Origin of the sequence: Streptomyces sp. BK208 (assembly GCF_004364245.1) — a bacterium.
GTDB lineage: Bacteria > Actinomycetota > Actinomycetes > Streptomycetales > Streptomycetaceae > Streptomyces.
Genome location: NZ_SOAV01000008.1, coordinates 287,684 through 345,354, shown reverse-complemented (window position 1 = coordinate 345,354; position 57,671 = coordinate 287,684). Strand labels below are relative to the sequence as shown.

Sequence of the window (57,671 nt, the reverse complement as noted above, 5' to 3'; positions counted from 1 at the left end):
CGACCTCGGAGGGGTGGTCGATGTGCTTCCAGGACAGCTCGGAGACGTGGACCAGACCGTCGACGCCACCCAGGTCCACGAAGGCACCGAAGTTGACGATCGAGGAGACGACGCCGGAACGGACCTGACCCTTCTGGAGGGTGGTGAGGAACGTCTGGCGGACCTCGGACTGGGTCTGCTCCAGCCAGGCACGGCGGGACAGGACCACGTTGTTGCGGTTCTTGTCCAGCTCGATGATCTTGGCCTCGAGCTCCTTGCCCACGTAGGGCTGGAGGTCGCGGACGCGGCGCATCTCGACCAGGGAGGCCGGGAGGAAGCCACGGAGGCCGATGTCGAGGATGAGACCACCCTTGACGACCTCGATGACGGTACCGGTGACGATCCCGTCCTCTTCCTTGATCTTCTCGATGGTGCCCCAGGCACGCTCGTACTGGGCGCGCTTCTTCGAGAGGATCAGGCGGCCTTCCTTGTCCTCCTTCTGGAGAACAAGGGCCTCGATCTCGTCACCGACGGCGACGACCTCGTTGGGGTCGACGTCGTGCTTGATCGAGAGCTCGCGGCTCGGGATAACGCCTTCGGTCTTGTAACCGATGTCGAGCAGGACCTCGTCCCGGTCGACCTTCACGATGACGCCGTCGACGATGTCGCCGTCGTTGAAGTACTTGATCGTCTCGTCGATCGCGGCGAGGAAGGCTTCCTCGTTACCGATGTCGTTGACCGCAACCTGCGGGGTGGTGGCGGTGGTCTCGGTGCTGCTCGTCATGTGGGAAAGGGCTCCGGTACGGACATTGAAGTCGTAGGTACTGCTTACGCCGGGAGCCCGTTTCGCTCTGCAGAAGCCGGACAGCCAAGGAAGCGTCACCGAAAAACACTGGTGGCGCCTCGAGAACCGAGGGGACATACAACAGATGCGAGCGCGACCTGCTACGTCTGAGGTGCGCAGGCCCGCAGCGCAACTTGTAGCATACGGGGGCAGCCGGGCAGGGTCAATGCGCGAAGCCGCACACCCGGGGCAGATCGTCGCATACCCGGCACAAAAGCCGTCCCGCGAGGCCACGTGGACCCATGATTGCCCCTTGCGTGACACGCGGGGCGGCGGCACGGAAGAGCCCGCAGACTAGTACGAGGGAGCCGGTCATCCAAGAGCCCGTAACGCCCGAGGCCGCATCAGGGGCCGAGGGAGCCGAAGGAGTCGAGCCCGAGGCCACCCGGCGTGCCGCCGGGGTCACGGAGAGTTCCCGCGCCAACCGCGGCTGGTGGGACCGGAACGCGGACGAGTACCAGACCGAGCACGGCACCTTCCTCGGCGACGACCGTTTCGTGTGGTGCCCCGAGGGTCTGGACGAGGTGGAGGCCGAGCTGCTCGGCCCGCCGGAGGACCTGAAGGGCAAGGACGTCCTGGAGATCGGCGCCGGCGCCGCCCAGTGCTCGCGCTGGCTGACCGCCCAGGGTGCCCGCCCGGTGGCCCTGGACCTCTCCCACCGCCAGCTCCAGCACGCCCTGCGCATCGGCAGCCCCTTCCCTCTGGTGTGTGCCGACGCGTCGGTCCTGCCCTTCGCCGACGGCTCGTTCGACCTGGCCTGCTCGGCGTACGGGGCGCTGCCGTTCGTCGCCGACCCGCGGCAGGTGCTGCGCGAGGTGTGCCGGGTGCTGCGGCCGGGCGGCCGCTTCGTCTTCTCGGTCACGCACCCGCTGCGCTGGGCCTTCCCTGACGAGCCCGGCCCCGAGGGGCTGTCGGTGTCCGCCTCGTACTTCGACCGCACGCCGTACGTGGAGCAGGACGACGAGGGCCTGGCGGTGTACGTCGAGCACCACAGGACGCTCGGTGACCGGGTGCGGGACGTGGTGACGTCCGGGTTCCGGCTGGTGGACCTCGTGGAGCCGGAGTGGCCGGACTGGAACACCTCGGAGTGGGGCGGCTGGTCGCCCCTGCGCGGTCATCTGATCCCGGGGACGGCGATCTTCGTCTGCGAGCGTGACTGAGCCGTCCCGGCAGGCGGTCGCCCCCGTGCGCGACGGACGCTTTCGCGGACGTACGACACTGGGGGCGTGATCCGTTACGACGCCCTGGAGGCGCTGCCCGTGCGCGGCGCGCTGCCCGCGCTGCACGAAGCTCTGGACGGGCACGGCACGGCGGTGCTGGTCGCGCCGCCCGGCACCGGCAAGACGACGCTGGTGCCGTTGGCCCTGGCCGGGCTGCTGGGCGGGGAGGCGGCTCCCGCGCGGCGCGTCGTCGTGGCCGAGCCGCGGCGGATCGCGGCCCGGGCGGCGGCGCGGCGGATGGCGTGGCTGCTGGGTGAGAAGCCGGGCGCGAGTGTCGGCCACACCGTGCGCGGCGAGCGGGTCGTCGGGCGCCACACGCGCGTGGAGGTCGTCACGACCGGTGTGCTGCTCCAGCGGCTCCAGCGGGACCAGGAGCTGACGGGCGTCGACGTGGTGGTGCTGGACGAGTGCCACGAGCGGCATCTGGACGCGGACACGACGGCGGCGTTCCTGTGGGACGTGCGGCAGGCCCTGCGTCCGGAGCTGCGGCTGGTCGCCGCGTCGGCCACCACCGACGCCGAGGGCTGGTCCGGGCTGCTGGGCGACGCGCCGGTCGTCGAGGCGGCGGGCGTGTCGTACCCCGTCGAGGTCGTGTGGACGCCGCCCGCGCGTCCGGTGCGGCCGCCGCACGGTATGCGGGTGGATCCGGCGCTGCTGGCGCACGTGGCGTCGGTGGTGCGGCGGGCCCTGGCCGAGCGGGACGGCGACGTGTTGTGCTTCCTGCCGGGCGTCGGCGAGATCTCCCGGGTCGCCGGGCAGCTGGGGGCGCTCGCGGGCGTCGACGTGCTCCAGGTGCACGGCCGGGCGCCCGCCGCAGTGCAGGACGCGGTGCTGGTGCCCGGGGCGCGGCGCAGGGTGGTGCTGGCGACCTCGGTGGCCGAGTCGTCGCTGACGGTGCCCGGTGTGCGGGTGGTCGTGGACGCGGGCCTCGCGCGGGAGCCTCGGGTGGACCACGCGCGCGGGCTGAGCGCCCTGACGACGGTCCGGGCCTCGCGGGCGGCGGCGCGGCAGCGGGCGGGCCGGGCCGGCCGGGAGGCGCCCGGGGTGGTGTACCGCTGCTGGGCGGAGGCGGAGGACGCCCGGCTGTCGCGATTCCCGGCACCGGAGATCAAGGTGGCCGACCTGACGGCGTTCGCGTTGCAGGCGGCCTGCTGGGGCGATCCGGACGCGTCCGGCCTGGCTCTGCTCGATCCGCCGCCGGCCGGGGCGATGCGGGCCGCCCGGTCGGTACTGGAGGCGGTCGGCGCGGTGGACCCGGCCGGCCGCGCGACGCAGCGGGGTGTGCGCCTGGCCCGCCTCGGCCTGCATCCCCGGCTGGGCCGGGCGCTCCTGGACGCGCGGGCGCCGGGCGCCCGGCCGGCGCCCCGGGCCGCCTCCGGTGCGCCGGCGCCCGGGGCGGGCGGCGCGGGGGCCGACGCGGTGGCCGAGGTGGTGGGCCTGTTGAGCGAGGAGGCGCCGCGGGAGTACGGGGACGATCTCGCCGCCGTGCTGCGGGCGGCCCGGCGCGCGGGGGACGCGTACGGAGCCCGGTGGCGGGCAGAGGTGCGGCGGCTGCGGGGCGCCGTGGGGGTCGGGGACGGCGGGCGGGGGCAGCTCGGTGACGACGCGCTCGCCGGTCTGGTGGCCGCTCTGGCGTTCCCCGAGCGGGTCGCCAAGAAGGACGGCGGTTCGTACCTGATGGTCTCCGGCACGCGGGCCGAACTGCCGGAGGCGTCCGCGCTGCGCGGGGCGCCCTGGATCGCCGTCGCCGTGGCCGACCGGCCGGTGGGACGGGGGCACGCGCGCGTGCAGCTCGGCGCGGTCGTCGACGAGGACACCGCCCGGCTGGCGGCGGGCGCGCTGCTGACGGAGCGGGACGAGGTGCACTGGGCCGACGGCGACGTGGTGGCCCGGCGGGTCGAGCGGCTCGGGGCGGTGGAGCTGGCGGCGCGGCCCCTCACCGGCGCCGACCCCGGCCTCGTGCGGGACGCCCTGCTGGAGGGGCTGCGGCGCGAGGGGCTCGGGCTGCTGCGGCGTCCGGCCGAGGCCGGTCTGCTGCGCAAGCGGCTCGCGTTCCTGCGGCGGCACCTGGGCGATCCCTGGCCCGACGTCGGCGACGAGGCGCTCCTCGCCCGCGCGCAGGAGTGGCTGGAGCCCGAGCTGAGCCGGGCCCGGCGCCGGGCCGACCTGGGGCGGATCGACGCCCCGGAGGCGCTGACGCGGCTGCTGCCCTGGGCCTCCGGGGAAGCGGCCCGGCTCGACGAACTGGCCCCCGAGCGGATCACCGTTCCGAGCGGTTCCAGGATCCGCGTCGACTACGACAACCCCGAACAACCCGTGCTCGCCGTGAAGTTGCAGGAGATGTTCGGGCTCCAGCAGTCGCCCCGGATCGCCGGGACACCGCTCCTCGTCCACCTGCTCTCCCCCGCCGGCCGGCCCGCCGCGGTCACCGCCGACCTGGCCTCCTTCTGGAGGGACGGCTACAAGGGCGTACGGGCGGAGCTGCGCGGCCGGTATCCGAAGCACCCCTGGCCCGAGGACCCCGCCACGGCGGAACCGACCCGGTACACCAAGGCCCGGCTCGGCAGGTGATCACGGCCCGGCGGGGCCGCGGTCCCCGCCGGCCGGGACGGCGCCTACTCCTGCGGTGCGGAGGACGGTGCGGTGGACGGGCTTCCGGACGGGCCGGTGGAGGACCCCGGTGCCGGTTCGGCCGCCTTGGCCACCTTCAGGGTGACGTCGAGGGCGGCGCCGCCCGGCGTGGTGAGCCGCAGGACGTAGGTGCCCTCGGCGTCGTCGGCGTACAGCTTCGGCAGGTGCAGCAGGCCGTCGGCGTCGGTCCTCAGGCCGGTCAGGGTGCGCACGGCCTTGCCGTCCGCGTCCTTGAAGTAGGGGCCCTTGTCGTTCTCGGCCGGGTCGGTGGCCGAGGTGACGAGGGTCGCGGTGACGGCGACCTTGTCCGCGACGGCGCCCTTCAGCGTGGCCTTCACCTCGACCGGGTCGGCGAACTCGCCGCCCGGCGTGCACGTCAGCTCGGTCCCGGTGGTGCGGGTGAGGGTGTCGGCGACGCGCTCGGTGACGGTGGCCTTGTAGTCCACACCCGGGACGGTGCGTCCGATCACGGTGGCGCGGACGGTGAACCGGCCGGTCCGCTCGCCCGCCACCAGCGCGGGCGCGACGGCCACACCGGAGGCGTCGGTGAGGACCGCGGCGACCTTCTCGCCGCCGGTGAACGTCGCGTCCGTGTCGCCCAGGACGGTGAAGCGGACGCGTACCTTGCCGACTGCCTCTCCCTTCTGGGTCTCGGCACGGGCGCTGATCTTCCCGGCGAAGGTGTCGCCGGCGGTCGCGGTGAGCGCCGTGGTGCCGGCGTTCTCCAGGTGGTGGACCGTGTCGGTGGGGGTGGGGCGGGTGGTCCCCGTCGGCGGCTCGGGTTCCTCGGGCGGCTCGGGGGTCGCCGTGCCGGGCTGGGTCGGCCTCTGCGACGCCGGCGGCTTGCTCGGGGCCGGGTGCGGGCTGGGCGACGAGGGCGTCCGGGGGCCGCTGGACGACCCCGCAAGGCCCGGTGTGGGACCGATGCCCGTGAAGGGGTCGTCGCTGCGCCCGACCGGGATGCTGCCGGTGCCGTCCGGGATCTCGTGGGTGCCCCGGCGGTAGTGCTCCAGCCACGACAGGACCGTGTTCAGGTAGTCCTGCGAGTTGTTGTAGCTGAGGATCGCGCGGTTGAGGTCGGCCTGGACGGACAGGTCCCAGCCGTTGCGGCACAGGTAGTGTCCGGCGGCCAGCGCGGCGTCGTAGACGTTGTTGGGGTCGTCCTTGCCGTCGCCGTTGCCGTCGCGGCCGGCCCACGCCCAGGTGGACGGGATGAACTGCATCGGGCCGACGGCGTTGTCGTAACCGCTGTTGCCGTCGTAGACGCCGTTGTCGGTGTCCTTGATGAGCGCGAACCCGTTGCCGTCGAGCTGCGGGCCGATGATCTTGCCGATCGTGGTGCCGTTGGCGTCGACGCGACCGCCGCGTGCCTGACCCGACTCCACCTTGCCGATGGCGGCGAGCAGTTGCCACGGCAGGTTGCATCCGGGCTTGGCCCGGCGCAGCTCCGACTCGGCCTTCCGGTACGCGTCGAGGACGGTCGCGGGAATGCCGGTCTCGTCGGCGCCCGGGGACGTGGGGGTGCCCGCGGTCGGCGCGGGGTTGGGGCTGTTGAGCGGCGGGAGGTCGGTGTAGTACGGCGAGTTGCCGGTGGCGCTTCCCGCGGCGGGCGAGTCGGACGCCGGGACGTTGTCGGCGGTGGTCCGTCTGCCGTTGCCGTCGGCCGTCACGTCGGGCGCCTGGGACGCGGACAGGGCCGCGACCGCGACCGCCGCCACGGTGGTCGTGACCGCGGCCTTGCGGAGCCTCCTGTCGAAACTCGCCGCCATAGAGTGAAGCCCTCCCCTGGACGCCCGCGCGTCCCTCTCCGTCCGTCTTCTGCTGTCGTACTCGCCCGTCGTACCCGCTGGGTCCGCCCTGTTGTGACGATCGGTCGGCACCTGTGGTTGCACCGCGTTCTCGCGAGCACGGCGCTCGTCCGTTCGACCTGCACGGTGCCGCAGGCGACCCTACGGCAACTTGCTTTGCACGGGCACCCGTTCGTGCCCGATTTTCACCGGTTGGCCATATGAGGGGTCTCGTTGCCGTCACCTTCGGTCGGCGGTCGCGACGAACACGGTGAAGGTGTGGGTGGGACGGGAGCGCGGCAGCAGGGTGAGCGCCAGCGCGAGGTACCCGCGGGCCAGGTCGGCCCACAGGTGCCGGGCGGGCGTCTCGTGCGGGGCGGTGATCGCGGGGGCCCGGCGGGTGAGTCCGCGGCGACGGTCCTGCCCCGTGCGGTGCAGGACCGTCGCGAGGGTGGCGGGGGTGCGGCCGGTACTTGCGCCCGGCGCGAAGACCGGGACCGGGAGGAGCGGCACGCGGGCGGGTCCCTCGGTGCGTGCCCGTGCCGGGTTCGTCCGGTGGTGGAGCATGCGTATACCCATGCCCGCATCCTCACGGGAGACGAGGGGCGGGGCGTTTCGTCGGGGGCCACCGGAGTGACGGGGTGCACGGGCCCCGATACCGGCGCTGGGCGGGGCGGGGACGGCCCGGCCCTCCGCCGGCGGAGCGGGCCGGCGGGCGGCCTCGATCACGGGGCCCCGGCGGTGCCTCGCCGGGTTCCGCCCTGTCCGCGGCGGCTTCGTCGGGTGGGCCGAGGCCGCCCGCAGGCGGTGCGGCGCGGCGTCGCCGACGAGCGTCACGCCGGGCGTCCGCTCCTGACCCGGACACCGTCTCGCGCTCCTTCTGCGCCGTGGCGCCCTGGCGGGCAGAATCGGTTCCGTGAAGGCGGACCAGTCACCGGAGCGGACACCTGACGGGCATTTCGTCGTCGTCCGGGGGCGGAAGTGGCGAGCGACCGACCCTTCCGTCCCGGAGGAGGCCGCGGCCCGCCTCCGGCGCCATCTGATGTCGGCTCGGCGTGCGGTGCGCTCCGCCCTCGCCGAGAGCGACGCGAGCGCTGAAGCGGCGGCGCGGGCGCGGGTGAACCGGGCGAAGACCGCTCTGGGGGAGCGGGGTACGCCTTGGTGGGAACAGTCCGACAGGGCGCGCAGGGAGCGGTGGGAGGACGGGTTGGCGGAGCTGGACGAGCAGGCGCCACCGGAGTAGGCGACCCCGAAGCCAATGGCGCGGGCGGGCAGGCACGGTCTGTGCCTGTGCCGCAGCCGTCGCCACCGGCGCGGGCGGGTGTGTGAGGTGCTGGACGTCGCCCTGGCTGATGAACCACACCCGGCTGCGCACCGCGCTGGAGGCCGGTCGGCTGCCGGACGAGGTGACCGGGGCCTTCGCCACCCACCTTGCGGCAGGTCGGCGACGGGGCACCGTCGCCCGCAGCCGACCTGAGCGGAGCGACACCCCCTAGTGCGCCGCCGACTCCCAGTCCGGGCCCACGCCCACCGAGACGCCCAGGGGGACGCTGAGCTGTACGGCGTTCGACATTTCGCGGCGGACGAGTTCCTCCGCCGCCGCGCGCTCACCCGGGGCGATCTCCAGCACGATTTCGTCGTGGACCTGGAGCAGCATGCGGGAGCTGAGGCCGGCCTCGCGCAGCGCCCTGTCCACGTTCAGCATGGCGATCTTGACGATGTCGGCCGCCGTGCCCTGGATCGGCGCGTTCAGGGCCATGCGCTCGGCCGCCTCGCGGCGCTGGCGGTTGTCGCTGTTGAGGTCGGGCAGGTAGCGGCGGCGGCCGAAGAGCGTCGCCGTGTATCCCGTGGCCCGCGCCTCGTCGACGACCCGGCGCAGATAGTCGCGCACGCCGCCGAAGCGCTCGAAGTAGGCGTCCATCAGGCCGCGCGCCTCGGCCGCCTCGATGTTCAGCTGCTGGGAGAGACCGAAGGCCGACAGGCCGTACGCCAGGCCGTAGGACATGGCCTTGATCTTGCGGCGCATCTCCGCGTCCACGGCCGACTGCTCGACGGAGAAGACCTGCGCCGCGGCGGTGGTGTGCAGGTCCTCCCCGGACGTGAACGCCTCGGTCAGGCCCGCGTCCTCGGACAGGTGGGCCATCACCCGCAGCTCGATCTGGCTGTAGTCGGCCGTCATCAGGGACTCGAAGCCCTCGCCGACCGCGAAGCCGCGGCGGATCGCGCGGCCCTCGTCGGTGCGCACCGGGATGTTCTGCAGGTTCGGGTCGGTGGAGGAGAGGCGGCCGGTCGCGGCGACCGTCTGGTTGAACGTGGTGTGGATGCGGCCGTCCGCGGCGATCGTCTTGATCAGCCCCTCGACCGTGACGCGGAGCTTGGCCTGCTCACGGTGGCGGAGCATGATCACCGGCAGCTCGTTGTCCGTCTGGGCGGCGAGCCAGGCCAGGGCGTCGGCGTCGGTGGTGTAGCCGGTCTTGGTCTTCTTGGTCTTCGGCAGGTTCAGCTCGCCGAAGAGGACTTCCTGGAGCTGCTTGGGCGAGCCGAGGTTGAACTCCCGTCCGGCCGCCGCGTGGGCCTCCTTCACCGCCTGCTGGACGGCGCCCGCGAACATCTGCTCCATGGCCTGGAGGTGCTCCCGGTCGGCGGCGATACCGTGCCGCTCCATGCGGGCGAGCAGGGCGGACGTGGGCAGCTCCATGTCGCGCAGCAGGTCGGCGGCGCCGACGTCCGCGAGGCGGCCCTGGAAGGCCTCGCCTAGGTCGAGGATCGCGCGGGCCTGCACCATCAGCGCCTCGGCCTCGGCCCCCTCGTCCGCGCCGAAGGCGAGCTGCCCGTCCGCCGCGGCGGCGGGGGCCAGCTCGCGGTGCAGGTACTCCAGGGACAGCGCGTCCAGGTCGAAGGAGCGGCGCCCCGGCTTGACCAGGTACGCGGCGAGGGCCGTGTCCATGCCCACGCCCGCGAGGCTCCAGCCGTGCTCGGCGAAGACCCGCATCGCGCCCTTGGCGTTGTGCAGGACCTTCGGCCGGTCCGGGTCCGAGAGCCAGGCCCTGAACGCCGTCTCGTCGGCCTCGTCGATCTCCGTCGGGTCGAACCAGGCGGCCTTGCCGTCGGCGGCGGCGAGCGCGACCTCGGTGACCGAGCCGGTGCCCAGGGCCCAGGTGTCGACCGTGGCGACGCCGAGCGGCCGCTCGCCGTGCTCGGCGAGCCAGCCGGCCACCTCGCCGGTGCCGAGCACCGTGCCGTCCAGCTCCACGCCGTCCGCGACCACCGGGGCGGCCTCGGCCTCCTCGGCGCCCGGGTCGACGGCGTAGAGCCGCTCGCGCAGGGACGGATTGCGGATCTCCAGGGTGTCCAGGATCATGGCGACGCCCTTGCGGTCGTACGCCGTCCGCTCCAGGTCGGTGACGGTCCTCGGCAGCTCGACGTGCCGCTCCAGCTCGGTGAGCCGGCGGTTGAGCTTGACGGACTCCAGGTGGTCGCGCAGGTTCTGCCCGGCCTTGCCCTTGACCTCGTCGACGCGCTCCACCAGCTCCGCGAACGACCCGAACTGGTTGATCCACTTCGCGGCCGTCTTCTCGCCGACGCCCGGGATGCCGGGCAGGTTGTCGGACGGGTCGCCGCGCAGCGCCGCGAAGTCCGGGTACTGGGCGGGGGTGAGCCCGTACTTCTCGAACACCTTCTCCGGGGTGAAGCGGGTCAGCTCGGAGACGCCCTTGGTCGGGTACAGGACCGTGGTGTGGTCGCTGACCAGCTGGAAGGAGTCCCGGTCGCCGGTGACGATGAGGACGTCGAAGCCCTCGGCCTCGGCCTGGGTGGCGAGGGTGGCGATGACGTCGTCCGCCTCGAAGCCCTCGACGGCGAAGCGCGGGACGTGCATGGAGTCGAGCAGCTCGCCGATCAGCTCGACCTGGCCCCTGAACTCGTCGGGGGTCTTGGAGCGGTTCGCCTTGTACTCGGTGAACTCCTCCGATCGCCAGGTCTTGCGGGAGACGTCGAACGCCACCGCGAAGTGCGTGGGCGCCTCGTCACGCAGGGTGTTGGCCAGCATCGACGCGAAGCCGTAGATCGCGTTGGTCGGCTGGCCCGTCGCGGTCGTGAAGTTCTCCGCGGGCAGCGCGAAGAACGCGCGGTACGCCAGCGAGTGCCCGTCCATGAGCATCAGCCGCGGTCGGTCACCGGAGGTGCTGTCGGTCTTCTTCGATGCTGTCTTCGCCACACCCCCGATCCTGCCATGTGCCACTGACAGTCGGTGTCGCGATCGCCGGTGGCACGAGCGCGGTCATGTCGGCTGCGGGTGTGCCGCCGCCGGTCGCGCAGTTCCCCGCGCCCCTTTGCGGCGCCAATCGCGCCCGGCATCTCGAGCCGCCGGTGGCGCGTGCGAGGATCGGAGACGTACTTCACAACGCGTAAGCGAAGGAGCGCGCGATGGCGACCAAGCCGCCCAAGGGTGATCCGGTCCAGGACGCGCCGGAGGTCTCGGCGCCCCAGCACGCGGCGGCGGGCATCCCGGCCATCGGCCACACCCTGCGGGTCGCGCAGCGGCAGATGGGTGTGCGGCGGACGGCGCTGACACTGCTGAGCATCAACCAGAAGAACGGCTTCGACTGCCCGGGCTGCGCCTGGCCCGAGGGTGACCACCGGCACAAGGCGGAGTTCTGCGAGAACGGCGCGAAGGCCGTGGCCGAGGAGGCCACCCTGCGCCGGGTCACGCCGGAGTTCTTCGCCGCGCACTCCGTGGCCGACCTCGCCGGCCGCAGCGGCTACTGGCTGGGCCAGCAGGGCCGGCTGACGCATCCGGTGTACCTGCCGGAGGGCGGTACGCACTACGAGCCGGTCACCTGGGAGCGCGCCTTCGACATCGTCGCCGAGGAGATCGCCGCCCTCGGCTCGCCCGACGAGGCCGTCTTCTACACCTCGGGGCGCACCAGCAACGAGGCGGCGTTCCTCTACCAGCTCTTCGCGCGCGAGCTGGGCACCAACAACCTGCCGGACTGCTCCAACATGTGCCACGAGTCGTCCGGCTCGGCCCTGTCCGAGACCCTCGGCGTCGGCAAGGGCAGCGTCCTGCTGGAGGACCTCCACAAGTCCGACCTGATCATCGTGGCCGGCCAGAACCCGGGCACCAACCACCCGCGGATGCTCTCCGCCCTGGAGCAGGCCAAGGCGAACGGCGCGCGGATCATCAGCGTCAATCCGCTGCCCGAGGCCGGTCTGGAGCGCTTCAAGAACCCGCAGACCCCCAAGGGGCTCACCTCGGGCGCCGCCCTCACCGACCTCTTCCTGCAGATCCGCATCGGCGGCGACCAGGCCCTGTTCCGGCTCCTGAACAAGCTGATCGTCGAGACCGAAGGCGCGGTCGACGAGGCCTTCGTCGAGGAACACACGCACGGGTACGAGGAGTTCGCCGCGGCCGCCCGCGCCGCCGACTGGGACGGCACGCTCGCGGCGACCGGTCTCACGCGCGCGGAGATCGAGGAGGCGCTGCGCATGGTGCTCGCCTCCGAGCGCACCATCGTGTGCTGGGCGATGGGCCTGACCCAGCACAAGCACTCGGTGCCCACCATCCGCGAGGTGGTCAACTTCCTGCTGCTGCGCGGCAACATCGGCCGTCCCGGCGCGGGCGTCTGCCCGGTGCGCGGCCACTCCAACGTGCAGGGCGACCGCACGATGGGCATCTTCGAGCGGCCCGCGCCCGCCTTCCTTGACGCCCTGGAGAGGGAGTTCGGCTTCGCGCCGCCGCGCGAGCACGGCTTCGACGTCGTACGGGCCATCCGCGCGCTGCGCGACGGCGAGGCGAAGGTGTTCTTCGCCATGGGCGGCAACTTCGTCTCCGCCTCCCCCGACACGGAGGTCACCGAGGCGGCCGTGCGCCGCGCCCGGCTGACGGTGCACGTGTCGACGAAGCTGAACCGCTCGCACGCGGTGACCGGCGCACGGGCGCTGATCCTGCCGACGCTGGGCCGCACCGAGCGCGACCTCCAGGGCGGCGGCGAGCAGTTCGTGACCGTCGAGGACTCCATGGGCATGGTGCACGCCTCGCGCGGCCGTCTCGAGCCCGCGAGCGCGCAGCTGCTGTCCGAGCCGGCGATCGTGTGCCGGCTGGCGCGCCGGGTGCTGGGCGAGGAGAGCCGCACGCCGTGGGAGGAGTTCGAGAAGGACTACGCGACGATCCGGGACCGCATCGGGCGGGTCGTGCCGGGCTTCGAGGACTTCAACGCGCGCGTGGCGCGCCCCGGGGGCTTCACCCTCCCGCACGCCCCGCGCGACGAGCGGCGCTTCCCGACGGCCACCGGCAAGGCCAACTTCACCGCCGCGCCGGTCGAGCACCCCGAGCTGCCCGAGGGGCGGCTGCTGCTCCAGACGCTGCGCTCGCACGACCAGTACAACACCACGATCTACGGTCTGGACGACCGCTACCGGGGGATCAGGAACGGCCGCCGCGTCGTCCTGGTCAACCCGGAGGACGCCCGGAAGCTGGACGTCGCGGACGGCGGTTACGTCGACCTGGTGAGCGAGTGGCGGGACGGCGTGGAGCGGCGGGCGCCCGGTTTCCGCGTCGTGCACTACCCGACGGCCCGGGGCTGCGCGGCGGCGTACTACCCGGAGACCAACGTCCTGGTGCCGCTGGACGCCACCGCGGACACCAGCAACACCCCGGCCAGCAAGTCCGTGGTGGTCCGTCTGGAACAATCGGCGACCGACTGAGCGTTTGCTCAGCGAAGCGAAGCGGCCGGCCGGCCGGTCACCGCGACCGGCCGGCGGGACCGCGGACGGATCGACGAAACGGAGCCGGGCCATGGGTGAGCAGCAGCAGGTGCAGTTCCCGCAGGAGGTCATCGACGAGTACGCCGCGCTCGGCGTCGACCTGCCCGCCCTGTTCTCCGCCGGGCACCTGGGGACGCGCATGGGTGTGCAGATCGTCGAGGCCTCGGCCGACCGGGTCGTCGGCACCATGCCGGTGGAGGGCAACACCCAGCCGTACGGGCTGCTGCACGGCGGCGCCTCGGCGGTGCTGGCCGAGACGCTCGGGTCGGTCGGCTCGATGCTGCACGGCGGCGCGTCCAGGATCGCCGTCGGTGTCGACCTGAACTGCACCCACCACCGCGGGGCCCGCTCCGGTCTGGTCACCGGGGTGGCCACCCCGGTGCACCGGGGCCGGTCGACGGCGACGTACGAGATCGTGATCAGCGACGAGCAGGGCCGCCGGGTGTGCACCGCCCGGCTGACCTGCCTGCTGCGCGACGTGAACCCCGGCGACGGTGCCCCGGCGGGCGCGGCGGGCTGAGCCGCCCGCGACCCGCTCACGATCCTGGTCCACGGCACCCGTGACCGCGGCATTGCCCCCGCCCGTCCGCCGCCCTACCTTCGGGGCATGGGACGGCGAGGGCTCCCGGGGCCGGGAGCGGCGGCACTGGCGCTGCTGACCGCCGTCACGGCGGCCGGGTGCGGCGACCCCGGTGGCGGAGCGCGCGGTTCCGCCGGTGGTGCGCCCAACGCGCCCACAACGTCCGCCTCGTCCGCCCCGGTCGCCCCGACCGCGCCGACCGCGGCATCCGCGCCGTCCGGTTCCCGACGGCCGCTGTCCGGCGCGGAGTTGTGCGTGAGCGCCGTCGCGTACTGGGCGCGCGAGATGCTGGCCGGCCGCGAGCCCTACGGCGACTACCAGTCGATGGGGCTGTCCAACCGGCAGTACGACATCCTGCGGGAGGTCGTGGACGCGGCGCGGGCCACGCGACGGGATCAGGGCGCCCAGGAAGCCGAGGAGTTGATCGGCCGACGGACGCGCCGGGCGTGCGCCGAGGACTACCGCGACGCGGGTCCCAGCCGCGGCCCCTGGCAGTCATGAGCGGCGTCGGGCCCGTCGAGCCGGGTGCGGACACCCACGTCCGGGAGGCACCGCGACCCCGGCCGCGCGGACGGCTCGCCCGGCACTACGACCGCCACCGCCGGGCCGTCCTCGCGTCCACCGCCGCCGTCCTCGTCCTGGCGGGCGGCGGCTACCTGTGCGCGAGCCGGCCGCAGCCGCGCCACGCCCCCGCCCCGCCCTATCCGTCCCAGGCGGTCGACCTCGTCTACGTGACCCCCGTGACCGCCTCGCGGGCGGCCCCGGCCGGCGGCTTCAGCTTCACGGTGCTGCTGAGCGTGCGGTCCGGGCCGCCGGTCACCGTGACGCGGTTGACCCAGCCCTACCAGGGGCTGTCGGTGGTCTCCTCGCCCGCGGCACCTTTCCAGACAAAGCCGCATTCCGCCCGCAAGATCATTGTCACGTTGCGGGTGACGGAATGTGAAAAAGCGCCCCGGAATCCCGGACTCCCTTTCCTGGATGTAACGCTGCGTAATGCGCGCGCAATAGAAGCCCACAGTTTCCTCCTGGGGGCGCGCTATGCGCAGGACCTCTCCCAGGCCCTTGAGGTCGCCTGCGGCAACGATTCAAGGTAATCACCAAAACGCCCCAGACACCTGAACCGCGACCGTCCGTCCTGCGGGTTCTCACCATGCGGACAGGGCGAATCGGCCTGAATTCAGCCCTTCTTCCCCGCCAGTACCGCTCTGCAATACCCGGTGTCATAACAAGAGAGTCACAGCCTGAGTCAGACCCTCCTCCACCTTCCCTACACACGCTTAGAGTCACGGCCAGTCACCGCGCCGTCGGATTGTCATTTCGGCCTCGCGCTCGACTCGACCGCTTCCACGGGGATGCGGCCGTGCCAGGGAAAGGACTGATCGTGCGTCAACGTTCGCTCATCGCCATCACCGCCGCTCTGGCGGCGGGAGCGCTCACCCTCACCGCCTGCGGCTCGCGCGACGACGACGGCGGCGGCTCGGACTCCGGCAACGGCGGCGGTGGCACCACCGTCGTCATCGGCGTCGACGCCCCGCTGACCGGCGACCTGTCCGCGCTGGGCCTCGGCATCAAGAACTCGGTCGACCTCGCGGCCAAGACGGCCAACAAGGACAAGACCGTCGACGGCGTCACCTTCAAGGTCGAAGCCCTCGACGACCAGGGCCAGCCGTCCGTCGGCCAGCAGAACGCCACCAAGCTCGTCGCCAACAAGGACGTCCTCGGCGTCGTCGGCCCGCTGAACTCCTCGGTCGGCGAGTCCATGCAGAAGGTCTTCGACACGGCCAAGCTGGTCGAGGTCTCCCCGGCCAACACCAACCCCTCGCTCACCCAGGGCGTGGACTGGCAGACCAAGAAGGTCCGGCCGTACAAGTCGTACTTCCGCACCGCGACCACGGACGCCATCCAGGGCCCGTTCGCCGCGCAGTACGTCTTCAACGACTCCAAGAAGAAGAAGGTCTTCGTCATCGACGACAAGAAGACCTACGGCGCCGGCCTCGCCGCCACCTTCACCCAGGAGTTCAAGAAGCTCGGCGGCAAGGTCGTCGGCACCGAGCACATCAACCCGGACACCAAGGACTTCAACGCGGTCGCCACCAAGGTCAAGAACTCCGGCGCCGACGTCGTCTACTACGGCGGCGAATACCCGCAGGCCGGCCCCCTCAGCAAGCAGATCAAGGCCGCCGGGGCCAAGATCCCGCTGGTCGGCGGCGACGGCATCTACAGCGCCGACTTCATCAAGCTCTCCGGCGCCAGCGGTAACGGCGACCTCGCGACCTCCGTCGGCGCACCGGTGGAGAAACTCCCCTCCGCCAAGGAATTCGTCGCCAACTACAAGGCCGAGGGCTACAAGGAGGCCTACGAGGCCTACGGCGGCTACTCCTACGACTCCGCCTGGGCGATCATCGAGGCGGTCAAGAAGGTCGTCGAGGACAACGACGGGAAGCTCCCCGACGACGCCCGCGCCAAGGTCGTGGACGCCATGCAGAACGTCTCCTTCGACGGTGTGACCGGCAAGGTCTCCTTCGACGAGTTCGGTGACGCCACCAACAAGCAGCTCACCGTGTACGCCGTCGAGAACGGTGCGTGGGGCTCCGTGAAGTCCGGCACCTTCACCGGCTGACACCCCACCCGCACCACAGCCCACGAGCCGCGCGGGGCGCTGTTCCACAGGCGCCCCGCGCGGACTCGCATCCGGCCACATCCGTCGAACGTCCGAAAGTCTCGGAGGACATGCGGTGAACGAACTGCCGCAGCAGCTGGTCAACGGCCTGCTACTGGGATCCATGTACGGGCTGATCGCCATCGGCTACACGATGGTCTACGGCATTGTCCAGCTCATCAACTTCGCCCACGGCGAGATCTTCATGACCGGCGCCTTCGGCGCACTCACGGTCTACGTGTACATCCTGCCCGACGGCACCTCCATGCTGATCGCCCTTCCCCTGATGCTCCTCGGCGCCATGGTCGTCTCCGTCGCCGTCGCCATCGGGGCGGAACGGTTCGCCTACCGGCCCCTGCGCGGCGCCCCCCGCCTCGCGCCCCTCATCACCGCCATCGGCCTCTCCCTCGCGCTCCAGCAGGCGGTGTGGGCCTGGTACCCCGAGGCCAAGTCGGCGCGGACCTTCCCGCAGATCGACGGCGGCCCCTTCCACATCGGCAGCGTCACCCTCCAGACCGGCGACATCTTCCTGTTCGTCGCCGCCCCCGTCAGCATGGCCATCCTCGGCTTCTTCGTGATGCGCACCCGCACCGGACGGGGCATGCAGGCCACCGCCCAGGACCCGGACACCGCCAAGCTGATGGGCATCAACACCGACCGCATCATCGTGGTCGCCTTCGCCCTCGGCGCCGTCTTCGCCGCCGTCGGCGCCGTCGCCAACGGCCTCAAGTACGGCCAGATCGACTTCAAGATGGGCTTCATCCTCGGCCTCAAGGCCTTCACCGCGGCCGTCCTCGGCGGCATCGGCAACATCTACGGCGCCATGATCGGCGGCATCACCCTCGGCGTCGCCGAGACCCTGGCGACCGCCTACATCGCCGATATCCCCGGCCTGGACAAGTTCGGCAGCCAGTCCTGGTCCGACGTCTGGGCCTTCATCCTCCTCATCCTCGTGCTGTTGTTCAGGCCCCAGGGCCTGCTCGGCGAACGCGTTGCGGACAGGGCGTGACACCGATGACCACACAGACCACCGCGCCGAAGAACACCGGTGCCCCCGCCCCCGGCGACACCCCCGGCCTCATCGGCATACCCGCCCACGTCGGCCGCGCCCTCGCCACCGGCGGCGGCGTCCTCACCGTCGTCTCCACCTTCCTCGCCTGGACCTGGACCGCCGAGTTCCCCGGCGACCTCACCGTCTACGGCTACCCCGGCGGCCTCCAAGTGCTGGTACTGGTGGCCGGAGCCCTGACCACCCTCATCGGCCTCGCCTCGTACGACGTCAAGGGGCTGCGCTGGCTCGCACCGGCCGGCGCCGACGCCGCCCTCAGGTTCGCCGCGCTCGCCGCCTTCACCACCACCTGGTACACGGTCATCGCGATCAGCGCCCAACTCGGCGGCGTCGTCAACCTGGAACCCGGCGGATACATCGCGGCCGCCGTCACCCTGGCAGCCCTGATCGGCTCCCTCGCCCTGCCCGTCGAGCGACCCGAACCCGACCCCTTCGACCCGGACGACACCGGCTGGGAACGGTTCAAGCACACCAGCTCCCACAACTGGCAGACCGTCAAGGCAGCCTTCGCCTCCGGCAGCCCGCGCCCCGTGCCCGCCCTGCCCTCCTACATCGAGATCCTGATCATCGTCGCCGTCCTCGCCGTCGGCCTGTTCGTCTTCACCTACGGCATCGGCACCGAGTACGACGAGCTCTTCGTCGGCTTCCTCATCACCGCCGGCTTCGGCTTCGCCGCCCTCAACAAGTCGGGCCTCATCGCCCAGGCCTCGCAGATCACCGCACGCCACCAGAACATCACCGTCTGCGGCGCCTTCGTCGCCGCGGCCTGCTTCCCCTTCACCCAGTCCGACGACCAGTACGCCACCATCGGCGTCTACATCCTCATCTTCGCCACGGTCGCCCTCGGCCTGAACATCGTCGTCGGCCTCGCAGGCCTGCTCGACCTCGGCTACGTCGCCTTCCTCGGCGTCGGCGCCTACGCCGCCTCCATGGTGTCCGGCTCCCCCAGCTCCCCGTTCGACCTGCACCTCCCCTTCTGGGCCGCCGTACTCGTCGGCGCCGCCGCGTCACTCGTCTTCGGCGTCCTCATCGGCGCACCCACCCTGCGGCTGCGCGGCGACTACCTCGCCATCGTCACGCTCGGCTTCGGTGAGATCTTCCGGATCACCGCCAACAACCTCGACGGCACCTCCGGCCCGGACGTCACCAACGGGTCCAACGGCATCTCGTCCATCCCCGACCTCAAGATCCTCGGATTCGACCTCGGGACCCAGCACGACGTCGGCAGCTTCACCATCGGCCGCTTCGCCAACTACTTCTTCCTGATGCTCATCATCACGGCCGTCGTCGTCCTCGTCTTCCGACGCAGCGGCGACTCCCGCATCGGCCGCGCCTGGGTCGCCATCCGCGAGGACGAGACCGCCGCACTCGCCATGGGCATCAACGGCTTCCGGGTCAAGCTCATCGCCTTCGCCGTCGGCGCCTCGCTCGCCGGACTCGCCGGCACCGTCCAGGCACACGTCACCTACACCGTGACCCCCGAGCAGTACCTCTTCGCCGGCACCACCCCGCCCAACTCCGCCTTCCTGCTCGCCGCGGTCGTGCTCGGCGGCATGGGCACCATCGCCGGCCCGCTCATCGGCGCCTCCCTGCTCTTCCTGATCCCCAACAAGCTCCAGTTCCTCGACGACTACCAGCTCTTCGCCTTCGGGCTCGCACTCGTCCTGCTGATGCGCTTCCGCCCCGAAGGACTCATCGCCAACCGGCGCCGCAAGCTGGAATTCCACGAAGAGGCCGAAGCGCCCACAGTCCTGAGCAAGACAGGGGCCTGACCACCATGACCACCGACACCACCACCAAGGACACCGCGCCGGGCACCCCCGCCCCCGGCACCCCCATCCTCGACGCACGCGGCGTCACCATGCGCTTCGGCGGCCTCACCGCCGTCAACAACGTCGACCTCACCGTCAACAGCGGCGAGATCGTCGGCCTCATCGGCCCCAACGGCGCCGGCAAGACCACCTTCTTCAACTGCCTCACCGGCCTCTACATCCCCACCGAGGGCGAAGTCCGCTACAAGGACCGGGTCCTGCCCGCCAAGTCCTTCAAGGTCACCGCCGCCGGCATCGCCCGCACCTTCCAGAACATCCGCCTCTTCTCCAACATGACCGTCCTCGAGAACGTCCTCGTGGGCCGCCACACGCGCACCAAGGAAGGCTTCTGGTCGGCCGTCCTGCGCGGCCCCGGCTTCCACCGGGCCGAGAAAGCCTCCCGGGAACGCGCCCTGGAACTACTGGAGTTCGTCGGCCTCGCCGACAAGGCCGACCACCTCGCCCGCAACCTGCCCTACGGCGAACAGCGCAAGCTGGAGATCGCCCGCGCGCTGGCCAGCGAGCCCGGACTGCTGCTCCTCGACGAACCGACGGCCGGCATGAACCCCCAGGAGACGCGGGCCACCGAAGAGCTGGTCTTCGCCATCCGCGACCAGGGCATCGCCGTCCTCGTCATCGAGCACGACATGCGCTTCATCTTCAACCTCTGCGACCGCGTCGCCGTCCTCGTCCAGGGCGAGAAACTCGTCGAGGGCGACAGCGCCACGGTGCAGGGCGACGAACGCGTCGTCGCCGCCTACCTCGGCGAACCCCTCGCCGACGACCCCGGCGCGGCCGAAGCCGCCGAGGTGGAGGCCGCGGAAGCCGCCCAGGCCGCCACCACCACGGACACCGCGGCCCGCAAGGAGAACGACCGATGACCGCACTCCTCGAGGTCGAGGACCTCCGCGTCGCCTACGGCAAGATCGAAGCCGTCAAAGGCATCTCCTTCAAGGTCGACGCCGGCGAGGTCGTCACCCTCATCGGCACCAACGGCGCCGGCAAGACCACCACCCTGCGCACCCTCTCCGGCCTCCTCAAGCCGGTCGGCGGCCAGATCAAGTTCGGCGGCAAGTCGCTCAAGAAGGTCCCCGCCCACCAGATCGTCTCGCTGGGGCTCGCCCACTCGCCCGAGGGCCGGCACATCTTCCCCCGCATGACCATCGAGGACAATCTCCGCCTCGGCGCCTTCCTGCGCAGCGACAGAGCCGGCATCGACCGGGACATCCAGCGCGCCTACGACCTCTTCCCCATCCTCGGAGAACGCCGCAAGCAAGCCGCGGGCACCCTCTCCGGCGGCGAGCAGCAGATGCTCGCGATGGGCCGCGCCATGATGTCCCAGCCCAAACTGCTCATGCTCGACGAACCCTCCATGGGCCTCTCGCCGATCATGATGCAGAAGATCATGGCGACCATCGCCGAACTCAAGTCCCAGGGCACCACCATCCTGCTCGTCGAACAGAATGCCCAGGCCGCCCTGTCCCTGGCCGACCACGGCCACGTCATGGAGGTCGGCAACATCGTCCTGTCCGGCAGCGGCCAGGACCTCCTCCACGACGAATCGGTCCGCAAGGCCTACCTCGGCGAGGACTGACACTCCCGCCCACCGCACGGCACGAGTGAGGCCCGCGCCCCCACACGGGGAACGCGGGCCTCACTCGTCACTCCTACGTCGTGGGATCAGCCCTTGGACGCCTTCTTCTCCTCGGCGTCCTGGATGACCGCCTCGGCCACCTGCTGCATCGACATCCGCCGGTCCATCGACGTCTTCTGGATCCACCGGAAGGCGGCAGGCTCGGTCAGGCCGTACTCCGTCTGCAGCACCGACTTCGCACGGTCCACCAGCTTGCGGGTCTCCAGACGCAGGCTGAGGTCGGCGACCTCCTTCTCCAGCGCCTTCAGCTCCGTGAACCGGGACACGGCCATCTCGATCGCCGGCACGACGTCGCTCTTGCTGAACGGCTTCACCAGGTACGCCATGGCCCCCGCGTCCCGGGCCCGCTCCACCAGGTCGCGCTGCGAGAAGGCGGTCAGCATCAGCACCGGCGCGATGCTCTCCTCGGCGATCTTCTCGGCCGCGGAGATGCCGTCCAGCTTGGGCATCTTCACGTCGAGGATCACCAGGTCGGGCCGGTGCTCCCGGGCCAGCTCGACGGCCTGCTCACCGTCACCGGCCTCGCCGACGACGGAGTACCCCTCCTCCTCCAGCATCTCTTTGAGATCCAGCCGGATGAGCGCCTCGTCCTCGGCGATGACGACACGGGTCGTCAGCGGAGGCACGTGCGACTGGTCGTCGTCGGTCACGTCGGCGGGCTGGGGCGACTCGGGGGCGGTCACGTGGGGCTCCTCGTTCGGGGCAGGGGTACTGCTGACAAGAGACTACCTAGCTGCGGTAAGGTGTACGCGCGGAGGGTCGGTGGAAACCTTCGATTCCGCGGGCCCCGGTAGCCCAATTGGCAGCAGGCAATGGATTCAAAACCCATACAGTGTCGGTTCGAGTCCGACCCGGGGCACTTTTCCTTCGTTTCCAAGATTGCCGTCACCAAGTGGATGTCCACGTTCTCGTGAACATCCACTTTTTGCCGGGTGCCAATGCTTTCCCACTCGCACAGTGGCCCCATGTACGACGTGGACACACGCACCCGAGCGCTGGCACTGGTGGCACAAGGACGGAGCCTGAACTCCGTCAGCAGGGAAACCGGCATATCCCGCGCCGCCATCCGCTCGTGGCAGACGCGTATCGAACCGCTGCCGCGGATGAGGAAATCAGTCTGCTCCCTGTGCGGTCCGACAGCCGAGCCGCCACAGGAACAGGCTGCTTACGCCTACCTGCTGGGTCTTTACCTCGGTGATGGCTGCATCAGTCCCGGCGCACGCTCCGGTTACTTCCTCCGCATCGCGTGCGCCGACGCGTGGCCCGGCCTCATCGACGCGTGCGCCGCCGCCGTCGAAGCCATCAATCCCAGCGGCAAGGCAACCCGGGTCCGAGCCGTCGGTTACACATCTGTGGTCGGCTACAGCAGCCACTGGCCCTGCTTCCTCCCCCAGCACGGCCCCGGCAAGAAGCATGAGCGCCGGATCGCTCTCGAACCCTGGCAGCAGGCGATCGTCGACGCTCATCCGTGGGAGTTCATTCGAGGCCTCGTCCACTCCGACGGCTGCCGGGTCACCAACTGGACCCGGAGGAGCGTCGGCGGGGTACTCAAGCGCTACGAATATCCCCGGTACTTCTTCACCAACGTATCGGCCGACATCCGTCGCCTGTTCACGGACACCCTCGACGCACTCGGTATCGAGTGGACGCACTGCACGCGCCACGGCAACCCGTTCAACATCTCCGTCGCCCGAAAAGCCTCCGTAGCCCTCATGGACGTCCACGTCGGTCCCAAGTACTGACTACTTGGGGCTGTCGTCCTCCCCGATGTGGTGGACGCGGACCAGGTTCGTGGTGCCGGAGACTCCCGGGGGCGAGCCGGCCGTGATGACGACGACGTCGCCCTTCTCGCAGCGGCCATAGCGGGTGAGCAGGTCGTCCACCTGGTCGACCATCGCGTCCGTGGAGTCCACGTGCGGGCCGATGAAGGTCTCCACGCCCCAGGTCAGGCTGAGCTGGGAGCGGGTCGCCGGTTCCGGGGTGAAGGCGAGCAGCGGGATGGGCGAGCGGTAGCGGGAGAGGCGGCGGACGGTGTCGCCGGACTGGGTGAAGGCGACCAGGAACTTCGCGCCGAGGAAGTCGCCCATCTCGGCGGCGGCGCGGGCGACGGCGCCGCCCTGGGTGCGGGGCTTGTTGCGTTCGGTGAGCGGGGGCAGTCCCTTGGCAAGGATGTCCTCCTCTGCCGCTTCGACGATGCGGGCCATGGTGCGCACGGTGTCGGTCGCGTGCTTGCCGACGCTGGTCTCGCCGGAGAGCATCACGGCGTCGGTGCCGTCGATGATCGCGTTGGCGACGTCGGAGGCTTCGGCGCGGGTCGGGCGGGCGTTGTCGATCATGGAGTCGAGCATCTGGGTGGCGACGATGACCGGTTTGGCGTTGCGCTTGGCGAGCTTGACGGCGCGCTTCTGGACGATCGGCACCTGTTCGAGGGGCATTTCGACGCCGAGGTCGCCGCGGGCGACCATGATGCCGTCGAAGGCGGCGACGATGTCCTCGATGTTCTCGACGGCCTGCGGTTTCTCGATCTTGGCGATGACGGGGAGGCGGCGGCCTTCCTCGTCCATGATGCGGTGGACGTCGAGGATGTCGCGTCCGCTGCGGACGAAGGAGAGGGCGACGACGTCGAAGCCGGCCCGCAGTGCCCAGCGCAGGTCGTCCTCGTCCTTCTTCGAGAGGGCGGGCACGGACACGGCGACGCCGGGGAGGTTGAGGCCCTTGTGGTCGGAGACCATGCCGCCTTCGACGACCTCGGTGCGCACGTGGGGTCCGTCGACGCCGGTGACCTCCAGGCAGACCTTGCCGTCGTCGACGAGGACGCGTTCGCCGGGGGTGACGTCGTCGGCGAGGCCGGCGTAGGTGGTGCCGCAGGTGTGGCGGTCGCCTTCGGTGCCTTCCTCGACGGTGATGGTGAAGGTGTCGCCGCGTTCAAGGAGTACGGGTCCTTCTGCGAAGCGGCCGAGGCGGATCTTCGGGCCCTGAAGGTCGGCGAGGGTGCCGACGCTGCGGCCGGTCTCGTCGGACGCCTTGCGGACCCGGCGGTAGCGCTCTTCGTGCTCGGCGTGGGTGCCGTGGCTGAAATTGAAGCGGGCGATGTCCATGCCGGCGTCGACCAGGTCCTTGATCTGGTCGTACGAGTCGGTGGCGGGACCAAGAGTGCAGACGATCTTTGCTCGGCGCATGGGTCGAGCCTATGACTTACTGCCGGGTAGCGAATTGGCCACGCATGACCACTCAACGACCTTTCGGTAAAGGGGTATTGACAAGTGTTGAATTGTGCACCCGGCCGCTCCGATGAGCAGCGATGGGCCGGTCGGGGGACATTCGGGTGGGCCGTCACCTCTTGACACGCGGCATGTTCAGGACAGAATCTACGCGCGTTGCCACTGTCCGGTCGCCAGCGTCTGCACGGGTCCACCGAGGAGAGTCAGTCATGCCGTTGAACCGCCGCACGTTCCTGAGCAGGTCCGCCGTGACGGGGGCGGGAGTCGCCCTGACCGGCGCGGCGGCGGCTCCGGCGGCCGAGGCGGCGGTCCCCGCGCACCGGGGCCGCCGGAAGCCGAAGCGTTACGCGCTGACCGTGCTCGGCACCACCGACCTGCACGGGCACGTCTTCAACTGGGACTACTTCAAGGACGCCGAGTACACCGACGCGGCGGGCAACGCCCAGGGGCTCGGCCGGATCTCCACGCTGGTGAACCAGGTGCGCGAGGAGAAGGGCCGCCACAACACGCTGCTGGTGGACGCGGGCGACACCATTCAGGGGACCCCGCTGACGTACTACTACGCCAAGGTGGACCCGATCACCGCCAAGGGCGGTCCGGTGCACCCGATGGCGCAGGCGATGAACGCGATCGGCTACGACGCGGTGGCGCTCGGGAACCACGAGTTCAACTACGGCATCGAGACGCTGCGCAAGTTCGAGGAGCAGTGCGATTTCCCGCTGCTCGGTGCGAACGCGGTGGACGCGAAGACGCTGAAGCCGGCTTTCCCGCCGTATTTCATGAAGACGTTCCGGGTGAAGGGCGCGCCGCCGGTGAAGGTGGCGGTGCTGGGCCTGACGAACCCGGGTATCGCGATCTGGGACAAGGCGTACGTGCAGGGGAAGCTGGCGTTCCCGGGGCTCGAGGAGCAGGCGGCCAAGTGGGTGCCGAAGCTGCGTTCGATGGGTGCGGACGTGGTGGTCGTGTCGGCGCACTCCGGTTCGTCGGGCACGTCCTCGTACGGTGACCAGGTGCCGTACGTGGAGAACGCGGCGGCGAACGTGGCGCGGCTGGTGCCGGGGATCGACGCGATCCTGGTGGGGCACGCGCACGAGGAGATCGCCGAGCTGAGGGTCGTCAACGAGGAGACGGGGCGGACGGTCGTGCTGTCGGAGCCGCTGTGCTTCGCCGAGCGGCTCACCCTGTTCGACTTCGAGCTGGTCTTCGAGCGGGGTCGCTGGCAGGTCGAGTCGGTGAAGGCGTCGCTGCGCAATTCCAACGCGGTCGCGGACGACCCGAGGATCACGCGGCTGCTGAAGGACGAGCACGCGAAGGTGGTGGCGTACGTCAACCAGGTCGTGGGCACGGCCACCGAGACACTGACGACGGTCGAGGCCCGGTACAAGGACGCCCCGATCATCGACCTGATCACGAAGGTGCAGGAGGACGTGGTCAAGGAGGCGCTGGCGGGCACGGAGTACGCCTCGCTGCCGGTGCTCGCGCAGGCGTCGCCGTTCTCGCGGACCTCGCAGATCCCGGCCGGCGAGGTGACGATCCGGGACCTGTCGAGTCTGTACGTGTACGACAACACGCTGGTGGCGAAGTTGCTGACCGGCGCGCAGGTGCGGGCGTACCTGGAGTATTCGGCGGAGTACTACGTGCGGACGGCGGCCGGGTCGCCGGTGGACGTGGACAGGCTGACGAACGCGAACGGCCGTCCGGACTACAACTACGACTACGTGTCGGGGCTGGCGTACGAGATCGACGTCGCGCAGGCGGCCGGTTCGCGGATCCGGAACGTCACGTTCGGCGGCGCTCCGCTGGACGACGCCGCGCAGTTCGTGCTGGCGGTGAACAACTACCGGGCCAATGGTGGCGGTGCCTTCCCGCACGTGGCGTCGGCCAAGGAGCTGTGGTCGGAGTCGACGGAGATCCGGACGCGGATCGCGGAGTGGGTGACGGCGAAGGGTGTGCTGGACCCGAAGGACTTCGCGTCCGTGGACTGGTCGCTGACGCGTGACGGGGTGCCCGTGTTCTGATCCGCGGCACGGGAGGCCGGCCTCAGATTCCGTCCGCCAGGGGTGTCAGTGCCCGGTGGTGGCGTGCGGACGGGATCTGGGGCCGGCCGTTCTCCAGGCCGAAGGTGGTGAAGGCGGTGCGGCGGGGCAGCGGGTAGGGCTCCTGTCCGGTGAGGTCGTTGAGGATGGTGGCGCTGCGCCAGGCGGCGAGGCCGAGGTCGGGGGTGCCGACGCCGTGGGTGTGGGTCTCGGCGTTCTGGACGTAGACGGTGCCGGTGACGGAGGGGTCGAGGACGAGGCGGTGGCGGTCGTCGACGCGGGGGCGTTCGCTGCTGTCGCGCCGCATGTAGGGGTCGAGGCCGGCGAGGATGCGGCCGAGGGGGCGTTCGCGGTGGCCGGTGGCGAGAACGACGGCGTCGGTGGTGAGGCGGGAGCGGGTCTTCTGCTGGTCGTGTTCGAGGTGGAGTTCGACCTGGGTGGCGCCGATGCGGCCGGCGGTGCGGACGTGGACGCCGGGGGTGAGGGTGGTGTCGGGCCAGCCGCCGTCGAGGGTGCGGCGGTAGAGCTCGTCGTGGATGGCGGCGGTGGTGTCGGCGTCGATGCCCTTGTGCAGTTGCCACTGGGCGGCGACGAGGCGGTCGCGGACCGCTTCGGCCAGGCCGTGGAAGTAGCGGGTGTAGTCGGGGGTGAAGTGCTCCAGGCCGAGTTTGGAGTACTCCATGGGGGCGAGGGCTTCGGTGCGGCCGAGCCAGTGCAGTCGTTCGCGGCCTGCGGGGCGGTGGCGGAGCAGGTCGAGGAAGACCTCGGCGCCGGACTGTCCGGTGCCGATGACGGTGACGTGTCCGGCGCTGCGCAGGGTGTCGCGGTGGCGCAGGTAGTCGGTGGCGTGGACGACGGGGACGGCGGGGTCCTCGACGAGGGGCCTGAGCGGGTCGGGGACGTGGGGTTCGGTGCCGACGCCGAGGACGACGTTGCGGGTGTGGGTGCGGCCGAGGGCTTCCGCCTCCCCGGCGGCGTCGAGCTGGGTGTAGTCGACTTCGAAGAGGCCGCGTTCGGGGTTCCAGCGGACGGCGTCGACCTGGTGGTGGAAGCGGAGGGCGGGCAGGTTCTCGGCGACCCAGCGGCAGTAGGCGTCGTACTCGGCTCGTTCGATGTGGAAGCGTTCGGCGAAGTAGAAGGGGAAGAGGCGTTCTCTGGCCCTGAGGTGGTTGAGGAAGGTCCAGGGGCTGGCCGGGTCGACGAGGGTGACGAGGTCGGCGAGGAAGGGCACCTGGACGCGGGCGCCGTCGATGAGCAGGCCGGGGTGCCAGCGGAAGTCGGGGCGCTGTTCGTAGAAGACGGCGTCGAGGCCGGGGAGGGGGTCGGCGAGGGCCGCGAGGGAGAGGTTGAAGGGGCCGATGCCGATGCCGACGAGGTCGCGGGGGGCGTCGGGGGCGGGGTGCGGGGCGGGGCTCATCGGGGGGCGTGTCCTTCCACGAGTGTCAGGAGTGCGGTGAGGTCGTCCGGTCGGGTGTGGGGGTTGAGGAGGGTGGCCTTGAGCCAGAGGCGGCCGTCGGCGCGGGCACGGCCGAGGACGGCGCGGCCGGTGGTGAGCAGGGTGCGGCGTACGGCGGCGACGGCGTCGTCGGTGGCGCCTGCGGGCCGGAAGAGGACCGTGCTGATGGTGGGCGGTGCGTGCAGGTGGAACCCGGGGTGGGTGTCGACGAGCCGGGCGAAGTCCTGGGCGAGGGTGCAGACCTGGTCGACGAGGGCTCCCAGGCCGGTGCGGCCGAGGGTCTTGAGGGTGACGGCGGCTTTGAGGATGTCGGGGCGGCGGCTGGTGCGCGGGGAGCGGTGGAGGAGGTCGGGCAGGCCGGCGTCGGTGTCGTCGTCGGCGTTGAGGTAGGGGGCGTGGTGGTGGAGGGCGGCGAGGTCGTCCTGGTCGGTGACGGTGAGGAGTCCGGCGGGGATGGGCTGCCAGCCGAGTTTGTGCAGGTCCAGGGCGACGGTGTCGGCGGCTTCCAGTCCCGTGAGTCGTGCGCGGTGCCGGTCGCTGAAGAGGAGGCCGCCGCCGTAGGAGGCGTCGATGTGGAGGCGGGCGGCGTGGGCGGCGCAGCGGTCGGCGATGTCGGGCAGCGGGTCGATGAGTCCGGCGTCGGTGGTGCCGGCGGTGGCGGCGACGAGGTGCGGGCCGGGGATGCGGGTGAGGGCCTCGTCGAGGGCGGCGGGGTCGAGGGTGCCGGCGGGGGCGGGGACGGCGACGGGGTCGGGCAGGCCGAGGAGCCGGGCGGCGCGGGGCAGGGAGTGGTGGGCGTTCTCGCCGTGGACCAGTCGCAGGCCGGGGCCGTGTCTCTCGCGGGCGAGCAGGAGGGCGAGCTGGTTGGACTCGGTGCCGCCGGTGGTGACGAGGGCGTCGGTGGCGCCGGTCTCCCGGGCGAGGGCGCGGGTGACGAGGGTTTCCAGTGCGGTGGCGGCGGGTGCCTGGTCCCAGGAGTCGAGGGAGGGGTTGAGGATGCTCGCGGCGAGGTCGGCGGCGGCCGCGACGGCGAGGGGCGGGGCGTGCAGGTGGGCGGTGCACAGGGGGTGGGCGGGGTCGGCGGCGCCTTCGGCGAGGGCGGTGACCAGGACGCGGAGTGCGTCGGGGTCGCCGCGGTCGGGCAGGATGTCGCCGGCCGCGTCGGCCATCCGGGCGGCGACGGCGTCGGGGCCGCCCGCGGGCAGGGGTCCGCCGCGTGCGGTGGTGCCGGTGCGCAGGGCGTCGAGCACGGTGTCGATCAGGGGCCGCAGGGCGTCGGTGCCGTGCGGGCCCGAGGCGAGGGGCGGCATGCCCATGAGCCGTCCTTGGGGCACGGGGACTGGGGTTCCAGCTTGTACGCCGGGGCGGGTGTTCGCCCGGACAGCTCAGTGAGCGCAACCCGAAAGGGGTATCCCGGTGGGCTTCCCGTGCCGGGTGGCGGCCGGTCCCCCGTGCCCCGGGGACCGGCCGGGGCCGGGGTCAGTCCGTGTGCGCCTCCCGTACCCGCAGTGCGCGGGCGAGGTCGTCGAGCTGGTCGGTGAGTTTGCGGCGCAGGGCGGGGAGGGGGTCGGCGCCGGCGAGGCATTCCAGGCCGAGGCGGAGGGTGTCGGCGTCGACGGCGTGGGCGGGGAAGGCCCAGCGTCCCGCGGCCTCGGCGATGGCGGGGCCGCGGCGGGCGGCGAGGGCGACGGCCTCGGTGTAGTAGCGCGGGACGTAACCGGCCACGAGGTCGGCCTGCTCGGGCTGCCAGAAGCCTTGGGCGGTGGCGGTGAACAGGTAGTTGGAGAGGTCGTCGGTGGCGAACATGGCCTCCCAGGCGCGGGCCTTGGCCTCGGCGTCGGGCAGGGCCGCGCGGCAGCGGGCGGCGCCTTCCTGGCCGGTGGCGCTCGGGTCGTCGTCCAGTTCGGCGGCGATGGCGGCCTCGTCGGTGGCGCCGAGGACGGCGAGCCGGGTGAGGATGCGCCAGCGCAGTTCGGGGTCGAGTTCGGGGCCGCCGGGCACGGTGCCGTCGGCGAGCCAGGCGGCGATGGTGTCGGGGTGGGCGGCGGTGGCGATGCGGTGGCGTACGGCGATCAGGCGCAGGCCGGGGTGGTCGCCGTCCTCGGTGCGGCGCATGAGGTCGCGGCAGAGTTCGGCGAGGGTGGTCAGGGCGGCGGGCCGCTGGGCGGGGGTGACGTAGCGGTCGGCGACCTGGCCGGCGGCGAAGGCGAGGACGCCGTCGACGAGTGCGAGGTCGGTCTCGTGCGGGAGGTGGGTGCGGGCGATGCCGAGGTAGGCGGCGGCGGGGAGTTCGCCGTCGCGGACGGCGTCCCTGAGGGCGTTCCAGGCGACGGCCCGGGTGAGCGGGTCGGGCAGGCCGGAGAGGCCTTCGCTCAGGGTGCGGAAGGAGTCGGCGTCGAAGCGGATCTTGGCGTAGGAGAGGTCGCCGTCGTTGAGGACGACCAGGGCGGGGAGTTTGCCGATGGGCCGGGGTTCGCTCTGGGGGAGGTCGAGGTCGAGGCGGGTGCGCAGGGTGAGCCGGCCCTCGTCGGTGAGGTCGCGGTCGTAGAGGCCGACGGCGATCCGGTGGGGCCGTTCGCCCTTGCGTGCGACGTGGAGGGAGCGGCTGCCGTTGTCGCCGGTGACGTCGGGGGTGAGGGTGTCGACGCCGGTGGTGCGCAGCCAGGCGTCGGCCCAGGCGTGGACGTCGCGGTCGGTGGCGGCGGCGAGGGAGTCGATGAAGTCGGCGAGGGAGGCGTTGGCGAACTTGTGCCGTTCGAAGTGGATGTTGATGCCGGCCAGGAAGTCCTTCTCGCCGAGCCAGGTGACGAGCTGGCGCAGGGCGGAGGCGCCCTTGGCGTAGGAGATGCCGTCGAAGTTGAGGAGGGCGGAGGCGGTGTCCCGCACGTCCTCGGGGGCGACGGGGTGGGTGGAGGGGCGCTGGTCGGCGTCGTAGCCCCAGGGTTTGCGGGTGACGCCGAAGTCGGTCCAGGTGTCGGTGAAGCGGGTGGCCTCGGCGGTGGTCTGGTAGCCCATGTACTCGGCGAAGGACTCGTTCAGCCAGATGTCGTCCCACCAGCGCAGGGTGACGAGGTCGCCGAACCACATGTGGGCCATTTCGTGGGCGATGACCATGGCGCGGGTCTGGCGCTGGGTGTCGGTGACGGCGGAGCGGAAGACGAACTCGTCGCGGAAGGTGACGAGGCCGGGGTTCTCCATGGCTCCGGCGTTGAACTCGGGGACGAACGCCTGGTCGTAGGAGTCGAAGGGGTAGGGCTCGGTGAACTTCTCGTGGTAGCGGTCGAAGCAGGCGCGGGTGACGTCGAGGATCTCGTCGGCGTCGGCGTCGAGGTGGGGGGCGAGGGAGCGGCGGCAGTGGATGCCGAAGGGCAGGCCGCGGTGTTCGGTGCGCACGGAGTGCCAGGGGCCGGCGGCGACGGCGACGAGGTAGGTGGAGATGCGGGGGGTGGTAGCGGCCTTCCAGTGGCCGTCGCCGGTGTGTTCGGTGATGCCGTTGGCGAGGACGGTCCAGCTGTCGGGGGCGGTGACGGTGAGGTCGAAGACGGCCTTGAGGTCGGGCTGGTCGAAGGCGGCGTAGACGCGCTGGACGTCGTCGAGGAAGAGCTGGGTGTAGACGTAGGTCTCGCCGTCGGTGGGGTCGGTGAAGCGGTGCATGCCCTCGCCGGTGCGGGAGTAGCGCATGGCGGCCTCGACGCGCAGTTCGTGCTCGCCGGGGGTGAGGTCCTTCAGGGGCAGCCGGTTCTCGTCGAGGGCGGCCGGGTCGAGGGGATGTCCGTCCAGGGTGGCGGTGCGCAGTTCGGCGGGCTTGACCTCGACGAAGGTGTCCGCGGTGTCCGTGTCGCCGCGGACGGTGAACCGGATGACGGTGCGGGAGTCGAAGGTGTCGTCCCCACGGGTGAGATCGAGGTCGATCGTGTAGTGGTGGACGTCGAGGAGCCGGGAGCGGGTCTGCGCTTCGTCGCGCGTCAGTACGGACATGCACGACATGCTGCCTGATGGGGTGGGCAGGGCACAGGCGCGGTTCGGTACGCACGGTTTGTCCGGCCCGCCGCGCCGGTCGTCGGGCCCGTGGCCGGGCCGGCGGCGTGCTGCCCGGCGTGCGCCCCCGTGGGCGGGGGCGCGGTCCGTCCCGGTCGCTGAGTCGCTCGGTCGCTCGGTCGCTCGGTCGTTCAGTCGGAGGCGGGTGCGGTGGCGGCGCCGTTGTCCTCCGCGATGCGTTCGTGGTGGTGGATCACCTCGGCGACGATGAAGTTCAGGAACTTCTCGGCGAACGCCGGGTCGAGCTTGGCGCTTTCGGCGAGGGCGCGGAGCCGGGCGATCTGCTGGGCCTCCCGGGCCGGGTCGGCGGGCGGCAGCCGGTGGCGGGCCTTGAGGTGGCCGACCCGCTGGGTGCACTTGAAGCGCTCGGCGAGCATGTGGACGACGGCCGCGTCGATGTTGTCGATGCTGTCCCGCAGCCGGGCCAGTTCCTCGCGGGCGGCGGGTTCGACGGCACCGGTGCCGGTGTTGCTGGTGGTCATGGGCGCACACCTTAAGGGCGGTGGCCGGTCGGGCGCAGACCGTCTCAGGCGCTGAACGCGCTGCGGTCCTCGTGCGGCTCGTACAGTGGGGGCAGGGAGCAGGGTGCAGGCGTCTTGGGGGTAGGGCGTGGCGAACGGCGGACCGGTCGAGCACGGGTTCCCGCACCTGGAGACGGTGCGGGAGGCGGTGACGGCGCTGTACCGGCGGCTGTCGTACGACACCGTGCGGACGTTCTCGGCCAGTGTGGCGCCGGTGGACGTGGCGTTCTGCGACACGGACGACCTGTATCTGGGGACGCAGCGGGTGGCGCGTGAGCTGGTGCGGCACTACCGGCTGCCGGACGCCCGCATGATCGTCTCGTTCCGGGAGATGACGCACGCGGCGAACGTGGAGCTGACGGCGGGTCCGGAGTACTTCGTCGAGCTGAACGACCGTTTCCGCACGCATCGCCGGGACATCGGCGCGGCCTTGGCGCACGAGGTGATGCACGTGTATCTGCACCGTCTCGACCTGGCCTTCCCCGGCACCCGGGCCAACGAGATCCTCACCGACACGGCGACGACGTACCTGGGCGCCGGCTGGCTGCTCCTGGACGCCTACCGGGAGGACGCGGCGTCCTCGCAGAAGCTGGGGTATCTGACGCCGGAGGAGTTCGGGTACGTGCTGGCCAAGCGGGCGCTGCTGTTCGGTGAGGATCCGTCGGTGTGGTTCACGAGTCCGCAGGCGTACACGGCGTACGGCAGGGGTCTGGCCCGGGCGCGCCGGGACGGGCAGCAGCCGCCGCTCACCGCGGCGGGCTGGGCGGGCCGGCGCCGTTACGCGCGGGACCGCCGGCACGCGCAGGACGCGGGGGCCCGGGGCGCGGCGGCGGACGGTGTGCCGTACGCCTTCACGGCCGGGGCACCGGGGCAGCTGCGGGTGGCGTTCGACTGTCCGACCTGTCACCAGCGGATCGGGGTGCCGGTGCGGGGGCGGGTACGGGCGCGGTGCGGGCTGTGCCGGACGGTGCTGGAGTGCGATACGTGATCGGGGGGCGCGGGGCGCCGGTGTGCTGTTTCAATACGGCGCATGACACAGACGATCGGCGAGCCCTGGGGGCTCAGTGTGTTCGGCGCGGGCAGTGTGCGGACGGCGCCGCAGCTGGTGCGGGTGAAGCTGGCGGTGGACATGACGGAGCCGTCCCCGGAGCGGGCCTTCCAGCAGGCGGGGGCGGCGGTGTCGCGGCTGCGTGAGGCGTTGCGCGCGCACGGGATACCGGACGCCTCGGTCTCGGGTTCCCGGCTCAGGCTCAATTCCCAGTACGACGGTTACGGGCCCGAGCAGAAGTTCCTCGGATACCGCTGCTCGGCGTCGTACTCGGTCGAGACGGAGGCGCTGGACGATCTCCAGCGGTTGATCGTGGACGCGGTCGACGCGGGTGCGCACCGGATCGACGACGTCGAGTTCGACGTGCACGACAAGCCGGCGCTGCGGGACGAGGCGCGTCGCCGGGCGGTGGCCGCCGCCCGGCGCAAGGCGGAGGTGTACACGGAGGCGGCGGGGGTGCGGCTGGGGCCCGTGGTGCACATCCAGGACGTGGACGCCGAGTCCACCGTCCAGTACCACGGTCACGGCCGGGCGCTCGGTGGTGCGGCCGGTGACCTGGCGCCGGGGTCGGTGGAGGTGTCGGCGGGTGTGCTGCTGGGCTTCTCCCTGACGCACTGACCGTCGCGTCCGGGTCTTCTTCAGGCGGGCCGCACGATGCCCTGAGCGCGTGCGGCCGCCAGCCACTGGGGGAATTCGCCCACCAGCCGGTCGTACAGGTCGGCGTCGGTGACCTTCCGCGGGTCGCGGCCGACGTGGAAGAACCCGGCGTTGTCGACGACGCGTTTGCCGGGCACCGCGAGTTCGTCGAGCCCCCGCAGGTAGTCGAACTGGCGGCTGCCCGGGTCGCCGAAGCCGACGAACTGCCAGAACAGCGGCAGCGGTGCCGCCTTGCACAGGTACCGCTCGGCGGCGAGGCGACTTGTCGGGGCGCCGTCGGTCTGGAAGACGACGAAGGCAGGGTCTCTGGCACCGCTGTCGAGGTAGTGGTCGACGACAACGTCCATGGCCACGTGATAGTTGGTCCTGCCCATGTGCCCGAGGCCGGACACGATCCGGTCGATCCGCCCCTGGTGGTCGGTGAGCGCGATCTCGGTGACGGCGTCGACGTCGGTGGAGAAGAACACCACGGGCACGGTGCCGTCGTCATCGAGGTGCGCGGACAGGCTCAGTACGCGGTCGGCGAGCGCCTGCACGCTGCCGTCCTTGTAGTAGGGCTTCATCGAGCCGGAGTAGTCGACGACGAGGTAGACCGCCGCCCGTGTTCCGTCCATGCCGTGCTTGGTGAGCGACACCCCGGCGGTCTTGTACAGGTCGACCAGCGCGGGTGCGCTCTCCTGCACCTTGGTGAGACTGATCGCGGCCATGCGGACTCCCCCGGTCACCCCTGCCGTGCGTCGTGCGGGTGCCGAGGTTACGGCACGGTGCACCCCGCCGCTCGGCCGGGTCACCGGCATTCGCTATTTTGTTCGCCGCCGTCCCCACCGGCTCACCGTCCGCCCGTCCCGAGGAGCCGGCCCCGTGGATTCCGAGCCCACCCCCACCTGTTGGCGCCATCCCGCGGTGGAGTGCCACGTCCGCTGCACCCGCTGCGAGCGGTACATCTGCCCGGACTGCATGCGCGAGGCCGCCGTCGGCCACCAGTGCCCGGAGTGCGTGAAGGAGGGGGCGCGTTCGGCCAGGCAGGCCCGGACCATCGCCGGCGGCCGGATGTCGGCGACACCCGTCGTGACGTACGTGCTGTTCGCGCTGAACGTGCTGGTGTACCTGGCGGAGGTGGTGCGACCGGGGATCGTGGACCGGTTCGCCATGGTCGGTTCGCGGCTGATCGGCCCGGACGGCACGCCCCTGGTCGGCGACGGACTGGTCCTGAGCGCCGGGCCCCTGCGGGGGGAGGGGGTCGCCCAGGGCGAGTGGGAGCGGATGCTCACCGGCGCCTTCCTCCACCAGTCGCCCTTCGAAAGCGCCTTCGGGATCCTGCATCTCACGCTGAACATGGTCGTGCTGTGGCAGTTGGGGCGGGTGGTGGAGCTGATGCTCGGCCGGTTCCGCTTCGCCGCCCTGTACCTGCTGTCGGCGCTCGGCGGGTCCGTCCTGGAACTGGTCCTCGCCGACCCCGGGCAGGTCTCGGTCGGCGCGTCCGGTGCGGTCTTCGGGGTGGGGGCGGCGTACTACGTGCTGCACCGCCGGCTGGGCGCCGACCCGGCGGGCGTCAACCGTCTCATGCTCCCCCTGCTGCTGTGGCTGGTGGTCTCCGCCTGGTTCACGTCGTGGCAGGGGCACCTCGGCGGCCTGCTGGCCGGCGGTGCGCTGGCCGTGTCGTTCGCGTACGCGCCCCGCGACGGGCGCCGCACGGTGGTGCAGGCCGGGGCGGGTGCCGCGCTGGTGGTGCTGCTGGCGGTGACGGCGGTGGTCAAGGTGTCCGAACTGACGGGCGGGAGCGTGCCCCTGTGAGTGCTCCCCGCTGTGCGAGCTGTCCCCCTACGAAAGGTGTCCCCCTGTGAAACGAGCCGGAGTGCTGCTCCTCGGGGCCCTGCCCGTGATCGCGGCGGGCGTGTACTTCGTGGTGCCGGGGGACTCGTCCGACGCGGCGGACGACCCGGCCGCGACGTCCGCGTCCGCACCGGCCGCCGCCCGGTCGGCCCGGGACGACGCCAAGGACCGGGCCGAGGAGGAGCGGGAGGCGGACGACGCGCTCATCGCCGACCTGCCGGCGGGGCTGGCCGCGCCCGCGAAGAAGGAGCTGGCCCAGCAGCTGGTGTCCAGCGCGGAGAACTCGACCACGCGGTGGCGCACGGCCTACGGCAGCATCGAGGACGTCGGGGACGGCGACGGGTACACCGCGGGCATCATCGGTTTCTGCACCGGCACCCACGACCTGCTCACCCTGGTCGAGCGCTACACCGAGGCCCATCCGGACAACGGCCTGGCAGGCTACCTGCCGGCCCTGCGCGAGGTGGACGGCAGCGACTCCCACGAGGGTCTGGACCCCGGCTTCACGGCGGCGTGGCGGGCGGAGGCGGAGGTCCCGGCGTTCCGCGAGGCGCAGGAGGAGGAGCGCGACCGGGTCTACTTCGAACCGGCGGTGCGCCTGGCCAAGCTGGACGGCCTGGGCACGCTGGGCCAGTTCGTCTACTACGACGCGATGGTCTTCCACGGCCCCGACACGGACGCCGAGGGCTTCTACGGGCTGCGCGAGCAGGCCATGGTCAAGGCGGAGACGCCGGGTCAGGGCGGGTCCGAGAAGGCCTACCTGGAGACCTTCCTGGACGTGCGCGAGCAGGCCATGAAGGCCAAGCGCCCGGGCGTCGACACCTCCCGCGTCGGCACGGCCCAGCGCCGCTTCCTCGCGGCCGGGAACCTGGAGCTGGCGACGCCGCTGGTGTGGGAGATGTACGGGGACACCTACCGGGTGCCCTGAGCATGCGACGGCGCCTGCCCTTGGTCCGGTCGGGGACGGGGCAGGCGCCATCAGTGTTCCGCACGCCTTTGTGCGGGACGTTCTTCGGTTGTTCCGTCCGTCAGACCGCGAGGGCGCGGTCGGTCGGGCGGATCGGGGCCGGCAGTTCGCTGGCCCCGGTCAGGAAGCGGTCGGCGCCGCGCGCCGCCGAGCGGCCCTCGGCGATCGCCCAGACGATGAGCGACTGGCCGCGGCCGGCGTCACCGGCGACGAACACACCCGGCACGTTGGTCTGGAAGTCGGCGTCCCGGGCGATGTTACCGCGTTCGTCGAGCTCCAGGCCGAACTGGTCGACGAGACCGTTCTCCTTGTCGGTGCCGGTGAAGCCCATGGCGAGGGTGACCAGCTGGGCCGGGATCTTGCGCTCGGTGCCCGGCTTCGGGGTCAGCTTCCCCTCGATGAACTCGACCTCGCTCAGGTGCAGCCACTGGACGTTGCCGTCCTGGTCGCCCTCGAAGTGGGTGGTGGAGACGGCGTAGACCCGCTCGCCACCCTCCTCGTGGGCGCTGGTGACCTTGTACAGCATGGGGAAGGTCGGCCACGGCTGGCGCACCGCGTCCCGCTCCTCGCCCGGCCGGGGCATGATCTCCAGCTGGGTGACGGAGGCCGCGCCCTGGCGGTGGGCGGTGCCCACGCAGTCGGCGCCGGTGTCGCCGCCGCCGATGACGACGACGTGCTTGCCCTCGGCCGTGATCGGGGGCGCCACGTAGTCGCCCTCCTGGACCTTGTTGGCCAGCGGCAGGTACTCCATCGCCTGGTGGATGCCGTTCAGCTCGCGGCCGGGAACCGGCAGGTCGCGGGCGGTGGTGGAGCCGGCTGCGATGACGACGGCGTCGTAGCGCTTCTTCAGGTCGCCGGCCTTGAGGTCGCGGCCGATCTCGACGCCGGTGCGGAAGCGGGTGCCCTCCGCGCGCATCTGCTCTATGCGGCGGTTGATGTGCCGCTTCTCCATCTTGAACTCGGGGATGCCGTAGCGCAGGAGGCCACCGACGCGGTCCGCGCGCTCGTAGACGGCGACGGTGTGACCGGCCCGGGTGAGCTGCTGGGCGGCGGCGAGGCCGGCCGGGCCCGAGCCGATGACGGCGACGGTCTTGCCGGACAGGCGCTCGGGGATCTGCGGGGCGACGTCCCCGGTCTCCCACGCCTTGTCGATGATGGAGACCTCGACGTTCTTGATGGTGACCGGCGGCTGGTTGATGCCGAGCACGCAGGCCGACTCGCACGGAGCGGGGCACAGGCGGCCGGTGAACTCCGGGAAGTTGTTGGTGGCGTGCAGGCGCTCGGACGCCGCCGACCAGTCCTCGCGGTAGGCGTAGTCGTTCCACTCGGGGATCAGGTTCCCGAGGGGGCAGCCGTTGTGGCAGAACGGGATGCCGCAGTCCATGCAGCGGCTGGCCTGCTTGCTGATGATCGGCAGCAGGGAGCCGGGGACGTAGACCTCGTTCCAGTCCTTGACGCGCTCGCCGACGGGGCGGGTCCTGGCGACCTCGCGTCCGTGGTTCAGAAAGCCCTTGGGATCAGCCATTGGTCGCCGCCTCCATCATCTTCTCGGTGGTCTCGGTCTCGGAGAGACCGGCTCGCTCGGCGGCGTCCTTGGCGGCGAGCACTGCCTGGTACGTGCTGGGGATGAGCTTGCTGAAGCGCTCCACGGCGGTGGGCCAGTCGGCGAGCAGCTTCGCGGCGACCGTGGAGCCGGTCTCCTCGGCGTGGCGGCGCACCACGTCGTGCAGCCAGTCCTTGTCGGCGTCGTCGAGGGCCCGGACGGCGTCGGCGTTGCCGACGTTGACGTTGTCGGGGTCGAGGTCGATGACGTAGGCGATGCCGCCGGACATGCCGGCCGCGAAGTTGCGGCCGGTCTCGCCGAGGACGACGGCGTGGCCGCCGGTCATGTACTCGCAGCCGTGGTCGCCGACGCCCTCGGAGACGACCAGCGCGCCGGAGTTGCGGACGCAGAAGCGCTCGCCGACCTTGCCGCGCAGGAACATCTCGCCGCCGGTGGCGCCGTAGCCGATGGTGTTGCCGGCGATGGTGGAGAACTCGGCGAGGTGGTCGGCGCCCCGGTCGGGGCGGACGACGATCCGGCCGCCGGACAGGCCCTTGCCGACGTAGTCGTTGGCGTCGCCCTCCAGGCGCAGGGTGATGCCGCGCGGGACGAAGGCGCCGAAGGACTGGCCGGCGGAGCCGGTGAAGGTGATGTCGACGGTGTCGTCGGGCAGGCCCGCGCCGCCGAACTTCTTGGTGACCTCGTGGCCGAGCATGGTGCCGACCGTGCGGTTGATGTTGCGGATGGCGACCTGGGCGCGCACCGGGGCGGCCTGGGTGGCGTCCTCGGCGGCCAGCGCGTCGGAGGCGAGCTTGATCAGCTCGTTGTCGAGTGCCTTCTCCAGGCCGTGGTCCTGGGCGACGGCCTGGTGGCGCACCGCGCCCTCGGCCAGCGCGGGCACGTGGAACAGCGGCTCCAGGTCGAGGCCCTGCGCCTTCCAGTGGTCGACGGCCCGGGTCACGTCGAGGGTCTCGGCGTGGCCGACGGCCTCCTCGATGGAGCGGAAGCCCAGCTCGGCGAGGATCTCGCGGACCTCTTCGGCGATGAACCGGAAGAAGTTCACGATGTACTCGGCCTTGCCGGAGAACCGCTCGCGCAGCACCGGGTTCTGGGTGGCGATGCCGACCGGGCAGGTGTCCAGGTGGCAGACGCGCATCATGACGCAGCCGGAGACGACGAGCGGCGCGGTCGCGAAACCGAACTCCTCGGCGCCGAGCAGCGCGGCGATGACGACGTCGCGGCCGGTCTTGAGCTGGCCGTCGGTCTGCACGACGATCCGGTCGCGCAGGCCGTTGAGCAGCAGGGTCTGCTGGGTCTCGGCGAGGCCCAGCTCCCAGGGGCCGCCGGCGTGCTTGAGCGACGTGAGCGGGGAGGCGCCGGTGCCGCCGTCGTGGCCGGAGATCAGCACCACGTCCGCGTGGGCCTTGGACACACCCGCCGCGACCGTGCCGACGCCGACCTCGGAGACCAGCTTGACGTGGATCCGCGCCTGCGGGTTCGCGTTCTTCAGGTCGTGGATCAGCTGGGCCAGGTCCTCGATGGAGTAGATGTCGTGGTGCGGCGGCGGGGAGATCAGGCCGACGCCCGGGGTGGAGTGCCGGGTCTTGGCGACCCACGGGTACACCTTGTGGCCGGGCAGCTGCCCGCCCTCGCCGGGCTTGGCGCCCTGGGCCATCTTGATCTGGATGTCGTCGGCGTTGACCAGGTACTCGCTGGTGACGCCGAAGCGGCCGGAGGCGACCTGCTTGATGCTGGAGCGGCGCGCCGGGTCGTACAGGCGCTCCGGGTCCTCGCCGCCCTCACCGGTGTTGGACTTGCCGCCCAGCTGGTTCATGGCGATGGCGAGGGTCTCGTGCGCCTCCTGGGAGATGGAGCCGTACGACATGGCGCCGGTGGAGAAGCGCTTGACGATCTCGGAGACGGGCTCGACCTCGTCGAGGGAGATCGGCTGCCGGCCGCTCTTGAAGCCGAACAGGCCGCGCAGCGTCATCAGCCGCTCGGACTGCTCGTTCACCCGCTCGGTGTACTTCTTGAAGATGTCGTACGTGCCGGAGCGCGTGGAGTGCTGGAGGCGGAAGACCGTCTCCGGGTCGAACAGGTGCGGCTCGCCCTCGCGGCGCCACTGGTACTCGCCGCCGATGTCCAGGGCGCGGTGGGCCGGCGCGATGCCGCTGGCCGGGTACGCCTTGGCGTGGCGGGCGGCGACCTCCTGGGCGACGACGTCGATGCCGACGCCGCCGATCTTGGTGGCGGTGCCGTTGAAGTACTTGGCGACGAAGGCCTCGTCCAGGCCGACGGCCTCGAAGACCTGGGCGCCGCGGTAGGAGGCGACGGTGGAGATGCCCATCTTGGACATGACCTTGAGGACGCCCTTGCCGAGGGCGTAGATCAGGTTGCGGATGGCCTGCTCGGGCTCCGCGCCGGGCAGGAAGGTGCCCGCGCGGACCAGGTCCTCGACGGACTCCATCGCGAGGTACGGGTTGACCGCGGCGGCGCCGAAGCCGATGAGCAGGGCGACGTGGTGGACCTCGCGGACGTCGCCGGCCTCGACCAGCAGGCCCACCTCGGTGCGCTGCTTGGTGCGGATGAGGTGGTGGTGGACGGCGGAGGTGAGCAGCAGCGAGGGGATCGGGGCGTGCTCGGCGTCCGAGTGGCGGTCGGACAGGACGATGAGCCGGGCGCCGTTCTCGATGGCGGCGTCGGCCTCGGCGCAGATCTCCTCTATGCGGGCGGCCAGCGCGTCGCCACCGCCGTGCACCCGGTAGAGCCCGGAGAGGGTCGCGGCCTTGAAGCCGGGCATGTCGCCGTCGGCGTTGATGTGGATGAGCTTGGCCAGCTCGTCGTTGTCGATGACCGGGAAGGGCAGCAGGACGCTGCGGCACGAGGCGGCCGTCGGGTCGAGCAGGTTGCCCTGGGGGCCGAGCGAGGAGCGCAGGGAGGTGACCAGTTCCTCGCGGATGGCGTCCAGCGGCGGGTTGGTGACCTGGGCGAAGAGCTGGGTGAAGTAGTCGAAGAGCAGCCGGGGGCGGTCGGAGAGCGCGGCGATGGGCGAGTCGGTGCCCATGGAGCCGATCGGCTCGGCGCCGGCCTTGGCCATCGGCGCGAGGATGACGCGCAGCTCCTCCTCGGTGTACCCGAAGGTCTGCTGGCGGCGGGTGACCGAGGCGTGGGTGTGCACGATGTGCTCGCGCTCGGGCAGGTCGGACAGCTCGATTTCGCCGGCTTCCATCCACTCGGCGTAGGGCTGCTCGCCGGCGAGCTGGGCCTTGATCTCGTCGTCCTCGATGATGCGGTGCTCGGCGGTGTCCACGAGGAACATGCGGCCGGGCTGCAGGCGGCCCTTGCGGACGACCTTGGCGGGGTCGATGTCGAGGACGCCGACCTCGGAGCCGAGGACGACGAGGCCGTCGTCGGTGACCCAGTAGCGGCCGGGGCGCAGACCGTTGCGGTCGAGCACGGCGCCGACCTGGGTGCCGTCGGTGAAGGTGACGCAGGCGGGGCCGTCCCAGGGCTCCATCATCGTGGAGTGGTACTGGTAGAAGGCGCGCCGGTCCGCGTCCATCGAGGCGTGGTTCTCCCAGGCCTCCGGGATCATCATCAGCACGGAGTGCGGCAGCGAGCGCCCGCCGAGGTGGAGCAGCTCCAGGACCTCGTCGAAGGAGGCGGAGTCCGAGGCGTCCGGCGTACAGATCGGGAAGATCCGCTCCAGGTCCGGGGACGAGCCGAACCGGTCCGAGGCGAGCTGGGACTCGCGGGCGCGCATCCAGTTGCGGTTGCCCTTGACCGTGTTGATCTCGCCGTTGTGGGCGACGAAACGGTACGGGTGGGCGAGCGGCCAGCTCGGGAAGGTGTTGGTGGAGAACCGGGAGTGCACGAGCGCGATCGCGGAGGCGAAGCGGCGGTCGGACAGGTCCGGGAAGAACGGCTCCAGCTGGCCGGTGGTCAGCATGCCCTTGTAGACGATGGTCCGCGCGGACAGCGACGGGAAGTAGACACCGGCCTCGCGCTCGGCGCGCTTGCGCAGCGCGAAGGCGTGGCGGTCCAGCGCGATGCCCTGCGAAGCACCGTCGGTCACGAAGATCTGACGGAAGACCGGCATGGTCGAGCGGGCGGTGGCGCCGAGCATCTGCGGGGCGACCGGGACCTCGCGCCAGCCGAGGACGGTGAGGCCCTCCTCGTCGGCGATGGCCTCGATGCGGGAGACGGCGTCCTCGGTGCCGTGGACCGGCAGGAAGGCGATGCCGACGGCGTACGACCCGGCTTCGGGCAGCTCGAATCCGGCCACCTCGCGGAAGAAGGCGTCGGGGACCTGGGAGAGGATGCCCGCGCCGTCGCCGGAGTCGGGCTCGGAGCCGGTGGCGCCGCGGTGCTCCAGGTTGCGCAGCACGGTGAGCGCCTGGTCGACCAGGGTGTGGGACGCCTCGCCGGTGAGGGTGGCGACGAAACCGACGCCGCACGCGTCGTGTTCGTTGCGGGGGTCGTACATACCCTGCGCGGCAGGGCGAGCATCCATGAAGGACCAGTTCTGGCCGTTCGCGGAGTGCTGGGACGGCTGGCGCGGCGTACGCATCGGCTCTCCCGTCGTCGTCATCTGGCATGTGCAAAGTGCCGAGGGACGACGTTGGCCCTCTGCGGTGGGTGCAAAATTTGGTGCAGGTTACATGATGGATCGGTTCTCGGTAAACGGGACAATCCGTTCCACCATGCGGACACCTGGGGTTGCGACGGTGGTGCCGTGCTCGCGGTGAAAGCTGTGGAGACCGGGGCGGACAGATCGGTGTCCGGCGGTCCGAGGGGCACGGAGAGGGCGACGTCGCCCTCTTCGCGAGCGCGCGGCGGGCCTCATTGCCCACAGCGCTTACGGCTCATGCCCGGAGATTACGCGCTCGAAACCAGCGAGTAACGATTACTTATGCGACCCGTCGCATAAGTTCGAGCCGGGCTATCCTACGGCCGTTCCGAACAGGCTGCCCAGGAGATACGTCACACCGGCCGCCGCGCCACCGAGGGCGAGCTGCCGCAGGCCGCTGTACCACCAGCTGCGGGCCGTCACCTTGGCGACCACCGCGCCGCACAGGAACAGACCGGCCAGCGCGAGCAGTACCGCGGGCCACAGCGCACCGGCGCCGAGCAGGAACGGCAGGACGGGGAGCAGGGCGCCCAGCGCGAAGGACCCGAACGAGGACACGGCCGCGACCGTCGGGGACGGCAGGTCGGAGGGGTCGATGCCCAGCTCTTCGCGGGCGTGTATCTCCAGCGCCTGCTCGGGGTCGCGGGAGAGCTGGCGTGCCACCTCGCGGGCGAGTTCCGGCTCCACGCCGCGCGCCTCGTAGAGCGCGGCCAGCTCGGCCTCCTCGTCCGCCGGGTGCTTGCGCAGCTCGCGGCGCTCCACGTCCAGCTCGGCCTCGACCAGCTCGCGCTGGGAGGCGACGGAGGTGTACTCGCCGGCGGCCATGGAGAAGGCACCGGCGGCCAGGCCGGCGAGCCCGCTGATCACCACGGTCTGCTGGCTCGCGGTGCCGCCGGCGACACCGGTCATCAGGGCGAGGTTGGAGACCAGTCCGTCCATCGCGCCGAAGACGGCGGGGCGCAGCCAGCCGCCGTTCACGTCGCGGTGGGTGTGGTTGTCGCGGTGCGCCTCGTGCAGCGGCGCCTCGGTCTCGATGATGGCCATGAGGATTCCCCCGGAAGCTAGTTTGGACGCATTCCACTTTTTAACAACACCCAATCTACGCCGATCATTTCCTCGTCGCCAGCAAGGAAAGGCTGGGCTTACCTGCGGTTTTACCCTCAGGCACTCATTCGTGATCTTGCCTGCTCATATGTCGACCGGGTGACGCTGCGCCCGGTTCGGCTGCGGTGCCCACCGCACCGGGGACAGATGAGCCGAGGGAGAGGAGAGGCCGCATGGCATCCACCGCCTGCATTCCCCCGGCCCCCACGCCCGACGGCCCCGTCGGACTTCGCGACCGCGCCCGGGGCGCGCTGCTGGGACTGGCCGTCGGGGACGCCCTCGGGGCGCCGGCCGAGAACATGAAGCCCTCGGAGATCCGGGCCCGCTGGGGCCGCATCACGGGATACGTCGCCGACCGGCCCGCCGGTACCGACGACACGGAGTACGCGATCTTCTCCGGTCTGCTGCTGGCCCGCCACGGCGCCGCGCTCACCCCGTCCCACGTGGGGGCGGCCTGGCACGAGTGGATCGCGGACCGGGAGGAGGGCCCCTTCCGGGGCGCGGGCTTCAGCGAGCGCGGCACCCTGGAGAACCTGCGCCGGGGCCTGGCCGCGCCGATCTCCGCCCAGCACCGGCACGCCTGGAGCGACGGGCTCGCCATGCGTGCGGCGCCGCACGGCGTGTTCGCGGCCGGGCGGCCCGCTGAGGCGGCCCGGCTGGCGGCGATCGACGGCTCGGTCAGTCACGAGGGCGAGGGCATCTACGGCGGCCAGGCGGTGGCGGCGGGCGTGGCTGCGGCCATGGCCGGGGCGTCCACCGTCGCGGTGGTGGCCTCCGCCCTGGCCGTCGTCCCGGACGACTCCTGGACGGCGCGCTGTCTGCGCCGCGCGATGACGGCGGCCCACCGCGGCGAACGCGCGGTGCGCTCGGCGGTGGTCATCGGCGGCTACCCGTGGACCGACCTGGCCCCCGAGGCCGTCGCCCTCGCCTTCGGGGCGTACGCGGCGGCCGACGGCGACTTCACGGACGCCGTGCTGACGGCCGTCAACATGGGCCGCGACGCCGACACCACGGCCGCCGTGGCCGGCGCCCTGGCCGGTGCGACCTGCGGCGTCCACGCCATCCCGGCCGACTGGGCGGCCGCCATCGGCCCGGCCCGCGGCACCTGCCTGCCGACGATGGCCGGGCACCACGTACTGGAGGTGGCGGACCTGCTGACCCGGGCGGCACGGGAGACTCTCCCGGACGCGGGACACGTGCACGCGCCCGGAGCCGGGCTACCCGCCCCGGACGCGATGCCACCGCGACACCCGGCCGGAGCCCGCCACCGGGCCCCGGCCCAGCCCCCCGGCGCCACCACCCCCACCCGCGTCCCGACCGCCCCCGAGACCGGCACCCTCCCCCCGGCCCCCAGTCCTTCTCCGCACGCCCCCGACACCCGTGTCCTCCCCTTGCCCCCCGTCACGGCCACGGCGCACCCGGACACTCCCCCGCACCCGGCACCGACCCCACCACCCGGCGACGCCACCCCCGCCCGCATCCCGACCGCCCCCGACACCCCTGACCTCCCCCTGACCCCCGTCACAGCCACAAGGCACCCGGACGCACCCCCGCACCCGGCGCCGGGCGAACCCCGTGACGCCACCGTCCCGGCCCCTCCCCCGGTCGGCCCCGACACCCGTGCACCCGCCCCGGAGACCCACGTGACGGCGACCCGGCACCCGGGCGCGGCACCCCGTCCGGCATCGGGCGGGCCGCCCCACCGCGTCGCCCCCGCCTCCCCCCGGTCCCGCCCCGAGACCACGCCGCGCGCCGCGGGACCGAACGCGGCGACAGCCCAGCACCCGCGCCCGCACCCACACCCGGCACCGACCCCACCACCCGGCGCCGCCACCCCCGCCCCTCCCCAGCCCGGCCACGACACCGCCCCGGGCACCCCCGCCGCTGCGGAGGTCGGGCCGTGAGCGCGGCGCGTGCCGGGGTCGGGGCGCCGGGCGTCACGGCGTACGTCGAGGGCCCCGGAGGGCCGGGGGCGGACCCGCCGGGCGGAAGCGGGCAACGGCCGGGAGCCGGGCCGGGGACGGCGGCGTCCGGTGCGGTGCCGCTGCTGGACCGCATCGAGGGGCTCCTGCTCGGGCTCGCCGCGGGGGACGCCGCCGGCTGGCCCGCCGCCCGGCACCGGGCCGCGCGGATGCCGGAGTGGACCCGCCGCCTCACCCGCGAGCTGGACACCTTCGCCGAGCAGAACGCGACCACCACCCTCCCGGTCCCCATCGCCCTGAACCAGCCCCCGGAACCGCTGCGCCTCGGCCCCTCGGACGACGCCGAGTGGGCGGCGTTCGCGGCCGAGGCGGTACTGCGGGCCGGGGACGACAGCCTGCTCGGGGACCTGAGCCGGGACCGCCGGATGCGGGCCGCGATCGACCTGACGTGGAACGCCGTCGCCAGCGAGGTCGCCGCCGCGGCCGACCGCGCCCCCGAGGTCGAGTCGGCGGTCCTGCCGCTGCGCGCCCGCATCTCGGTACGGGCCGGGCTCGGCAACCTCGCCACCGGCCTGCGTCCGCCCGCCACCGGCCACGACAACCCGCACTACTTCGACGACGCCGCCTGCGTGCGGGCCTGCGTCCTCGCCGTGGCCCACCCCGGCGCCCCGCGCCCCGCCGCCGACCTCGCCGAGTTCGACGCCCGCTACACCCAGGACGGCGACGGTGTGCACGGCGCCCGGGCCATGGCGGCGGCACTGGCCCGCGCCCTCGACGGCGCCGGCGTGGACGCCTGCGTGAGCGCCGCGCTCGACGAACTCCCGGAGGCGACGGAGATCGGCCGCAACACCCGCCAGGCCCTGGCCCTCGCGGCGGAGGCCGAGAGCGCCTTCGCCCTCGTCCCGCTCCTCGAACACCGCATCGTCGACCACGTCTACAGCTACGGCATCGCCGCCGCCGAAACGGTCCCGGTCGCCCTCGCGCTGACCACCGCCGCCCGGGGCCGCGTCGCCGAGGCGGTCCCTGCTGCGGCCTGCCTGTCCCGGGTCGCGGACTCCGCCCCCGCGCTGGCCGGCGCCCTCACCGGCGCGCTCGGCGGCGGCTCCTCGCTCCCCGCGTCCTGGCGGGACGCCTGCCGCATCCTGCCCGGCTGCGTACTGCCCCGGCTCACCGGCACCGACCTGGTCGAACTCGCCGGTCTCCTGCACGCCACGCAAGCGTCCCGACCGGAAGGACGAGGCATCACCCCATGACTCCCACGCCCCCGGACCACGGCACCACCTCGGCGGTCCCCGCACCCCCGGACCACGGCACCACCTCGGCGACCCCCGCACCCCCGGGCATCAGCACCCTCTCGGCGTCCCTCGACGAACGCGTCACCGGCGCACTCGTCGGCGCGGCCGTCGGCGACGCGCTCGGCGGCCCCGTCGAGGGCTACTCCCCCGAGCAGATCCTCGAACGGCACGGCGGCCGCGTCCACGGAGTCGTCGGCCCCTGGAACGGCGACGAGTGGCGCACCGCCCGTCCCGTGGCCCCGTACCACAAGGGCGACGGCCACGTCACCGACGACACCCTGATGACCCACGCCCTGGTCCGCGTCTACGGCACGGTCCGCGACCACCTCGACGCGTACGCGGTCGCCGAGCACCTGGTCCCGGACCTGATCACCCACCCGCGCTGGATCCCGGAGCTGGAGGCCGAGGCGCTCCCCCTGCAGCGGATCTTCCTGGCCGAGAAGTGGCTGGTCGCGCGGCTCCACTACGGCCACGTGGACCCGCGCGAGGCCGGCAGCGGCAACATCGTCAACTGCGGTGCCGCGATGTACATGGCCCCGGTCGGCCTGGTCAACGCGGCGCACCCCGAGGCCGCCTACGCCGAGGCCCTGGACGTCGCCGGAGCGCATCAGTCGTCGTACGGCCGGGAGGCGGCCGGCGTCTTCGCGGCGGCGGTGGCCGCGGCCTGTGTGCCGGGGGCGACCCCGGAGTCGGTGGTGGCCGCCTGCCTGTCCCTGGCCAAGGACGGCACCCGGGCGGCGATCGAGGCCGTGTGCGACGTGGCCGCACGCCACTCGGAGTTCGAGTCGGCGCTCGCCCCGCTGCGCGCGGCGGTCACCCCGTACGACACGGTGGGCCCCGACTACCGCGCGCCGTCGCTGGGCGCCCGCCGCCCCTCGCGCCTGCACGCGATCGAGGAACTGCCCGTCGCCCTCGGCATGCTGCTCGTCGCCGGCGGCGACTTCCGGCACGCGGTGCTCGGCTCGGTCAACTACGGCCGCGACTGCGACTCCATCGCCACGATGGCGGGCGCGCTGGCCGGGGCGCTGGGCTCGCCGGTCCCGGAGGACTGGGCCAAGACCGTCGCGGAGGCGAGCCGCCTGGACCTGTGGGAACCGGCGACGACGCTCACCGGGGTCGCCCGGGAGGTCTTCGCCCGCGACGTACGGCGCCGCCGCGCCCATGAGGAGGCCTTCGCCGCGATCGGGGGCGCGGGATGCTCCGGCTGACCTGGGTGCAGCCCGAGGACCTGATCGGCCACGAGCTGCGCCAGGCGCGGCTGGACGGCCGGGACGCGTCGGCGGTCGCGGCCCGCTGGCGGGCGGCGGGCGGCAGCGAGGCCCCGCCCCGGGCGGGCGCCTCCGTCCGGCCCGCCGCCCCGGCCCTGCGCCGGCTGGCCGAGGGCCTCCTGGACGAACTGGCCCTCCTGCCGGATCCGTCGGCGGAGGCCGAGCCGACGGACCTGGGCCGGATCAGGGCACTGTGTCCCGACTGGCCCGCGCCGCGGCCCGGCGCCGGGGTGTCCCCGGCCCGGCTGGAGGCGGCCTGGCTCGGCCGGGCCGTCGGGTGCCTGCTGGGCAAACCCGTCGAGAAGCTGCCCCTGACCGGCATCCGGCTGCTCGGCCGCGCCGCCGGCAACTGGCCGCCGACCGGGTACTTCACCGCTCTGGGCGTCCCCGGCGAGCTGCTCGCCGCGTACCCGTGGAACCGCCGCTCCGCGCCCACCTCGCTCGCCGAGAACATCGACGGCATGCCGGAGGACGACGACCTGAACTACCCGCTGCTGGGCCTTCTGATCCTCCAGCGCCACGGCAGGGCCTTCACCACCGCGGACGTGGCCCGCGTCTGGCTCGACGAACTCCCGCCCGGCCGCACCTTCACCGCCGAGCGCGTCGCCCTGCGCAACCTCCTCAGCGGCGTCGAACCCCCGCACACCGCCCGCCACCGCAACCCCTTCCGCGAGTGGATCGGCGCCCTGATCCGCGCCGACGTGCACGGCTGGACCCGCCCGGGCGACCCCGGCGCCGCCGCCGAGCAGGCACACCGCGACGCGACGCTCACCCACACCTCGGCCGGGGTCCACGCGGCGATGTTCGCGGCGGCCGTCATCGCCACCGCCGCCGGCGGCATGCACGACGTGCACGCCTGTCTGCGCACCGGACTCGCGGTCGTCCCGCCCGGCTCCCGGCTGGCCCGGGCCGTCCGGCACGCGGTGCGACTGGCCACCGCACACGACGACTTCGACAGGGTCGTGGACGAGCTCCACGCCGTCCACTCCCCCGCCCACCACTGGGTGCACGCCGTGCCCAACACCGCCCTGATGGCCGCCGCGCTCACCCACGCGGACGGCGACTTCACCGGCTCGGTCTCCCGTGCCGTGTCGGGCGGCTGGGACACCGACTCCAACGGCGCCACCGTCGGCGGCGTCGCCGGGCTGCTCGCCGGCTCCCCCGCCGCGCTGCCCGAGCACTGGACGGCCCCGCTGAAGAACCGCCTGGCCACCTCCGTCGGCGACTTCGACGGCACCGGCTTCGACGCCCTCGCCCACCTCACCCACCGGGAGGCCACCCGCCCATGCCCGAGCCCGACGTGACCTCCGCGCCCCCTGTCCCCGCCGCCCCGCTCACCGGCCTGCGCGTCCTCGACCTCGCCACCCTCTTCGCGGGGCCGCTGGCCGCCACCATGCTCGGCGACTTCGGCGCCGAAGTGATCAAGGTCGAGCACCCCACCCGGCCGGACCCGTCCCGCGGGCACGGCCCGTCGAAGGACGGGATCGGCCTGTGGTGGAAGCTGCTCGGCCGCAACAAGCACACGATCACCCTGGACCTGTCGAAGCCCGCCGGGCGGGCCACCCTGCTCCGCCTCGCCGCCACCGCCGACGTGGTCGTCGAGAACTTCCGGCCGGGCACCCTGGAGAAGTGGGACCTGGGCTGGGACGAGCTGTCCGCCGTCAACCCGCGCCTGGTCCTCACCCGGGTCACCGGCTTCGGCCAGTTCGGCCCGTACGCCCGCCGCCCCGGCTTCGGCACCCTCGCCGAGGCCATGAGCGGCTTCGCCGCGATGACCGGCGAACCGGACACGCCCCCGACGCTGCCACCGTTCGGCCTCGCCGACTCGATCGCGGCGCTGGCGACGGCGTACGCCGTGATGACCGCGCTCGCGGCGCGGGAGCGCACCGGCGAGGGCCAGGTCGTCGACATGGCGATCATCGAGCCGATCCTCACCGTGCTGGGCCCGCAGCCGCTCTGGTACGACCAGCTCGGCCACGTCCAGCCCCGCACCGGCAACCGCTCGCAGAACAACGCCCCGCGCAACACCTACCGCACCGCCGACGGCACCTGGGTGGCCGTCTCCACCTCGGCGCAGTCGGTCGCCGAGCGGGTGATGCGGCTGGTGGGCCGCCCGGAGCTGATCGACGAGCCCTGGTTCGCGACGGGCGCCGACCGGGCCCGGCACGCCGACGTGCTGGACGCGGCGGTCGGCGACTGGATCGCCCGGCACGGCCGCGCCGACGTGCTCGCCGCGTTCGAGAAGGCCGAGGCGGCGGTCGCGCCGGTCCAGGACGTGCGGGACGTGATGAGCGACCCGCAGTACCAGGCGCTCGACACGGTCACCACGGTCGACGATCCGGAGCTGGGCCCGCTGCGCATGCAGAACGTGCTCTTCCGGCTCTCCGCCACCCCGGGCGCCATCCGCTGGGCGGGCCGTCCGCACGGCGCCGACACCGAGGAGGTGCTGACCGGGCTGGGGCTCACCCCGGCGGACGTGAAGGAGCTGCGTGAGGAGGGCGTCGTATGACCACACCCCCGCTGACCTGGCTGTACGCTCCCGGGGACCGGCCACGGGTGGTGGCCAAGGCGCTGGCCGCCGGTGCCGACGTGGTGGTGGTCGACCTGGAGGACGCGGTCGCCGTCGACCGCAAGGAGTACGCCCGGGACGCCACGGCCGAGCTGCTGGCCGAGCCGCAGCCGGTGCCGGTGCACGTCCGCGTGAACGCCCTGGACGGTCCGCTCGCCGCCGGTGACCTGGCGGCGCTGGCCGCGCTGCCGGGCCTGTCCGGGCTGCGGCTGCCCAAGGTCACGTCGCCGGAGCAGGTCACCGAGGTCGCCGCGGCCACCGGCGGTCCACCGCTGTACGCGTTGCTGGAGACGGCCCTGGGGGTGGAGCGGGCGTACCGGATCGCCGCCGCCCATCCGGTGCTGCGCGGCATCGCCCTCGGCGAGGCGGATCTCCGGGCCGACCTGGGCGTGCGCGGGGACACCGGCCTCGACTGGTCGCGCTCGCGGGTGGTGGTGGCCGCGCGGGCGGCGGGTCTGGCGCCGCCGTCCCAGACGGTGCACCCGGACACCCGGGACCTGGAGGGCCTCGCGGCGTCCTGCGCGCACGGCCGTTCCCTGGGGTTCCTGGGGCGGGCCGCGATCCACCCCCGCCAGCTGCCGATCATCGAGCGGGCCTACCTGCCCACGGAGCGGGAGCTGGAGGAGGCGGAGACGATCGTCAAGGCGGCCTCGGTCCAGCCGGGCGCCCAGGCGCTGCCGGACGGCCGGTTCATCGACGCGGCGGTGGTGGCGACGGCCCGGCGCACCCTGTCCCTGGCCCGGCGGCCCGTCCTGTCCTGAGCCCCCGCCCCGGGATACGCCGAGGGCGCCCGGAGAGTCCCGGGCGCCCTCGGCGGCGTGTGCGTGCGGCGGGCCGGATCAGCCCTTCTTGGCGGAGTCGGCCCCGTTCTTCACGCTCTCGGCCTCCACCGCGTCGTCCGCGTCCTCGCCCCGCGGAGCCGCGGAGGTGTCCGACGCCTCCGCCGCCGCCTCGGGGTTCTCGGACGCTTCGGGGGCGTCGGTCTTCGTACCGCTGCCCGCGTCCGTCGTCGCGCCGCTGCCGGCGTCCGTCTTCGTTTCCCTCTTGCCGAGGTCCGCGTCGTCGGCCGCGGTGTCCGCGCCGGCGGCCTCCGCGTCCGTCTCCGCGTCCTTCTCCCCTTCGGCCCCGGCGTCACCGTCGGCGCTCGGGGCGCCCGGCTCCACCACGGCTTCCCGGCCCGGCCGCTTCCGGGCCGAGAGCACGATGTACAGCACGGCGAGCAGGAAGACGACGAGCGCGGTCCAGTTGTTCAGGCGCAGACCGAGGATGTGGTGGGCGTCGTCGACGCGCATGTACTCGATCCAGAAGCGGCCCGCGCAGTACGCCGCCACGTACAGGGCGAACGCCCGCCCGTGGCCGAGCCTGAAGCGGCGGTCGGCCCAGATGACGAGCAGCGCGACGCCGATGCACCACAGCGACTCGTACAGGAACGTCGGGTGGTAGGTGCCCGGCAGCCGGCCGTCGGCGGTCGAGGTGATCTCCACGGCCCACGGCAGGTCGGTCGCCTTGCCGTACAGCTCCTGGTTGAACCAGTTGCCCCAGCGGCCGATGGCCTGTGCGAGGGCGATGCCGGGGGCGACGGCGTCCGCGTAGGCGGGCATCGGGACGCCCCGGCGGCGGGCCCCGATCCAGGCGCCCACCGCACCGAACGCGATAGCGCCCCAGATGCCGAGTCCGCCCTCCCAGACCTTGAAGGCGTCCACCCAGTCACGGCCCTCGCTGAAGTACAGCTGGTAGTCCGTGATCACGTGGTAGAGGCGTCCGCCGATCAGGCCGAAGGGAACGGCCCAGACCGCGATGTCGGCCACCGTGCCCGGCCGCCCGCCCCGGGCGATCCAGCGCTTGTTGCCGAGCCAGACGGCAACGAAGACGCCGATGATGATGCAGAACGCGTAGCCGCGCAGCGGGACGGGACCGAGGTACAGCACCCCGCGCGACGGGCTGGGAATGAAGGCAAGTTCCATGGCAGGGTCGACGCTACCGTGTCGGACGGGACGCGCGGCGGGCAGCCCGGCTACGGGTCCGTAACGAGCGGGCGCGCTACTTGTCGGCGTCCTCCACCATCTGCTTCAGCTTGGCCGGGGTCATGGAGCGGTCCTGGTAGATGTTCGTGCCGTTCAGCAGGACGGTCGGGGTGCCGCTGAAACCGCCGCTCTGGAAGGCCTTGTTGGACTTCTCCACCCAGCTGTTGTGCTTGCCGCCCCGCACACACTCCTGGAAGAGGGTGGTGTCGAGGCCGTCGACCTTGCCCGCCAGGTCGAGGAGCTTGTCCTCGTCGGCGAAGGCGTCGTCGGTCTCCGGCGGCTGGTTGTCGTACAGCACGTCGTGGTACGGGGGGAACTTCCCGGCGTCCTGGGCGCAGGCCGCGGCGTTGGCCGCCTTGCGGGAGCCGGTGCCGCCCATGTTGCCGTCGATGATCGTGGCCAGGTGGTACTCGACCTTGAGCTGTCCCGCGGCGGTCAGCTCGTGAATGGTGTTCCGGTACGCCAGCTCGAAGGCCTTGCAGGCCGGGCAGCGGAAGTCCTCCCAGACGGTGAGCGTCGACTTGGCGCTCTCCTCGCCGACGGGGATCGCGAGTCCGTCCTTGCCCTGCGCGCCCGACGGCACCACGATCGGACCGGCCGACTCGCTGCCGTCGTCCTTGCCCGCGTTCGCCGCGACCACGCCGATCACCGCCGCGAGACCGAGGACGCAGACCACGCTCGCGCCGACGATCAGCGCACGGCGGCGCTTGTCCCTGGACTTCTGCTTCTCGCGCTCGGCCGCCAGCTTCTCGCGGGCGCCGTGCTTTCCCTGTCGGTTCTTCTCGCTCACACCCCGCAGAACGAACCGGGGAGGCGCAGCGCGCCTCCCCGGTCCCAGGTCCACTCGTACGAGGGACCCCTGTTCTGTGCTCGTCCGTCAGGCGCCGAAGGTCACGCCTGTCCGCGCACGCCCTTCGCCAGGTCGGCGGCGAGCGCGCGGACGCCCTCCAGGCCGGCCGCGTCGTCGGGCGCGTCCAGCATCCGCTTCACGAACGCCGAGCCGACGATCACGCCGTCGGCGAAGCGGGCGACCTCGGCGGCCTGGGCGGCGTTGGAGACGCCGAGGCCGACGCAGACCGGGATGCCGGTGGTGGCGCGGGTGCGCCGCACCAGGTCCTCGGCCTGGGCCCCGACCGACTCGCGGGTGCCGGTGACGCCCATGAGGGAGGCGGCGTAGACGAAGCCGCTGCCGGCCGCGGTGATCTCGGCGAGGCGCGCGTCCTTGCTGCTGGGCGCGACCACGAAGACCGTGGCGAGCCCGTGCTTGTCCGCGTGCTCCCTCCACAGCGCCGACTCCTGGACGGGCAGGTCGGGCAGGATGCACCCGGCGCCGCCCGCCTCGGCCAGCTCGGCGGTGAAGCGCTCCACGCCGTAGCGGTCGATGGGGTTCCAGTACGTCATGACGAGGATCGGCTTGCCGGTGGCCTCGTGCGCCTCGCGGACCGTGCGCATCACGTCGGCGATCCGCACGCCGCCGCGCAGTGCGATGTCGTCGGCGGTCTGGATGACCGGGCCGTCGAGCACCGGGTCGCTGTGCGGCAGGCCCACCTCGACGACGTCGGCGCCGCCGTCGAGGGCGGCCTTGATCGCCTCGATGCCGCCGTCCACGGTCGGGAACCCGGCCGGCAGGTAGGCGATCAGGGCGGCGCGGTTCTCGGACCTGGCCGCCGCGAGGGTGTCGGTCAGCAGCTGCACGTTCCCGCTCACTTGGCGTCCCCCTCGATCTCCGCGGCGCCGGTCTCGTCGGCCGCGACCTCGGCGTCGGTGTCGTACAGCCCGAAGTAGCGGGCGGCGGTGTCCATGTCCTTGTCGCCGCGGCCGGACAGGTTGACCACGATCAGCCCGTCCTCGCCCAGCTCCCTGCCGACCTCCAGGGCGCCGGCCAGCGCGTGGGCGCTCTCGATGGCCGGGATGATGCCCTCGGTGCGCGACAGCAGGCGCAGGGCCTGCATGGCGGCGTCGTCGGTGACCGCGCGGTACTCGCCGCGGCCGGAGTCCTTGAGGTAGGCGTGCTCCGGGCCGATGCCCGGGTAGTCCAGGCCCGCCGAGATCGAGTACGGCTCGGTGATCTGGCCCTCGTCGTCCTGGAGAACGTAGGACCGGGAGCCGTGCAGGATGCCGGGCTCGCCCGCGGTCAGGGTGGCCGCGTGCTCGCCGGTCTCGACGCCGTGCCCGGCGGGTTCGCAGCCGATCAGGCGGACGTCGGTGTCCGGGATGAAGGCGTGGAAGAGGCCGATGGCGTTGGAGCCGCCGCCGACGCAGGCGACGGCGGCGTCGGGCAGGCGTCCGGCCTGCTCGAGGAGCTGGCGGCGGGCCTCGACGCCGATGACGCGGTGGAAGTCGCGGACCATCGCCGGGAAGGGGTGGGGGCCGGCGACGGTGCCGAACAGGTAGTGGGTGCGGTCGACGTTGGCGACCCAGTCCCGGAAGGCCTCGTTGATGGCGTCCTTCAGGGTGCGGCTGCCGGACTTCACGGCGATGACCTCGGCGCCGAGCATCCGCATCCGGGCGACGTTGAGCGCCTGGCGCTGCGTGTCGATCTCGCCCATGTAGATGGTGCAGTCGAGGCCGAAGAGGGCGCAGGCGGTGGCCGTCGCCACGCCGTGCTGACCGGCGCCGGTCTCGGCGATGACTCGGGACTTGCCCATGCGCTTGGTGAGCAGGGCCTGGCCGAGCACGTTGTTGATCTTGTGCGAGCCGGTGTGGTTCAGGTCCTCGCGCTTGAGGAAGATCCTGGCTCCGCCGGCGTGCTCCGCGAAACGGGGGACCTCGGTGAGGGAGGACGGACGGCCCGTGTAGTGGACGAGGAGGTCGTCCAGCTCGCGGGCGAACTCCGGGTCGGACTTGGCCTTGTCGTACTCGACGGCGACCTCGTCGACCGCCGCGACGAGGGCCTCGGGGATGAACTTGCCCCCGAAGGCGCCGAAGTAGCCCTCGGCGGAGGGGACTTGGCCCTCCGGATCGGGGATGAAGAAGGTGCTGGGCATGCGTGAACCTCACGGTGAGTGTCGGGTGGTGACTGATCGCCGTGGGGGCGGGTGCTCTCTGTCGACTGCGGGCCGTGTGCGGCTCATCGCGCAGTTCCCCGCGCCCCTAGAAGAAGGGGCGCTGCCATCGGCGGCCGTTGACCTGACCGGGTTCGTCTCCGATGACGTACCGCACCCGGCGGCCGTGGATCCGGCGTGCGGGGGCGCGGCAGCCGTGGGGGCGGCAGCCTCGCGCCAGGCGCGCGTACGGATCCCTGGCGGCCAGGGTGAGCGGGAGAGTCATCGTCGGTCAGCCTACCGGGGGTCAGCTCCGGCCGTGACGGAGCGCGGGGTGCTCGCCGGCCGCCACCAGGTCGGAGACCGCGGTCTTCGGGTCGCGGCCGGTGACCAGGGACTCGCCGACCAGGACGGCGTCGGCGCCCTCGTTGGCGTAGGCGATGAGGTCGTGCGGGCCGCGGACGCCGGACTCGGCGACCTTGACGATGTGCGCGGGGATCTCCGGGGCGACCCGCTCGAAGGTGCCGCGGTCGACCTCGAGCGTCTTCAGGTTGCGCGCGTTGACGCCGATGATCTTGGCGCCCGCGTCCACCGCGCGCTCGACCTCGTCCTCGTCGTGCACTTCGACGAGCGGGGTGAGTCCGATGGACTCGGCCCGCTCGATCAGCGACTCCAGGGCCGGCTGCTCGAGGGCCGCGACGATCAGCAGCACGAGATCCGCGCCGTGCGCCCGTGCCTCCCACAGCTGGTACGAGGTGACGATGAAGTCCTTGCGCAGCACGGGGATGTCCACCCGCGCACGGACCGAGTCCAGGTCGGCCAGCGAGCCGCCGAAGCGGCGCTGCTCGGTGAGGACGGAGATGACGGCGGCGCCGCCCGCCTCGTAGTCGGCGGCGAGTCCGGCCGGGTCGGCGATGGCCGCGAGGGCGCCCTTGGAGGGGCTGGAGCGCTTGACCTCGCAGATGACCTTGACACCGTCGCCGCGCAGCGCGGACACGCCGTCCTTGGCGGGGCGGGCCTTGGCCGCGCGCTCCTTGAGCTCGTCGAGGCCGACGCGCGCCTGCCGCTCCGCGAGGTCGGCACGGACTCCGTCGATGATCTCGTCGAGCACACTCACGCGAGCGGCCCCCTTTCAGACGGCAAAACGTGTGGTCACTGTGATGGTATCCGGAGCCGGGCACCGGTCCCGCATCCGGCCGGGGGGAGTCCCACTACCTGGACGTGGCGGGGTTGCTCAAGGGGTGAGCCAGCCCCCGGACGGCAGGTTCCGGACAACGGTGAAGACCAGCAGCAACGTCCCGAGCGTCCACAGGTGGACCGGTCCGAGGGCGACGCGCACGGGACGGCCCCGCGCCGCCCGGATCACCCAGACGGTCCACAGTACGGCGAAGCCCAGGTAGGCGAGGACGGCGGGCGCGTTGGCGTGCAGCGCGGCCGTCAGGTCCCCGTGGACGAAGGCGTGGGCGCTGCGCAGGCCGCCGCAGCCGGGGCAGTAGACGCCCGTGAAGCGCAGCAGCGGGCACACCGGGTAGTGGCCGGGCTCGTAGGGATTGACG

General features: G+C 72.3%; 45 protein-coding genes, 1 tRNA gene and 1 pseudogene (2 of these 47 running past the window's edge). 26 read left to right on the top strand and 21 right to left on the bottom strand.

Annotated features, from left to right (window positions below; genetic code table 11):
- Nucleotides 1-763 carry the 5' portion of a 30S ribosomal protein S1 gene (gene rpsA, locus EV562_RS21780; protein ID WP_133888498.1) on the bottom strand. The gene continues 746 nt to the left of window position 1, outside the view, so only the first 763 of its 1,509 coding nucleotides appear in the window; it begins with the start codon at nt 761-763; its stop codon lies beyond the left edge, outside the window.
- 317 nt (nt 764-1,080) lie between these two features.
- On the opposite strand from rpsA, the gene EV562_RS21770 reads away from it, so the two are divergent.
- Both EV562_RS21770 and hrpB read left to right on the top strand, forming a co-directional pair.
- Entirely contained in the window at nt 1,081-1,983 is a 903-nt protein-coding gene (locus tag EV562_RS21770; protein ID WP_243860110.1) for a class I SAM-dependent methyltransferase, read from the top strand.
- 66 nt (nt 1,984-2,049) lie between these two features.
- Complete coding sequence (hrpB, locus tag EV562_RS21765) at nt 2,050-4,614, top strand: ATP-dependent helicase HrpB (protein ID WP_133888496.1); 2,565 nt, start codon at nt 2,050-2,052, stop codon at nt 4,612-4,614.
- Between the two features lie 44 nt (nt 4,615-4,658).
- Here hrpB and EV562_RS21760 read toward each other — a convergent pair whose 3' ends face one another.
- Both EV562_RS21760 and EV562_RS21755 read right to left on the bottom strand, forming a co-directional pair.
- A complete protein-coding gene (locus tag EV562_RS21760) occupies nt 4,659-6,443 on the bottom strand; it encodes a lytic transglycosylase domain-containing protein (RefSeq protein ID WP_133888495.1) in 1,785 nt (594 codons plus the stop codon).
- Nucleotides 6,444-6,701: 258 nt separating this feature from the next.
- The gene (locus EV562_RS21755; RefSeq protein ID WP_208298391.1) at nt 6,702-7,040 is read right to left on the bottom strand and encodes a hypothetical protein; all 339 of its coding nucleotides are present in this window, start codon (nt 7,038-7,040) and stop codon (nt 6,702-6,704) included.
- Nucleotides 7,041-7,377: 337 nt separating this feature from the next.
- Between EV562_RS21755 and EV562_RS35640 the strand changes: the two genes are divergently transcribed.
- Together EV562_RS35640 and EV562_RS35140 are read left to right on the top strand one after the other, a co-directional pair.
- Nucleotides 7,378-7,704 carry a hypothetical protein gene (locus EV562_RS35640; RefSeq protein ID WP_133888494.1) on the top strand — a complete coding sequence of 109 codons (327 nt, stop codon included), beginning with the start codon at nt 7,378-7,380 and terminating at the stop codon, nt 7,702-7,704.
- Nucleotides 7,705-7,813: 109 nt separating this feature from the next.
- A complete protein-coding gene (locus EV562_RS35140; protein WP_243860109.1) occupies nt 7,814-7,957 on the top strand; it encodes a hypothetical protein in 144 nt (47 codons plus the stop codon).
- On the opposite strand, the gene polA is transcribed toward EV562_RS35140, so the two are convergent.
- Nucleotides 7,954-10,677, bottom strand: a complete 2,724-nt coding sequence (gene polA / locus EV562_RS21745) for a DNA polymerase I (RefSeq protein ID WP_133888493.1) — start codon at nt 10,675-10,677, stop codon at nt 7,954-7,956. The two genes, EV562_RS35140 and polA, sit on opposite strands and share 4 nt — an antisense overlap.
- Before the next feature lie 209 nt (nt 10,678-10,886).
- On the opposite strand from polA, the gene EV562_RS21740 reads away from it, so the two are divergent.
- The 9 genes from EV562_RS21740 to EV562_RS21700 all read left to right on the top strand — a co-directional run bounded on the left by EV562_RS21740 (nt 10,887) and on the right by EV562_RS21700 (nt 20,939).
- The gene (locus tag EV562_RS21740) at nt 10,887-13,166 is read left to right on the top strand and encodes an FdhF/YdeP family oxidoreductase (protein ID WP_133888492.1); all 2,280 of its coding nucleotides are present in this window, start codon (nt 10,887-10,889) and stop codon (nt 13,164-13,166) included.
- A gap of 91 nt (nt 13,167-13,257) precedes the next feature.
- Nucleotides 13,258-13,746, top strand: coding sequence for a hotdog fold thioesterase (locus EV562_RS21735; RefSeq protein ID WP_133888491.1), 489 nt, complete (start codon nt 13,258-13,260; stop codon nt 13,744-13,746).
- Nucleotides 13,747-13,833: 87 nt separating this feature from the next.
- Nucleotides 13,834-14,307 carry a hypothetical protein gene (locus EV562_RS21730; RefSeq protein ID WP_133888490.1) on the top strand — a complete coding sequence of 158 codons (474 nt, stop codon included), beginning with the start codon at nt 13,834-13,836 and terminating at the stop codon, nt 14,305-14,307.
- The gene (locus tag EV562_RS21725) at nt 14,304-14,900 is read left to right on the top strand and encodes a Tat pathway signal sequence domain protein (RefSeq protein WP_133888489.1); all 597 of its coding nucleotides are present in this window, start codon (nt 14,304-14,306) and stop codon (nt 14,898-14,900) included. Before EV562_RS21730 ends, EV562_RS21725 begins: the two co-directional genes overlap by 4 nt.
- A gap of 287 nt (nt 14,901-15,187) precedes the next feature.
- On the top strand, nt 15,188-16,426 hold the full coding sequence (locus EV562_RS21720; protein WP_166661927.1) for a branched-chain amino acid ABC transporter substrate-binding protein: 1,239 nt from the start codon (nt 15,188-15,190) through the stop codon (nt 16,424-16,426).
- 115 nt (nt 16,427-16,541) lie between these two features.
- Complete coding sequence (locus tag EV562_RS21715) at nt 16,542-17,474, top strand: branched-chain amino acid ABC transporter permease (RefSeq protein WP_133888487.1); 933 nt, start codon at nt 16,542-16,544, stop codon at nt 17,472-17,474.
- Nucleotides 17,475-17,479: 5 nt separating this feature from the next.
- Nucleotides 17,480-19,306 carry a branched-chain amino acid ABC transporter permease gene (locus EV562_RS21710; RefSeq protein WP_133888486.1) on the top strand — a complete coding sequence of 609 codons (1,827 nt, stop codon included), beginning with the start codon at nt 17,480-17,482 and terminating at the stop codon, nt 19,304-19,306.
- A gap of 5 nt (nt 19,307-19,311) precedes the next feature.
- On the top strand, nt 19,312-20,226 hold the full coding sequence (locus EV562_RS21705) for an ABC transporter ATP-binding protein (RefSeq protein ID WP_133888485.1): 915 nt from the start codon (nt 19,312-19,314) through the stop codon (nt 20,224-20,226).
- The gene (locus EV562_RS21700) at nt 20,223-20,939 is read left to right on the top strand and encodes an ABC transporter ATP-binding protein (protein ID WP_133888484.1); all 717 of its coding nucleotides are present in this window, start codon (nt 20,223-20,225) and stop codon (nt 20,937-20,939) included. The genes EV562_RS21705 and EV562_RS21700 overlap by 4 nt, the downstream gene beginning before the upstream one ends.
- Nucleotides 20,940-21,025: 86 nt before the next feature.
- Here EV562_RS21700 and EV562_RS21695 read toward each other — a convergent pair whose 3' ends face one another.
- The gene (locus EV562_RS21695) at nt 21,026-21,682 is read right to left on the bottom strand and encodes a response regulator (RefSeq protein WP_133888483.1); all 657 of its coding nucleotides are present in this window, start codon (nt 21,680-21,682) and stop codon (nt 21,026-21,028) included.
- 101 nt (nt 21,683-21,783) lie between these two features.
- Between EV562_RS21695 and EV562_RS21690 the strand changes: the two genes are divergently transcribed.
- Nucleotides 21,784-21,858 (top strand) — tRNA-Leu (locus tag EV562_RS21690).
- Between the two features lie 106 nt (nt 21,859-21,964).
- Nucleotides 21,965-22,741: a helix-turn-helix domain-containing protein gene (locus tag EV562_RS21685; RefSeq protein ID WP_133888482.1), complete on the top strand. Its 777-nt coding sequence runs from the start codon at nt 21,965-21,967 to the stop codon at nt 22,739-22,741.
- Here EV562_RS21685 and pyk read toward each other — a convergent pair whose 3' ends face one another.
- Nucleotides 22,742-24,178, bottom strand: a complete 1,437-nt coding sequence (gene pyk, locus EV562_RS21680; RefSeq protein ID WP_133888481.1) for a pyruvate kinase — start codon at nt 24,176-24,178, stop codon at nt 22,742-22,744.
- Nucleotides 24,179-24,429: 251 nt separating this feature from the next.
- On the opposite strand from pyk, the gene EV562_RS21675 reads away from it, so the two are divergent.
- Entirely contained in the window at nt 24,430-26,238 is a 1,809-nt protein-coding gene (locus tag EV562_RS21675) for a 5'-nucleotidase C-terminal domain-containing protein (protein ID WP_133888480.1), read from the top strand.
- Between the two features lie 22 nt (nt 26,239-26,260).
- On the opposite strand, the gene EV562_RS21670 is transcribed toward EV562_RS21675, so the two are convergent.
- From EV562_RS21670 to EV562_RS21655, 4 genes are all read right to left on the bottom strand, one after another.
- Nucleotides 26,261-27,673 (bottom strand): SidA/IucD/PvdA family monooxygenase, encoded by a 1,413-nt coding sequence (locus EV562_RS21670; RefSeq protein WP_133888479.1) that lies wholly within the window; start codon nt 27,671-27,673, stop codon nt 26,261-26,263.
- Nucleotides 27,670-29,028, bottom strand: coding sequence for an aminotransferase class V-fold PLP-dependent enzyme (locus tag EV562_RS21665; RefSeq protein WP_133888478.1), 1,359 nt, complete (start codon nt 29,026-29,028; stop codon nt 27,670-27,672). The genes EV562_RS21670 and EV562_RS21665 overlap by 4 nt, the downstream gene beginning before the upstream one ends.
- A gap of 163 nt (nt 29,029-29,191) precedes the next feature.
- Nucleotides 29,192-31,690: an aminopeptidase N gene (gene pepN, locus EV562_RS21660; protein WP_166661926.1), complete on the bottom strand. Its 2,499-nt coding sequence runs from the start codon at nt 31,688-31,690 to the stop codon at nt 29,192-29,194.
- Nucleotides 31,691-31,881: 191 nt separating this feature from the next.
- Nucleotides 31,882-32,232: a chorismate mutase gene (locus EV562_RS21655; RefSeq protein WP_133888476.1), complete on the bottom strand. Its 351-nt coding sequence runs from the start codon at nt 32,230-32,232 to the stop codon at nt 31,882-31,884.
- A 127-nt stretch (nt 32,233-32,359) separates the two neighbouring features.
- On the opposite strand from EV562_RS21655, the gene EV562_RS21650 reads away from it, so the two are divergent.
- Nucleotides 32,360-33,259, top strand: coding sequence for a hypothetical protein (locus EV562_RS21650; RefSeq protein WP_133888475.1), 900 nt, complete (start codon nt 32,360-32,362; stop codon nt 33,257-33,259).
- A gap of 42 nt (nt 33,260-33,301) precedes the next feature.
- Nucleotides 33,302-33,937, top strand: coding sequence for an SIMPL domain-containing protein (locus tag EV562_RS21645; RefSeq protein WP_133888474.1), 636 nt, complete (start codon nt 33,302-33,304; stop codon nt 33,935-33,937).
- Between the two features lie 20 nt (nt 33,938-33,957).
- Here EV562_RS21645 and EV562_RS21640 read toward each other — a convergent pair whose 3' ends face one another.
- Nucleotides 33,958-34,683 (bottom strand): VWA domain-containing protein, encoded by a 726-nt coding sequence (locus EV562_RS21640; RefSeq protein WP_133888473.1) that lies wholly within the window; start codon nt 34,681-34,683, stop codon nt 33,958-33,960.
- 154 nt (nt 34,684-34,837) lie between these two features.
- On the opposite strand from EV562_RS21640, the gene EV562_RS21635 reads away from it, so the two are divergent.
- Together EV562_RS21635 and EV562_RS21630 are read left to right on the top strand one after the other, a co-directional pair.
- Nucleotides 34,838-35,770 (top strand): rhomboid family intramembrane serine protease, encoded by a 933-nt coding sequence (locus EV562_RS21635; RefSeq protein ID WP_133888472.1) that lies wholly within the window; start codon nt 34,838-34,840, stop codon nt 35,768-35,770.
- A gap of 46 nt (nt 35,771-35,816) precedes the next feature.
- Complete coding sequence (locus EV562_RS21630) at nt 35,817-36,737, top strand: chitosanase (protein WP_133888471.1); 921 nt, start codon at nt 35,817-35,819, stop codon at nt 36,735-36,737.
- A gap of 100 nt (nt 36,738-36,837) precedes the next feature.
- Here the strand turns inward: EV562_RS21630 and EV562_RS21625 are convergent, their stop codons facing one another.
- From EV562_RS21625 to EV562_RS21615, 3 genes are all read right to left on the bottom strand, one after another.
- Nucleotides 36,838-38,301 (bottom strand): glutamate synthase subunit beta, encoded by a 1,464-nt coding sequence (locus EV562_RS21625; RefSeq protein ID WP_133888470.1) that lies wholly within the window; start codon nt 38,299-38,301, stop codon nt 36,838-36,840.
- Nucleotides 38,294-42,889 carry a glutamate synthase large subunit gene (gene gltB / locus EV562_RS21620; protein WP_208298395.1) on the bottom strand — a complete coding sequence of 1,532 codons (4,596 nt, stop codon included), beginning with the start codon at nt 42,887-42,889 and terminating at the stop codon, nt 38,294-38,296. The genes EV562_RS21625 and gltB overlap by 8 nt, the downstream gene beginning before the upstream one ends.
- A gap of 372 nt (nt 42,890-43,261) precedes the next feature.
- Nucleotides 43,262-43,993 carry a VIT1/CCC1 transporter family protein gene (locus EV562_RS21615; protein ID WP_133888469.1) on the bottom strand — a complete coding sequence of 244 codons (732 nt, stop codon included), beginning with the start codon at nt 43,991-43,993 and terminating at the stop codon, nt 43,262-43,264.
- 233 nt (nt 43,994-44,226) lie between these two features.
- Between EV562_RS21615 and EV562_RS21610 the strand changes: the two are divergent.
- The 6 genes and pseudogenes from EV562_RS21610 to EV562_RS21585 form a co-directional block, all read left to right on the top strand.
- Nucleotides 44,227-45,213: pseudogene (locus EV562_RS21610) on the top strand (ADP-ribosylglycohydrolase family protein); the annotation flags it as partial.
- Nucleotides 45,214-45,953: 740 nt separating this feature from the next.
- Nucleotides 45,954-47,228, top strand: coding sequence for an ADP-ribosylglycohydrolase family protein (locus EV562_RS21605; protein WP_133888468.1), 1,275 nt, complete (start codon nt 45,954-45,956; stop codon nt 47,226-47,228).
- Nucleotides 47,225-48,478 (top strand): ADP-ribosylglycohydrolase family protein, encoded by a 1,254-nt coding sequence (locus tag EV562_RS21600; RefSeq protein WP_166661925.1) that lies wholly within the window; start codon nt 47,225-47,227, stop codon nt 48,476-48,478. Before EV562_RS21605 ends, EV562_RS21600 begins: the two co-directional genes overlap by 4 nt.
- Nucleotides 48,466-49,842, top strand: a complete 1,377-nt coding sequence (locus tag EV562_RS21595; RefSeq protein ID WP_133888467.1) for an ADP-ribosylglycohydrolase family protein — start codon at nt 48,466-48,468, stop codon at nt 49,840-49,842. The genes EV562_RS21600 and EV562_RS21595 overlap by 13 nt, the downstream gene beginning before the upstream one ends.
- Complete coding sequence (locus tag EV562_RS21590; protein ID WP_133888466.1) at nt 49,824-51,047, top strand: CoA transferase; 1,224 nt, start codon at nt 49,824-49,826, stop codon at nt 51,045-51,047. The genes EV562_RS21595 and EV562_RS21590 overlap by 19 nt, the downstream gene beginning before the upstream one ends.
- Nucleotides 51,044-51,868, top strand: coding sequence for a CoA ester lyase (locus EV562_RS21585; protein ID WP_133888465.1), 825 nt, complete (start codon nt 51,044-51,046; stop codon nt 51,866-51,868). Before EV562_RS21590 ends, EV562_RS21585 begins: the two co-directional genes overlap by 4 nt.
- 78 nt (nt 51,869-51,946) lie before the next feature.
- Here EV562_RS21585 and lgt read toward each other — a convergent pair whose 3' ends face one another.
- From lgt to EV562_RS21550, 7 genes are all read right to left on the bottom strand, one after another.
- Nucleotides 51,947-53,071, bottom strand: coding sequence for a prolipoprotein diacylglyceryl transferase (lgt, locus tag EV562_RS21580; protein WP_133888464.1), 1,125 nt, complete (start codon nt 53,069-53,071; stop codon nt 51,947-51,949).
- A gap of 76 nt (nt 53,072-53,147) precedes the next feature.
- On the bottom strand, nt 53,148-53,921 hold the full coding sequence (locus tag EV562_RS21575) for a thioredoxin domain-containing protein (RefSeq protein ID WP_166661924.1): 774 nt from the start codon (nt 53,919-53,921) through the stop codon (nt 53,148-53,150).
- 101 nt (nt 53,922-54,022) lie between these two features.
- On the bottom strand, nt 54,023-54,838 hold the full coding sequence (trpA, locus tag EV562_RS21570) for a tryptophan synthase subunit alpha (protein WP_133888462.1): 816 nt from the start codon (nt 54,836-54,838) through the stop codon (nt 54,023-54,025).
- A complete protein-coding gene (trpB, locus tag EV562_RS21565; RefSeq protein ID WP_133888461.1) occupies nt 54,835-56,118 on the bottom strand; it encodes a tryptophan synthase subunit beta in 1,284 nt (427 codons plus the stop codon). The genes trpA and trpB overlap by 4 nt, the downstream gene beginning before the upstream one ends.
- A gap of 106 nt (nt 56,119-56,224) precedes the next feature.
- Nucleotides 56,225-56,401: a hypothetical protein gene (locus EV562_RS21560; RefSeq protein WP_133888460.1), complete on the bottom strand. Its 177-nt coding sequence runs from the start codon at nt 56,399-56,401 to the stop codon at nt 56,225-56,227.
- A gap of 21 nt (nt 56,402-56,422) precedes the next feature.
- On the bottom strand, nt 56,423-57,232 hold the full coding sequence (gene trpC, locus EV562_RS21555) for an indole-3-glycerol phosphate synthase TrpC (RefSeq protein WP_133888459.1): 810 nt from the start codon (nt 57,230-57,232) through the stop codon (nt 56,423-56,425).
- A 117-nt stretch (nt 57,233-57,349) separates the two neighbouring features.
- A protein-coding gene (locus EV562_RS21550) for a DUF2752 domain-containing protein (RefSeq protein ID WP_133888564.1) crosses the window boundary here: on the bottom strand, nt 57,350-57,671 show its 3' portion. 59 nt of this gene lie beyond the right edge of the window; 322 of the gene's 381 nt are visible here — the last part of the coding sequence; its start codon lies beyond the right edge, outside the window; its stop codon occupies nt 57,350-57,352.

Excerpts from the sequence above, each read along its gene's own strand:
- EV562_RS21760 (WP_133888495.1), bottom strand. The coding sequence starts at position 6,443 with ATGGCGGCGAGTTTCGACAGGAGGCTCCGCAAGGCCGCGGTCACGACC.
- EV562_RS21755 (WP_208298391.1), bottom strand. The coding sequence starts at position 7,040 with ATGGGTATACGCATGCTCCACCACCGGACGAACCCGGCACGGGCACGC.
- EV562_RS35140 (WP_243860109.1), top strand. The coding sequence starts at position 7,814 with ATGAACCACACCCGGCTGCGCACCGCGCTGGAGGCCGGTCGGCTGCCG.
- EV562_RS21740 (WP_133888492.1), top strand. The coding sequence starts at position 10,887 with ATGGCGACCAAGCCGCCCAAGGGTGATCCGGTCCAGGACGCGCCGGAG.
- EV562_RS21735 (WP_133888491.1), top strand. The coding sequence starts at position 13,258 with ATGGGTGAGCAGCAGCAGGTGCAGTTCCCGCAGGAGGTCATCGACGAG.
- EV562_RS21730 (WP_133888490.1), top strand. The coding sequence starts at position 13,834 with ATGGGACGGCGAGGGCTCCCGGGGCCGGGAGCGGCGGCACTGGCGCTG.
- EV562_RS21725 (WP_133888489.1), top strand. The coding sequence starts at position 14,304 with ATGAGCGGCGTCGGGCCCGTCGAGCCGGGTGCGGACACCCACGTCCGG.
- EV562_RS21710 (WP_133888486.1), top strand. The coding sequence starts at position 17,480 with ATGACCACACAGACCACCGCGCCGAAGAACACCGGTGCCCCCGCCCCC.
- EV562_RS21705 (WP_133888485.1), top strand. The coding sequence starts at position 19,312 with ATGACCACCGACACCACCACCAAGGACACCGCGCCGGGCACCCCCGCC.
- EV562_RS21700 (WP_133888484.1), top strand. The coding sequence starts at position 20,223 with ATGACCGCACTCCTCGAGGTCGAGGACCTCCGCGTCGCCTACGGCAAG.
- EV562_RS21685 (WP_133888482.1), top strand. The coding sequence starts at position 21,965 with ATGTACGACGTGGACACACGCACCCGAGCGCTGGCACTGGTGGCACAA.
- pyk (WP_133888481.1), bottom strand. The coding sequence starts at position 24,178 with ATGCGCCGAGCAAAGATCGTCTGCACTCTTGGTCCCGCCACCGACTCG.
- EV562_RS21675 (WP_133888480.1), top strand. The coding sequence starts at position 24,430 with ATGCCGTTGAACCGCCGCACGTTCCTGAGCAGGTCCGCCGTGACGGGG.
- EV562_RS21670 (WP_133888479.1), bottom strand. The coding sequence starts at position 27,673 with ATGAGCCCCGCCCCGCACCCCGCCCCCGACGCCCCCCGCGACCTCGTC.
- EV562_RS21665 (WP_133888478.1), bottom strand. The coding sequence starts at position 29,028 with ATGGGCATGCCGCCCCTCGCCTCGGGCCCGCACGGCACCGACGCCCTG.
- pepN (WP_166661926.1), bottom strand. The coding sequence starts at position 31,690 with ATGTCCGTACTGACGCGCGACGAAGCGCAGACCCGCTCCCGGCTCCTC.
- EV562_RS21655 (WP_133888476.1), bottom strand. The coding sequence starts at position 32,232 with ATGACCACCAGCAACACCGGCACCGGTGCCGTCGAACCCGCCGCCCGC.
- EV562_RS21645 (WP_133888474.1), top strand. The coding sequence starts at position 33,302 with ATGACACAGACGATCGGCGAGCCCTGGGGGCTCAGTGTGTTCGGCGCG.
- EV562_RS21640 (WP_133888473.1), bottom strand. The coding sequence starts at position 34,683 with ATGGCCGCGATCAGTCTCACCAAGGTGCAGGAGAGCGCACCCGCGCTG.
- EV562_RS21625 (WP_133888470.1), bottom strand. The coding sequence starts at position 38,301 with ATGGCTGATCCCAAGGGCTTTCTGAACCACGGACGCGAGGTCGCCAGG.
- gltB (WP_208298395.1), bottom strand. The coding sequence starts at position 42,889 with ATGCGTACGCCGCGCCAGCCGTCCCAGCACTCCGCGAACGGCCAGAAC.
- EV562_RS21615 (WP_133888469.1), bottom strand. The coding sequence starts at position 43,993 with ATGGCCATCATCGAGACCGAGGCGCCGCTGCACGAGGCGCACCGCGAC.
- EV562_RS21600 (WP_166661925.1), top strand. The coding sequence starts at position 47,225 with ATGACTCCCACGCCCCCGGACCACGGCACCACCTCGGCGGTCCCCGCA.
- EV562_RS21595 (WP_133888467.1), top strand. The coding sequence starts at position 48,466 with ATGCTCCGGCTGACCTGGGTGCAGCCCGAGGACCTGATCGGCCACGAG.
- EV562_RS21590 (WP_133888466.1), top strand. The coding sequence starts at position 49,824 with ATGCCCGAGCCCGACGTGACCTCCGCGCCCCCTGTCCCCGCCGCCCCG.
- EV562_RS21585 (WP_133888465.1), top strand. The coding sequence starts at position 51,044 with ATGACCACACCCCCGCTGACCTGGCTGTACGCTCCCGGGGACCGGCCA.
- lgt (WP_133888464.1), bottom strand. The coding sequence starts at position 53,071 with ATGGAACTTGCCTTCATTCCCAGCCCGTCGCGCGGGGTGCTGTACCTC.
- trpB (WP_133888461.1), bottom strand. The coding sequence starts at position 56,118 with ATGCCCAGCACCTTCTTCATCCCCGATCCGGAGGGCCAAGTCCCCTCC.
- EV562_RS21560 (WP_133888460.1), bottom strand. The coding sequence starts at position 56,401 with ATGACTCTCCCGCTCACCCTGGCCGCCAGGGATCCGTACGCGCGCCTG.